Source organism: Spiroplasma endosymbiont of Sarcophaga carnaria, from assembly GCF_964019595.1.
GTDB lineage: Bacteria > Bacillota_I > Bacilli_A > Mycoplasmatales > Mycoplasmataceae > Spiroplasma > Spiroplasma poulsonii.
This window is the reverse complement of record NZ_OZ026456.1, coordinates 1499461-1557131: the sequence shown is the minus strand read 5'-3', so window position 1 is coordinate 1557131 and position 57671 is coordinate 1499461. Positions and strand designations below refer to the sequence as shown.

Here is a 57671-nt window from a genome sequence, read left to right as displayed (position 1 = left end):
CATTTTTACCAATATAACGTTCTGAATTTTTCGCTGCGATAATTTCAACCTCAGTTGCCGTCTTTTGAATTTCAAAATGACGCGGTGTAAAATAAAAGGTTGGATTTAAAACCGCAAAATATTCCATCATTTCACTAACTGGTAACGTTGCTAAAACCTTTGTTTCATAATTAAACTTAATTGTTGCTAAATCAGCTGGTTGTGTTCGGTACAATGCGATTGCGATAATTTCTGTTGTATCAGCAAAATGAACACTCGTCGCATTTGCCTTAATTTTTACATTAATCAAAGTTGTCTTTTCGCCCCCACCAGGGATTTGCTGTCAAGTTAAATCAGTTCAACTAGTTGGAGTTGTTCCTTGCTGATAATATGTGAACTCCAGTTCATTACTAGCAACTTCACCGCGATATTGATTGGTTTCTAGTGCCTCATAAATTGCATTTTGAAAAATTGGTTCCGTTACAGTGGCAATTGTGTTTTGGTGATCAAAAACAGGAACTAATGCTAATTGGGTTTTAAATAACGCTAAGGAAATTTTACTACGATCACGTGTTGCAAAATTATTACAACTAACAGCTGTTACGGGAGCACTAAATACGGTCAAAGCACTAAACATTGTCAATAGTCTTTTCATTTTAATAATCCTCCCCAAAAGCCGCATAATCAGTTTGAATAATTCCTAATTGTTTTTGATAACGAGCCTCAATAATTTGACGTTCACTAGCAGTTAATAAGTACGGATTTAATTCCATTCCTCAGTGTTTATATTTTGAACTTCCATAACCAACGGTAATTTGTGTTCGAGGGGTAACATATGAAATTCGAATTTGATATGAACCATTGGGAACATAAATTGGAATAAAAATAAAATCAGTATAAATTGAATTAAATTCTGCTTTAGCAAAACCTTTATAACGATTAGTTAATAATTTTGGATCAGTAATATGATCAGCATCATTAACTTGATTAGTATAATTTTTAAAAACATTATAGAAATTTTCAATTGCCGAAGTTTCTTTTAACCGATTTCAATATGGATTATTCAATTTATTTTCAATATCAGCAAAATCAGGAGCACGATTATTTACTAATTTTAAATCACTAAAAATGCGTGATGTTCCTGAATAATATTGTAAATCACCACCAAGGGAAAAGGTATGTAAATAAGTATATGGGTCAGCATAATCTGGTGATCATCCACCAACCAACAGATCTCAATCAGCTTTTTTCGTACGACTAGTATATTCTGTTGCATCAACAGTAATGTCTGGAATAATTTTAATAACATTATTTTCCGCATTAAACGAATCAATCATATTTAATAAGAAGCGATTACTTGTTAATGTTGATGCCCCATTCATTAAAAAGATAATTTCAACATTTGATGAACCTGTGTTTTGTTGTAACCAAGTTCGAATATCATTCAAAATATCTTTATCGTTTTTTAATAAATCTTCATTCAGATACAAGGCATCACTACCATCTTTTAATAACTGACTGCTTGCTTGCACATCATTGTTTCGAAATTTCGCCGCATATTCTACTTCAACATAGTACGGATAATCAACCCCCGCATTATTAATAAAATCACGAGCAGTATAAACATTTCGTAAAAATTTTGATGTTTGTGAATCATCTAATGTTTCTGAATAATATTTTACAAACTTACTACGATCTAAATGAGTTGCTAAGTATTTTCGAATTTTATCATATTGTAGTGCCTTGCTCGCATTTAAACTTTTTTGAGCCAAACTACTGTTACTACTTAAAATATTTGCATTAGCATAATTAAGCATTAGCGTATAAGTGGCTGGATCAGGATTAATAATACTTGAGGCCCCACTAAAAACGGGATTGGCAGGATTAGGCCCAACATATTTCCCCCAACCATTGGTATCAGTTGGTTGAACAACAAAGTCATTAACATCCCCTGATTCAAATAATACTCGTTCCCGCGAAACATCATTGTTTGCTAAATAGGTATAATTCAATTTATCAATATAAGTTAATTTAGAATGACGATAGGCAGCATTTTTTCGTAATAAAACTTGCGAGGTTGAACTATATTTTTCAACTAAATATGCCCCCGAATACCAAATATTTTTATAATTTGTCCCATAATTATAACCTTGTAATACTGCTTTTTCTGGCATTGGTGCAAACGCTAAATAAGTCATTAAGGTATCAAAATACTCTGCTGGCTTTGCTAATTTAATTGTAATTTCATCATCTGCCGCGTTAACACTCATTCCTAATTTTGTTCAAATTGGGTCATTATAATAATCCGGTTGATATTTACCAGCTTGAAAATACTCTCAAATTTCTTGTGCTCCAGCAATAAAAGTTCGTCAAATCCCAGCGGTTGCTGATAAGTTTTTTGGAAATAACACAAACTTAGCTGTGTTAATCATATTACTTGCTTTAATTTGTCGTTGAAAGGTACCTTGATAATTAAATCATTTTGCTGCTGAAGAAATTTTATATTTTCATTCACTTGCATTAGCATTTGGTTGCCCAACATATTTTGATGTTTTATCGGCTTGCACCGCAAGATCACCAAAACTACGATTATATTTATCGGTTGCCACTAATGTTCCAACTAAGTCCGCTAAAATCTTATTATCCTCTCCTTGCATTGTTGTTCCGCTTGATCATGATGTTAACGGATATTTAAACATTGAACGAAAAACATTATCATAATTTAAACGGTTAGCTAATCGCTCTAAACTAATTCCGCACGATACTACCAAGGGCGTCACCGTTGTAATGGTCGTTAAACTTGCAAAAAGCGCTAATTTCTTCTTTAACATCGTTATGCCTCCTTACCTTTTGGACCAGCAATTTTAGTTTGTGCTGCCACAATTTCGCGGGAATTACCAAATAAATAATGTCCCGTTTTAATTTCAGTAAACTCTGGTAAATCAAATAAATAATCTCAATGTTCTTTCTCTGGTTCATAAATAAAATGAACTTTTTCCTTTTCATAATTTGGGTTCGGTAATGGAATTGCTGATAATAATGCCCGCGTATACGGATGCAACGGATTTGCAAATAATTCTTCGGCAGGTGCTAATTCAACAACCTGACCATGATAAATTACAGCAATTCGATCCGCAATGAAGCGCACAACCGACAAATCATGGGCAACAAAAATATAAGTTAAATTATATTTTTGTTGAAATTTTTTTAATAAATTTAAAACTTGCGCACGAATTGAAACATCTAACGCTGAAATTGGTTCATCGGCAATAATAAATTGTGGTTTCATAATTAAAGCGCGGGCAATCCCAATTCGTTGGCGTTGACCACCTGAAAACTCATGTGAATAACGTGATAAATGTTCTGGTAGTAAACCAACTTCTTTTAAAATATTTAGAATTAAAAAATTCTTCACATTATTGTCATTAACAGCCTCCAATGTTAGTTGTTTTTCATTTGTACCTAAATTATTATTATAATAATCTAAATATAATTTTCGGGCTTCATCATTTTTATATAACTCGGGAAAATTATTTAACCCTTCGCCAACAATTTCTGCAACAGAAATACGGTCATTTAGTGACGAAGATGGATCTTGAAAAATCATTTGAATCTTTTTCTTTTGGGCACGATTTTCCCGATGCGTTGGTAATTTAAAAAGCGCCGATTCCTTTACAATTTCATCAATTAATGGTAAATCTAATAAATCTAACAACCGATTTGAATCGTTAATTTCAGCTCTTGAATACTTGTATTCCTTGTGAATTCATAAATAATATAATTTAATTGTTTCTTGGTCGCGAAAAACCCCATGTCTTGCTAAGTAAGATAAGTCTCTTAATATTACTTGTAACTGGTCCTTATCTTTTATCGCCGCTAAAATATCTTTTAATGAATTACTACACTCATCAGCAGATAACGCCGATAATGTTGCTGTAAAATCAGTTGCTGTTAATAAATTACCACTAGCAGTTGGTGAAATTGATGTTTTTAGCAAAGAATTAGCATATTTTTCTTGTAAATTACTAATTGCTTGCGCATTTGCAACTGGCTCTAATTGTAACTTCTTTAACTGTTTAAAATATTCTTTTTCAAAATCTTTTTTAAAGACATTATAACGTTTGTTATAAGCAGAAATATATTTCATTCGTTTTGATATTGGTACAAAAAGAATAAAAGCTTTTCGTTGGTTTTTTGTAATATTTTTAACCTTATCTAATAACTCATTATGAACTGGTAATAATTTTTCTAATTCTGAAAAAGATTGATTATAATATTTTTTTGCTTGCATTAGAACAAAGTTATCTTTTAATTCATTGCGAATTTGTTCTAATTTTAACAAAGTCTTATAAATTCGATGACCCAATAAAATACATCCTTCAATAATGGCAATATTTTCTTGTACCCGCATTGTAATTTCTGCTTCTAACTCTAACGATAAAGTTGGAATTCATTCGTGTAAATTATGAGCAAAACGATAAATCCGTTGGTAATTTTTTAAAATTTCCTTTAATAAAATTAAATTATTTTCATACATTTCTTTTACTAACGCAAAATTATTTTTACTATGATTAAAGTTTAACAAATCAACTTTATTTAAAGCAACATCACTAGTAATTAAATAACGCTCTGTTCCATATGAAAGTAATTCCTTTGTACTAATCACATAGTTTTTATTTTCAAAATAACGATAATAACTAATTTTTAAATTATTAATATAATTACTTAAGTTTTTATTTAGTAACATATTATTATTTTTTAAAAGGCGAAATTGTTCATTAATATGTAAATTAATTTTATATAATTGTGGTGGTTTTCCACGTAGTACCCGACGGTCCATATAAACAGTTCCATCTTTAATTGCTTGCACTCCCGCAATGGCACGACCAATTGTTGTTTTACCACTACCAGATTCTCCCACGATACTAAAAATTTCTCCCCGATAAATATCAAAATTTGCTCTTTTAACCGCATTTACTTTTTTATTTTTTTTGGCGAAATTGAATTAACAAATCGCGAACCATAATAAATTGTTCTTGTTTGTTCTTGTTCATCTTATTCACCTACCTTTGCATCATTTTCAAGTTTTGCCAACTGTCGTAATTGTTTTGGTTTTTCCACTTTTGCTGCACGTGGATCTAATAATCATGTTTTCGCATAATGTGTTTCGGTTACTTTAAACATTGGTGGTTCTAACAAATAATCAATTTTCATTGCATATTTATTTCGAGGAGCAAACGGATCCCCATAAACTTTAGCATATAATGATGGTGGTGAACCAGGAATTGAATAAAGTTCTTCACCTTTTTCACCAAATTGTGGTAACGAAGATAATAATGCTCATGTATATGGATGTTTTGGGTTAAAAAAGATTTCATTAACTGTTCCATATTCAATAATTTGACCAGCATACATTACAGCTACTCGATTCGCAATATTTGCAACAACTCCTAAGTCGTGAGTAATAAAAATAATTGTAAATTTGTATTCTTTTTGCAATTCTTTAATTAAATCTAAAATTTGAGCTTGAATTGTTACATCCAAAGCGGTTGTTGGTTCATCACAAATTAATACTTTTGGTTGACAAGCTAACGCAATTGCAATAACCACCCGTTGGCGCATTCCGCCAGAATACATCCCAGGAATATCATGATAACGTTTTTTTGCCTTTGGAATTCCAACTTTTTCTAATAATTCAATTGCCATTTTTTTTGCTGCTGAACGAGAAAACTTACGATGTTTTCGTAATACTTCTGAAATTTGAAATCCAACGGATAATAATGGATTCAATGATGTCATGGGATCTTGAAAAATTGTTGCAATTGTTTGTCCACGTAGTTTACTAATTTGTTTTGCTGCTTTTAGTTTATTAATAAAACCAAAATTTTTAATTAAATTTCATTCTTCTCACAAATTATTAAAATCACGAACATTTAATGTCTCTTTTTTCAACATTAAAAGATTCATTTTATTAATCCGATAACGAACTCCATCAGTAAAAGTTTTTTTATTAAAATAAGTTGTAATCTTTTTAAATTCTTCAACGGTTGGAACGATTTGTTCATCAAAATATTTTTTTAAAAACAACATATTTTTATTTAATAAATGCTTTTCTGGTCATGTTAAATTTTTTATCTTACTAATTTCATTAGTATAATCAATAATTCGGCTTTGTAATAATTCAATGTTTTTTGCTTTAAGATTATCATCTAATAACATTGCTTCGTTTTTTTCCATTTTTTTAATTAAGGTACTAACTTTTACTAACTTATTATTTAGGCGATTTGAATGCGTAAAACTAATTTGTTTTTTTAATTCTTGTTCTTTTGCCTTTAATTGGGTAATTTCTGCTTTAACTGGTTCTAATTGTAAACTATTAATTATCTTAATTTTTTGTTCTGTTTTTGTAATTAATTTTTTATTATATTTCTTTAATTTTGTCGAAAACTCTTGATGAAATAAAAAAAATCATCAATATGACAATTTGAAAACTAATTTTGTGTAAGATTATGATTTTGCTTTAAATTTTTTAAACGTTAAAATATAATACCGTTGATTGTTGGTTTGGTGTTAAACCTTTGTGTTGGTATTTTCATTTTCAGAGCTTTAAATAATTTTGAATATTAGTGAAACCCAAACCATGATAATGAATTAAGGCTTCTTTAAGACTGGATTGTAATTTACTAATCTTATTTAACTTTTGATAACTAGTATCAGGGTTTGTACTAGTTTTGGTGGAATATAGAGTAGAATTTGTTTGTTTTGCTACTAATAAATATAGTGGTTGCATATCAGAAATAATTATTGATTTTTCTTTAATTAGTTGCTTATTCATATTTTCAATAATCCATTGTTTTTGTAATCTTTTGGTATTGGTGGATTGAACAAAAATATTATTATTGCTATCAACTGCCATTTGAATACAGCATTTGGTATCAGTTGAAAATGGATCGAGATGAGTTTTTCGTTTATCAAATTTATCTTTAAAATTGCCTTTATGAATTTCTTTAATAAATGTTTCATCCATTTGGATTTGACCATTTAATTTTTTAAATTTTAACTGTGTATTTTCTAATTGTTTTGATTGCATTAATTTTTGTCGATTATATCAAGCGGTTTTTGGGGTTGTTTTAATAAAACGAGAAATTATTTTACTAGATTGTCCTAACAATGAAATTTGAATTAATAAATTTCACTGTTCATAATTTAAATGACTTCAATAAGTAAAATGATGACGAAATGCATCAAAACTAGCACGACATTTTTTACATAAATATTTTTGTTTTCCTTCGGAATTATGACCATTTTTAACACAATGAAAAGATTTGCAATTAGGACATATAATGCCTTTATCTCTAAATTTTTGATCAATTTCATTTAAACGTTTTTGTTTTTTAATTAAGTCTGCTTGTTGTTTTATTTTTTCATAAAATTCTAAAAATTGATCATCTGTTAAGCTATTTATTAATTCTGTAATTATTTTTTTCATCATTTATTTACCTCCATATATTAAAAATATACCTAATTTTAGGTATATTTTATAAATATCAAGAGTTTTCGACAAAATTAAAGTTATATTTCATAATACTTTTTCGTAAACTACTATCTAATAAAATTTTATGGAAATCAACTAAGTGCACTGGTTTTTTAAAGTACGCTAGCTCATCCGCTAAAATATTAGTTGATGGTGAATAAACAATTGAGCCATTACTAATTCACCCATTATTTTCTAACATATTTGTAAAAGTTTTTGTCATTATTGACTTTCCGCTCCCTGATTCACCAACAATTGCTAATGTTTCACCATCATAAATATCAAATGAAATATTCCGAATTGCTGTTAAAACATTCGACCTCGTTTTAAACTTTATAACTAATTTTTTAATTGAAATTACAATTTCTTTCCTCATAACACGATATCTCCTTTAATACTTTTTTATTTATAATGGTTTTTTGGATCTAGGGAATCAGCAAATACTTTCCCAAATAGGAAAAATAAAACAGATGTTCCGGCAATGAAACAAACGGGAATAATTAATAAATGTGGAAAATCTTGTCATTTACTTGACGCTAACACTTCATTTAAAATAAATCCTAATGTTGTATTTTCTCGTCCTTGAATAAAGCCAAAATTAAAGTAATTTAAAGTTAAATCAATTGCAATCGCCATTGGCACGGCAAATGATGCAGTTTGAATAATTAATGGCAAAATACGAGGCATAATATTTTTTGTAACAATTTTTGGTCCTGATGTTCCTAACATTTTTGACGCAAGATTGTATTCTGTATTACGAACTAGAATAATTTGAACACGAATAACTTCCGCTAAAGTAATCCAACTCGTCAAGGATACAACAAAGATAATTACAATCATCGATTTCCCTAAAGCAAAGATAATAATTAATCATAAAATTAAAGTTGGTACCAAATTTAAAAATCTAGTAATTTCAATAAATAAAATATCAAATTTTTTATAAAATCCTCAAATTGAACCAATAATAACTCCTAATAAAATTTGAATTACGGCAATAATTAAAGTAAATAATAATGTAGTCCGCATTCCAATCCAAATTTTATCTCAATAATTTTCCCCATTCATTCCTAATCCAAATAAATAAGTTGCATTTGGTGCTAACGGTTGTTGATAATTCGGAATTGGTAAATTAGCTGTTAATGGATTAGCAACTTTTCCAATTGGAACAATTGCGGTTAATAACACAATCGCAACTAATAATAGTAAACAAATAATAAATGTTTTTTTAGCAATTAAAATTCTCCCGACAACTTTTCAATAACTATATGATTTTGTTGAAATTCGTTCATTTTCTTCGATTTGAGGACCAACAATTTCAAATAAACTTAGATCTAAATTATCAACATCATAGTTTTGAAAATCAAATAACTCTTCATCTGTAATTCTTTTCATCATCTTGTTCCTCCTTTATTTTGTTAATTTAACACGGGGGTCTAAGACCGCCATAATAATATCTGCTAATAAACTAGTAATAATTCCAGAAGTTGCTGTTAAGAGAATATATCCCATTATAACAAAAGAGTCTTTATTTCCAACTCCAGAAACAATAAATTTACTCATCCCCGGAATTGATCAGTTTTGTTCGGCAAAAATACTGGCCCCAAAAATAGTTGTGACAAAAGCAGTTGGCAATAATCGAAAAATTCGAATTCCGGCATTACGGAAAATATGAATATAAAAAATGTAACGATTAGTCATCCCTTTTGATAAGGCAAAATTAGTATAGTCAGCGGTCATTTCATCAATAACATACCGTCTTGTGTTAATCACAATTGGCGGGGTAATCATTAGAAAAATCGCAAAAACTGGCCAAAACTTAGTATCAAAGGTTCCAGAACTAAATAACCCATGAGCATAAAAAGCATTAATTGAAATCAAATAAACGCCCACCACTAAAACAACGGGAGGAATTGCTAAAAAGATAATTGAAGCGGCATTAATCGTATTATCAACACTACGTTCTTTATTTTTAGCAGAAATAATTCCTGGGGGAACACCAATTAAATAAGCTAATAACACAGCAACTGAACCAAAAGCAAATGAATACGGAATTGCTCTGGCAAAAATTTCTGATACTAATTCCCCCGGTTGGGCAACAGCTGTTGAAAAAACAACCCCTAAATAAAAGAATGTTGTAATTTTATCTCCAACCAATTGTCCCGTTACGGGATCAAAAGCACTGTTAACAATAATTGTCTTTTTAAAAAACGGTATAATATTATATAAATATGTCCCTAATTGGGTTCAAATTGAACCATATACACCAAAGATTTTCATTCTTTGTTCTAATAAATTATTATATTCTGGTGTTCCAGGAAGAATATTTAATTTATTAATATCAATATCAGAAATATAAATATCATCTGGTGTTACTAATCGTAATAAAATAAAAATAACACAAATTGCTAATAATAATGTAATTATGGCAAAAAAGATTCGTTTTAACGAATAACCTAATAATGGAAAACGATTAAAAAATTCACGACGATGATGATTAAAGATACTAGTTCGATATTTCATCTCCACCAGTCATGATGTTCGTTTATCTGCCCCTTGATAATCTAACTCAACATTATTAAACTTTTGGTCATACTCTTTTGCAACTAAAATATTGTTTTCGGAAATATTTTTCCTCTTGTTAATCCCTTTCATATATTTTTTTCCCTCCTTATATTAAGGAAAAATAAAATGTCCCTTTTTTAAATTTTTAATAAAATAATGTACTTAAAATAATTCGTTCAAATAATGTGCTCGATACAAAATATAATTTTATATTATATTATTATATTTTACTTTTGTAAAAAATACAATATAATTTAATAATAAATTTAAAAAATATTAATAAGGGGGATCCAATGGCAAAAAAGAAGAATGTTTTTAAACAATTACATAAATTAAAACAAGAGCAAAAAAAAAACCACCAAAAAGAGGTGGCAGAAATTGTTGATGAGACATATCAAAATCACACTTTAAAATTAGAAACTTATCAAAAACTAAAAAAAATTACTTGATTTCATTGTTTGATTGCGGTGTTAATTAGTGCAATTATTATTGGTTTTAGTTTTTTGCTCGGTATTTTTGCATTTAAAGACATTAAAAAAACCGAATGAATTGTTGTTAGTTTTTTAGTTGTTATTCTATTAATTTGATTTATCTTGGGATGATATAAAAATAAAACGGCTGCTGCTTATTTTAATGATCACCGTCGCCGTTATCAACCAACGTTAACTGATGAAGAAGCAAACATTAAAAAAATTCGTAATATTTTACTAATTATTGGCGCCATCTTATTAATTTCTTCCCTAATTATTTTCTTTACTGTCTAATTCTTTTTTAAAAAGAAAAAGCCTTGCTTGTAATAGCAAGGCTTTTAAAACTAAATTTATAATTAAAAAGCTAATCCATAATTCTTAAAAGTTGGTTTTTAAGTTCATACTAATGATTTAACATTACATATCTTCATTTTTGACTGTTCTTTTAAGATATCATCAGTATGCATTCAACTAATACTGACCATTTTTTCGAGAAGCATTTCATTAAATTGCTCTTTATATTTCTGATAATAATTTTCGGTTTGTGCCTTACTTACGTTAACATTTTCTTTCCGTAAAGCTAAGTATTTCTTAAATAACATAAATGCCGCATAGTACATTACCCCAACGGCAAATCATTTTAAGTAATGGGTAAAATCATTCATTTTAACCCCTAAATTCCAACAAAAACAACAAAGAAAGCAGTAACAGTTCCCACAACACCACCGATTAAAAGACCATAGGCCACTTTGGGACTATAATTATTATCACAATGAAATGTTCATGCGGTTGTTGGCAAGGCAAAACCAGCAGCACACGTCATAATTGGAAAAGCAATAATTGTTTCCATTCCTAATAATGACACGATCGCTAAAGCTGGCGCATACAATCCAACGCCAAAACTTTGTAATCCTCCAATGATAAAGAACGCAATAATCCCAACAGCTAATTTTCAACCACTAAGTCCTTTTGTTCCAACAGTATTAAATAGTCCAACTTGGCCTAAAATCATTAAAATTCCAGCCGCCGCTAAGGACACTGCCACGAATAAAGCGACAAATTTTTTATTAACTTTATTAACAATCTTTGCGGAACAAAAAGCCCCAATCATAGCGGCAATCACTAAAGTTACTAAGGTTACTAGTTCAACTTGAATTGCACTAACAAACAAGGTTCCAGCTAATAAATTTGGAATTGTTAAACCAACATTTAATGTTCCTGGTAACTTTTTAACATCTGGAACACTATTTGTTGCATTCAAAGCAGCAACCGTTACCACAAAGCTACCAACCCCAATCGTATCAGTAAAACTACCAAGAAAACAAATTGTTGAAATTTTGAAAAGGTTTTCTTGTTTATCTAAAAAAATTCGTTTTGTTGTATTATAAATAATAAAAACTAAAAATCCTAAAATTAAAATAATACCAACACACATAAAAATAAAGGCTGTTAAATGGTTTTTATTAGTAAAAGTGAAGTTTTGGCCATCATTAACAATTTTAAAATAAAATAAGTAATTTACTAATAAACTAGCTAATAATAACAATAATGTTAAGGTCACGGCAATTATAGCAATTGTGCGCCCACTTAAACTTCGTTTCATCATATTATGTTCTGTTTTAATATTTTTTAATTGTTGTTTTTTAACTTGACTTGTTTCAGTTTCATCGTGCAAAACACTAGCAATTTTTGTTTTAAATTCTTAGTGTAATGATTGATGGTCTAAATCACTTTTTAATTTATTTGTTTCTTGATATTCTCACATTGCCAATGAATAATTTAAATTTAAATATTCTCTTTAATTTTGTCGAAAACTCTTGATATTTATAAAATATACCTAAAATTAGGTATATTTTTAATATATAGAGGTAAATAAATGATGAAAAAAATAATTACAGAATTAATAAATAGCTTAACAGATGATCAATTTTTAGAATTTTATGAAAAAATAAAACAACAAGCAGACTTAATTAAAAAACAAAAACGTTTAAATGAAATTGATCAAAAATTTAGAGATAAAGGCATTATATGTCCTAATTGCAAATCTTTTCATTGTGTTAAAAATGGTCATAATTCCGAAGGAAAACAAAAATATTTATGTAAAAAATGTCGTGCTAGTTTTGATGCATTTCGTCATCATTTTACTTATTGAAGTCATTTAAATTATGAACAGTGAAATTTATTAATTCAAATTTCATTGTTAGGACAATCTAGTAAAATAATTTCTCGTTTTATTAAAACAACCCCAAAAACCGCTTGATATAATCGACAAAAATTAATGCAATCAAAACAATTAGAAAATACACAGTTAAAATTTAAAAAATTAAATGGTCAAATCCAAATGGATGAAACATTTATTAAAGAAATTCATAAAGGCAATTTTAAAGATAAATTTGATAAACGAAAAACTCATCTAGATCCATTTTCAACTGATACCAAATGCTGTATTCAAATGGCAGTTGATAGCAATAATAATATTTTTGTTCAATCCACCAATACCAAAAGATTACAAAAACAATGGATTATTGAAAATATGAATAAGCAACTAATTAAAGAAAAATCAATAATTATTTCTGATATGCAACCACTATATTTATTAGTAGCAAAACAAACAAATTCTACTCTATATTCCACCAAAACTAGTACAAACCCTGATACTAGTTATCAAAAGTTAAATAAGATTAGTAAATTACAATCCAGTCTTAAAGAAGCCTTAATTCATTATCATGGTTTGGGTTTCACTAATATTCAAAATTATTTAAAGCTCTGAAAATGAAAATACCAACACAAAGGTTTAACACCAAACCAACAATCAACGGTATTATATTTTAACGTTTAAAAAATTTAAAGCAAAATCATAATCTTACACAAAATTAGTTTTCAAATTGTCATATTGATGATTTTTTTTATTTCATCAAGAGTTTTCGACAAAATTAAAGAATATTCTCTTTAATTTTGTCGAAAACTCTTGATATTTATAAAATATACCTAAAATTAGGTATATTTTTAATATATAGAGGTAAATAAATGATGAAAAAAATAATTACAGAATTAATAAATAGCTTAACAGATGATCAATTTTTAGAATTTTATGAAAAAATAAAACAACAAGCAGACTTAATTAAAAAACAAAAACGTTTAAATGAAATTGATCAAAAATTTAGAGATAAAGGCATTATATGTCCTAATTGCAAATCTTTTCATTGTGTTAAAAATGGTCATAATTCCGAAGGAAAACAAAAATATTTATGTAAAAAATGTCGTGCTAGTTTTGATGCATTTCGTCATCATTTTACTTATTGAAGTCATTTAAATTATGAACAGTGAAATTTATTAATTCAAATTTCATTGTTAGGACAATCTAGTAAAATAATTTCTCGTTTTATTAAAACAACCCCAAAAACCGCTTGATATAATCGACAAAAATTAATGCAATCAAAACAATTAGAAAATACACAGTTAAAATTTAAAAAATTAAATGGTCAAATCCAAATGGATGAAACATTTATTAAAGAAATTCATAAAGGCAATTTTAAAGATAAATTTGATAAACGAAAAACTCATCTCGATCCATTTTCAACTGATACCAAATGCTGTATTCAAATGGCAGTTGATAGCAATAATAATATTTTTGTTCAATCCACCAATACCAAAAGATTACAAAAACAATGGATTATTGAAAATATGAATAAGCAACTAATTAAAGAAAAATCAATAATTATTTCTGATATGCAACCACTATATTTATTAGTAGCAAAACAAACAAATTCTACTCTATATTCCACCAAAACTAGTACAAACCCTGATACTAGTTATCAAAAGTTAAATAAGATTAGTAAATTACAATCCAGTCTTAAAGAAGCCTTAATTCATTATCATGGTTTGGGTTTCACTAATATTCAAAATTATTTAAAGCTCTGAAAATGAAAATACCAACACAAAGGTTTAACACCAAACCAACAATCAACGGTATTATATTTTAACGTTTAAAAAATTTAAAGCAAAATCATAATCTTACACAAAATTAGTTTTCAAATTGTCATATTGATGATTTTTTTTATTTCATCAAGAGTTTTCGACAAAATTAAAGAATATTCTTGAATCTTTTGGCAATATTCATGATAAGATTCTTTAATATATTTTTCTTTTAATTCAAAATCAGCTTTGGTAAGATTATTTTTTTAAGTGCTTGTTTTAAAAACGAAATTTGTTGTTTATAAAACGCTTTTAATTCCCCTTGCCGATCAGTTCATTGATAAATTTTTTCTGTGTGATGAAGTAAATAATTCTCATTCTTAATAATTTTTTCTACTTGAGTTTGATTTTCCACATGTTATTTAAAGGCAATAACTTAAATTTCAACAAGGCCAGATTTTGGTAAGTCTTTCACCGCAAATGTACTTCTTGCCGGTTTATGTGAACCAAAGAATGCTTCATAAACTTCATTAACAACAGAAAAATCGTTAATATCTTTTAATAAAATTGTTGTTTTAACAACATTATTTTTGTGATAGTTTGCGGCGGTTAAAATCGCAGCAATATTTGTTAGAACTTGGCTAGCCTGACTTTGAATATCAGCGCCTAACACCATTGTTTTCGGATCAAATCCTAATTGTCCCGAAATATACAAAAAGCCATTTGAAAGTTTTACTGCTTGAGAATATGGACCCACTGCTTTGGGTGCTTGATCAGTATAGATTAATTCCATTATTTTATAATTGAATCAATAAATTCTTTTTCCATCACAGTATATCCCAACTTCTCTAAGTCAATAACAATGTCTCCTAATTCAGCTTTTGTATTAATATCAACTACTAATCGAATAATTTCTCGATTAATTTCTAAACTATTTTCTAATTGTGAATCAGAAATTTTATGAATTTGAACACCATAAGAATCAACAACATTCGTAATCTTTGTTAAATGTCCTTTCCCTAGTGGTGCATCAATTTTTAAAACAACCCTACGCCGCTGATTAATTAAAGCTCGGTTTGTAATATTTAAGAAAGTTGTCACATCAATATTTCACACTGATAAAACACAAACAATTTTTTTGTTTTTAACATTTAGTTTATTAAATAGCATTGCGGACGTGGTTACTGCCCCTGCGCCTTCTGCGACAATTTTACAATTTTCAAATAAAAATAAAATTGTTTCAGCAATTTCTGCTTCTGATACAAGGATAACATCATCAACATATTTATTTAAAATACTAAAGGTAATATCACCAGTTTGTTTAACCGCAATTCCATCGGCAATTGATAATTTACCGTGAACTGAAAACGATTTATTGCTTTTCCTTGCTTCATAATAACTTGGAACATTTTGACTTTGTACACCTATTAATTTACAATTGGGATTTACAGCTTTGACATAACTTGCAATTCCTGAAAGGACCCCCCCCCCCCCCCCACCAATTGGGACAAGAATGTAATCAACATCTTTCAATTCTTCTAATATTTCTATTGCAATTGTTCCCTGACCAATAATAACATCAGGATCATTAAAAGCATGAACAAATACTTTATCTTCTGCTTTTGCAACCTCTAATGCTCTTTGATTGGCATCGTCAAAAAAATCACCATGCAAAATCACTTCTACACCATAATTTTTAGTTGCATTAATTTTACTAATTGGAGCTGTTTTTGGCATCACAATTGTCTCTGGAACTTTTAATAAGTTAGCTGCAAAACTAACTCCTTGTGAATGATTCCCAGCGCTTGCCGCAATAACGCCCTTTTTAATTGTCGCTGGTTCAAGAGCCATCATTTTTGATAAAGCTCCTCGTAATTTAAACGAACCAGCACGTTGTAAGTTTTCTAATTTTAAATAGACTTCATTATCAGTAATATTGCTTAATTTTGTTGCATAAATTACTGGAGTTTTGATAATGTGGTTTTTAATTTTGTTATATGTATTTTCAATTCGTTCTCTTGAAATATCATATTCCATATATTGTTCCTTCTTTCTCCGAATTTGTTTGAGCCTAATTTAATTATACAAAAAAAATATTCTTAAATTTTTCAATTCTTATAAAAATATTTTCTTAATTTGGTTGTACTTTACCATAATTTACTGTAATTTATGACACTTTATCATTCCCTAACGACCGTATCCCCCCGGTCCAGGACCTACCCCAGTACCTGGTAAAAATTTTTGACTTTTTTAATTTGATTTTTTTCGTAATTTTCGATTTGTTGTCATATTAGGTGGTAAAGTAATATTTAATTTTTGTAGTAAGAAATCAAATGAAAATTCAACTTCACTAATTTTTACAATCTTAATCCGTTTCTTTAACGCATACTGAGTAACATAATATAAATGTAACGGCGAATTTAAAACAAAATTTAAATAATTATTGGTCTTATCATATCAATTTGGTACCCGATTAGAGTTAAAATAACGCATCATAGCCTGTGGATTATTAGTAACAAAATAATAACTGTTTTTAATATTAAAAGCCGCTAATTGACCACTATAAATTTGGGTTCCATTCATAACCATTGTAAATTCATCAATATATTCTTTAATTTCATCTAGTAAATGTGATGAAAAAAAGACTGTTTTTCCACGTAGGGTTAATTGTTTTAAATAAAAAATAATTTTTTTTCGATTATTAATATCTAATCCTGCTTCTGGTTCATCCAAAATTAAAATTTCTGGATCATGAATAATTCCTTGAATAATCATTACCCTTTTTTTCATCCCCGATGAAAAAGAATTAACATCTTTATCACGGTGTTCTCAAATTTCTAATGACTTCATTAAGTATTCAATTCGTTCCCGTAAATATCTTCCACGCAAACCATTTGTTTTTCCCATGTATTTTAAGAAGTTATAAGAACTAATGTTTTCTGGAAAAGTAATAAATTCTGGTACATAACCAATCATTTTTTTCATTCCAAGTTTGGTTGCTTTTTTACCAAAAATAGAGATATCACCTTTAAAACCTTTTAACCCACCAATTAAAGACTTAATGAAAACGGTTTTTCCACTACCAGAAGCTCCTAAAATTGCATGTAATTTTCCCCGTCCAACATTAAAGTTAAAAGGACCAACAACACTATTTTTAAATTTTTTAGTAAAATTTCGTGATGAGATTGCAACTTCACTGACTACTAATGCATTATTATTCATTTCTTAGCATCCCCTTTCAACTTTTAAGTAATATTTTTACGGCGTAAGATTAAATAAGCAAATATTAAGAAAAGACACGATAAACCGAGATAGATATATTGAATTAAACTAATGTTCAAAAATGGTGCTGGGTAAACATCAATTTTCTTATCAGCCCCTAAGGCTAGACGGAAATCTTGATAACTCATTAAATAGTTATTTTGAACCTCAAAGTCAATGTTACTCCGCTGTAATGGTTCAAATCAATATGGCGTGAAGTTTAACGAAGCGGTTCAAATTTGGTTTCAATGTTCAATAATATTAAACTTCGAAATTAAACCATAAGTATTCATTAGGTTATCATATTTAATTCACTCATTGTTAATTTTAATTGGTTGTTCTTCAAGTAATTTATAATCCATTATTTTCTTTAAAATATTAATTTCAATTTCACGAAGAACAAACAGGGTTGGTGAATCAAAATAATCTAAGACCCAATCTCTAAAATCACTACCATTATTATAATCGGACAATGTTCCTTTGTATTCATTATCTCATTCTTGACGAAAAACATCCGTTGGATTAAATGAATTTTCTTCCGATAATGTCCGATCAACTGTTACTAATTTGCTATCATTTGTCGTTGATAAACTATAATAGGAAGCAGTGGGATTAAAGTAAAATAACGATGTCCCACTAAAAAGATTCATTGTAATATAATTTGTTCATGAACCCGCTGCCTTTGAGACAACTGCCATGTAATCAGCAAGTTCTTTTTGAACGGGGTCATTTTGATCTAATTCTTGTTCTGATTTGAAAAAATAATCTGTTGCAAAATTAACTTTCATTGAAACATCATTTCCGCTCGCTGCTCCAACATTATTAATAATTGTTTTAAGATCTTCAAGCTTATTATCATAAAGATATCTTGTTGATGAATCTCATGCTTTAAGTTTTTTGATTTCAAATTCTTCTGTTTTAGGAACAGTTAATCCTAAATTTTTATAAAAATCTAAGCGACTAACACGTAATGCTGGGTCACTAGTAATATCTTTGTAGTCATCATTTTTAAAGACTAAATTTAAATCACTATAACTTCATTCATCATAAAAGTTTCAAATCGCATTAGTTAAATGAGGATATTTAATTAAATCTTTTTTAAGATTCTTTTTAAAATTAATTGTACTTTTAATAATTGGAACTGGATAGTTTTGAGTAATACTATCATTAGCAAATGTTAATTCAACGGTTTTTGCTAAACTCATAATTAATGAATATGGCATCCCACCAACTAGAAACAAACTACAGAAAATAACAACAATTAGTAAAACAACTTGTGAGTTTAAAAATGTTACCGCAAATAAAATCCCACTTGAAGCAAAAAATGATAATGCCATTGAATAAAGAAATAATTTTAATAATAAATTTTGATAAACTTGTAAATATTGGGGATCCTTATTAAAAATATTACCTAAATAACCAATCCCAAAAGCAAAAAGAATAATTGTTCCTAAAAAAAGAAGAATTAAAATTCAAAGGGCAATTATTTTTAATAAGAACAGGACAAATCGTGAATATGGCTTTGAAATTAATAACAAATATGTTCCATCTTCAAATTCACAACCAAAAATTTTAATAATTACTAATAAAATAAATAGCAATAACAAAATATTATTAAAGATAAAAACGCCATACTGAAAATTCTTAAAAAACTCATAAACATTTTTTGAAGAAGAAAATAAAGTAATAGCAACTGCCCCAAATAAGACAACTGATAAAATAAAAAGAACTCAAACCGCCATTGAACGGCGTATTTTAAAAATTGAAAAAGAAATCAACGACCATCATAAATTTGATTTGCCTGATCTTAATACTCTATTCGCCACCTACAACCCCTCAAATCTTTTAATAATTTGTTATACATATATATTATATAACATTTTCATGATTTTTGATACTGCTTTTTTACTGCAGCGAAAAATACCATAATGACCAAAAAATAAATAATATTGCCTTTTAGGCAATATTATTTGTATATTTAATTTTTAAACTATATTTAAAATCTAATTGAAAGTGCGATTGATCAAAGGGTTGTTCTCAAGCGTATGGGACAAGGTCAATAATTTTATCTTTCTTGTTCTCTTTACTAAAAATTCAATGAATACGTAAATTTTGAATATTTCCATTTTTACGAATTTGAACAATTTCACGCGTTGGTAAATATCTTTCGTTTAAAGCTGACATTAAAATATTTTTTTTGATTTTGGGAAAGAGCAATTGGTAATCCCAATGTTGGTAAATATCCTGTTCATGTGTCAACGCTAAATTTAACTGGTTTATCATATAGTTTTAATAATGGCTCAAAATGTTTTTTAAAAGTAGTTGTTTCATAAACATTATTGGCCCCCTTATTTAAATTAGCAACACCATTAATTTTAATAGCATCATCAAGCACTTCTTGTTTAATTTTAACAGCAAGACGAAGAATCGCTTGTCCAGTATAACCTTCTATTTCGGTCGCATCTAATTGTAAATTAACAATATTTGATGATTCTTGTTCTAAAACTATTTTAAGGTTATTATTTTTGAATAAGGTTTGTAATGAATCAGAAACATCTTTTAATTCTAATAATTTTGCAACACGTGATCGTAGTAAAATTTCCTTAGCGTTATTTAAAACCCAATTAGCATTAGTTCCTGTTGTTGAAACAATATTATCAATTAAACTATAATAATGTCACACAAAAACAAAGCATAAAATAATAAATACAATTGGAAAGGCAATATGTTCTCATAACCGCATTTTAATTTTACGTTGATACCCTAGTTTTAATGTAACGGCAATGACCATCGCATAAATAAAAATTGTAATTGCTGATGACGCTTCTGTTAAAGATGAAATATCAAACGGTTGTTGATATGTCATTGCTTGCGCTGGAGTTGCCATAAACCAAAATTCTTTTGTTAAACCAACTCCTTTAATAATATCGGGAATTGCTAATCAAATAAAAATAATTAAACTAGTAATTACCAAGTTTAAAATCGAAGCACGCGCTGGTAAACCATCTTTGTTTAGTTTTCGTAAACGATCAGGTAAATATACTTCAGTTGATAATGGTTGTAACGAAGTTCCACCATACAGCGCATTTTGCATTGCAACATTAACCTTTAAGGACAACGCACTAATAATCATAATAATCGGACCACCATATAAAATAAGTTTATTGTTAAACCCTAAACTCCATGTCCCTATGTTCATATTTTGAACAAAGTGATTAAAAGCTGCAAAGAAAATAATTGAAATAACAATATAGAAAATGGTACTAATTAACATAATTAAAATAATTCCACTGCCAATATTTTTTTCTGGATTACTAATATTTCTCCCCGCGGTTGAGAATACTTCAAAACCAGCAAAGAAGAAAAAGCAAGAGTTAAAAGCTTTAATAAATCCCGGTAATGAAAATTTAGTATTGTGCCCCCAATAACTTAAATTTTCCCCACCATGTTGAACCGCTAAAACTAAACCATAAATCCCCAAATGAGCCTCAATCAGCAGCATACCACGGAACGGTAATGCTTCCATCAGGATTAACTTGTGAGATTCAATCAGCTCCAAATGAACCACGAATTAACATCATTACTTGAATCGTAATTAAGAATGGTAATTAGACATATTGCATAAAAGCAACAAAAATTCCTCAAAACTTTCCGAAAGTTGTTCGCACATAAATATATGAAGCTCCATTATTGTTTGAATGGTGAACTCGTGCCATTTTAGCAAATGCTTATGCACATATTCCAGCAATTAGTCCTTCCACTGCAAATAACCACATAGTATGAATTCCAATTGAGTTAGGTTCTGAAATATTTGCTAAAATAGCAAAATTACCGATAAAACTAATTCCAACAATATAATTAAAGCCTAATCAAACAAAATCCGCCAAACTAAATTTTTTGTTCTGTTCTTTTTTAAGCATAAAATAGTTTTTTCCTTCCTAGTTAAAAAACAGTGTTAATATTTAATTGATGATATTTACATAAAAATTAAATTATAACATTCAAATTATTTAAATTTTTTCTAAATAATCTTTAATTTTGTCGAAAACTCTTGATGAAATAAAAAAAATCATCAATATGACAATTTGAAAACTAATTTTGTGTAAGATTATGATTTTGCTTTAAATTTTTTAAACGTTAAAATATAATACCGTTGATTGTTGGTTTGGTGTTAAACCTTTGTGTTGGTATTTTCATTTTCAGAGCTTTAAATAATTTTGAATATTAGTGAAACCCAAACCATGATAATGAATTAAGGCTTCTTTAAGACTGGATTGTAATTTACTAATCTTATTTAACTTTTGATAACTAGTATCAGGGTTTGTACTAGTTTTGGTGGAATATAGAGTAGAATTTGTTTGTTTTGCTACTAATAAATATAGTGGTTGCATATCAGAAATAATTATTGATTTTTCTTTAATTAGTTGCTTATTCATATTTTCAATAATCCATTGTTTTTGTAATCTTTTGGTATTGGTGGATTGAACAAAAATATTATTATTGCTATCAACCGCCATTTGAATACAGCATTTGGTATCAGTTGAAAATGGATCGAGATGAGTTTTTCGTTTATCAAATTTATCTTTAAAATTGCCTTTATGAATTTCTTTAATAAATGTTTCATCCATTTGGATTTGACCATTTAATTTTTTAAATTTTAACTGTGTATTTTCTAATTGTTTTGATTGCATTAATTTTTGTCGATTATATCAAGCGGTTTTTGGGGTTGTTTTAATAAAACGAGAAATTATTTTACTAGATTGTCCTAACAATGAAATTTGAATTAATAAATTTCACTGTTCATAATTTAAATGACTTCAATAAGTAAAATGATGACGAAATGCATCAAAACTAGCACGACATTTTTTACATAAATATTTTTGTTTTCCTTCGGAATTATGACCATTTTTAACACAATGAAAAGATTTGCAATTAGGACATATAATGCCTTTATCTCTAAATTTTTGATCAATTTCATTTAAACGTTTTTGTTTTTTAATTAAGTCTGCTTGTTGTTTTATTTTTTCATAAAATTCTAAAAATTGATCATCTGTTAAGCTATTTATTAATTCTGTAATTATTTTTTTCATCATTTATTTACCTCTATATATTAAAAATATACCTAATTTTAGGTATATTTTATAAATATCAAGAGTTTTCGACAAAATTAAAGTAAATAATTTATCTATAATTATAACAATCTGAGGTGAAAAAGCAAGCACGAAAAAGAAAAAAACTAGACCTTTTAGGTTCCTGTGAAAAGATTGTTTTACCAATAAAAAAGAAAATCCAAAGATTTTCATAAATAATGCTATTATTTTGTTAATTTGTTATTTTTTTTATTCAGCATTCCATCATTAATTACTTTAGGTTAATGACGATAAGCAATACTAATATTTTTTAGTTTAATTTGTAATGGGTAACTTAGTTCCTTCGTGATTGCTTCATTAATTTCTTCTGTTAACTCAGTTAATTCTTCTTCACGTAAGATCTTTCCACTAATATAAATATGTAAAATTGAATTATCAATCATACGGCATTCAATTTTATCAATAAAATATTGGTGAGTAATATCACGAATTGAATATAAAATAATTTTTTTAATTGTTAATAAACTCACAATAATACTACCACGGTGATTACTATCGATTGTTAACTCAGTAAAATTATTAGCCATTTTCGATCACCCCTTACATTTATTTTATTTTTTATGCACGGCTAGAATATTTACCATCACTTGTTGAGACCGTAATTAATTCCCCTTCTTTAATAAATAATGGTACTTGTACTTCTAACCCAGTTTCTAAAACTGCCTTTTTCATCGCGCCAGAACTAGTATCACCTTTAACAGCCGCTTCCGCTGTGGTAATTGTTAAATCAACTTTATCTGGTAAAATGATACCCAAAACTTCACCTTCATATTTTGTTACCGAAGCCATTACTCCTTCTTTAAAAAAGTTTTTTTCTCATGTTAATCTACTTGACGGAACTTCTAATTGTTCATAACTTTGGGTATCCATAAAAATAACATTCGCTCCATCATCATATAAATATTGCATTTCAACCTTATCAATCATTGCTTTTTCAACTTTATCACCGCCAGTAAAAGTAATTGATGTTGTCGCGTTGCTACGAAGATTTTTTACTTTTGCCTTAACGTGAGCTTGCCCCCGCCCCGACTTTGAGTGTTGTGCTTCAACTACAGCATAAATATTACCTTCATATTGAAATGTTAATCCCGGACGGAAATCATTTACACTAATCATTTTCTTCTTCCTTTTCTATCTTATCTTTTTTATGATTATAACCTAATTTTAATAATAAATAAAGACACAAAGAAAAATTGTTAAATTTTTTGCGCTTTTTTGCCTCTTAATGTTTTAAAAAAGAAAAAGGCGCTAATTCTTCTTTTGAACTACACCCCGGTTCTGTTAACTCCAAGTAATAACATTTTTACCAATATAACGTTCTGAATTTTTCGCTGCGATAATTTCAACCTCAGTTGCCGTCTTTTGAATTTCAAAATGACGCGGTGTAAAATAAAAGGTTGGATTTAAAACCGCAAAATATTCCATCATTTCACTAACTGGTAACGTTGCTAAAACCTTTGTTTCATAATTAAACTTAATTGTTGCTAAATCAGCTGGTTGTGTTCGGTACAATGCGATTGCGATAATTTCTGTTGTATCAGCAAAATGAACACTCGTCGCATTTGCCTTAATTTTTACATTAATCAAAGTTGTCTTTTCGCCCCCACCAGGGATTTGCTGTCAAGTTAAATCAGTTCAACTAGTTGGAGTTGTTCCTTGCTGATAATATGTGAACTCCAGTTCATTACTAGCAACTTCACCGCGATATTGATTGGTTTCTAGTGCCTCATAAATTGCATTTTGAAAAATTGGTTCCGTTACAGTGGCAATTGTGTTTTGGTGATCAAAAACAGGAACTAATGCTAATTGGGTTTTAAATAACGCTAAGGAAATTTTACTACGATCACGTGTTGCAAAATTATTACAACTAACAGCTGTTACGGGAGCACTAAATACGGTCAAAGCACTAAACATTGTCAATAGTCTTTTCATTTTAATAATCCTCCCCAAAAGCCGCATAATCAGTTTGAATAATTCCTAATTGTTTTTGATAACGAGCCTCAATAATTTGACGTTCACTAGCAGTTAATAAGTACGGATTTAATTCCATTCCTCAGTGTTTATATTTTGAACTTCCATAACCAACGGTAATTTGTGTTCGAGGGGTAACATATGAAATTCGAATTTGATATGAACCATTGGGAACATAAATTGGAATAAAAATAAAATCAGTATAAATTGAATTAAATTCTGCTTTAGCAAAACCTTTATAACGATTAGTTAATAATTTTGGATCAGTAATATGATCAGCATCATTAACTTGATTAGTATAATTTTTAAAAACATTATAGAAATTTTCAATTGCCGAAGTTTCTTTTAACCGATTTCAATATGGATTATTCAATTTATTTTCAATATCAGCAAAATCAGGAGCACGATTATTTACTAATTTTAAATCACTAAAAATGCGTGATGTTCCTGAATAATATTGTAAATCACCACCAAGGGAAAAGGTATGTAAATAAGTATATGGGTCAGCATAATCTGGTGATCATCCACAAACCAACAGATCTCAATCAGCTTTTTTCGTACGACTAGTATATTCTGTTGCATCAACAGTAATGTCTGGAATAATTTTAATAACATTATTTTCCGCATTAAACGAATCAATCATATTTAATAAGAAGCGATTACTTGTTAATGTTGATGCCCCATTCATTAAAAAGGTAATTTCAACATTTGATGAACCTGTGTTTTGTTGTAACCAAGTTCGAATATCATTCAAAATATCTTTATCGTTTTTTAATAAATCTTCATTCAGATACAAGGCATCACTACCATCTTTTAATAACTGACTGCTTGCTTGCACATCATTGTTTCGAAATTTCGCCGCATATTCTACTTCAACATAGTACGGATAATCAACCCCCGCATTATTAATAAAATCACGAGCAGTATAAACATTTCGTAAAAATTTTGATGTTTGTGAATCATCTAATGTTTCTGAATAATATTTTACAAACTTACTACGATCTAAATGAGTTGCTAAGTATTTTCGAATTTTATCATATTGTAGTGCCTTGCTCGCATTTAAACTTTTTTGAGCCAAACTACTGTTACTACTTAAAATATTTGCATTAGCATAATTAAGCATTAGCGTATAAGTGGCTGGATCAGGATTAATAATACTTGAGGCCCCACTAAAAACGGGATTGGCAGGATTAGGCCCAACATATTTCCCCCAACCATTGGTATCAGTTGGTTGAACAACAAAGTCATTAACATCCCCCGATTCAAATAATACTCGTTCCCGCGAAACATCATTGTTTGCTAAATAGGTATAATTCAATTTATCAATATAAGTTAATTTAGAATGACGATAGGCAGCATTTTTTCGTAATAAAACTTGCGAGGTTGAACTATATTTTTCAACTAAATATGCCCCCGAATACCAAATATTTTTATAATTTGTCCCATAATTATAACCTTGTAATACTGCTTTTTCTGGCATTGGTGCAAACGCTAAATAAGTCATTAAGGTATCAAAATACTCTGCTGGCTTTGCTAATTTAATTGTAATTTCATCATCTGCCGCGTTAACACTCATTCCTAATTTTGTTCAAATTGGGTCATTATAATAATCCGGTTGATATTTACCAGCTTGAAAATACTCTCAAATTTCTTGTGCTCCAGCAATAAAAGTTCGTCAAATCCCAGCGGTTGCTGATAAGTTTTTTGGAAATAACACAAACTTAGCCGTGTTAATCATATTACTTGCTTTAATTTGTCGTTGAAAGGTACCTTGATAATTAAATCATTTTGCTGCTGAAGAAATTTTATATTTTCATTCACTTGCATTAGCATTTGGTTGCCCAACATATTTTGATGTTTTATCGGCTTGCACCGCAAGATCACCAAAACTACGATTATATTTATCGGTTGCCACTAATGTTCCAACTAAGTCCGCTAAAATCTTATTATCCTCTCCTTGCATTGTTGTTCCGCTTGATCATGATGTTAACGGATATTTAAACATTGAACGAAAAACATTATCATAATTTAAACGGTTAGCTAATCGCTCTAAACTAATTCCGCACGATACTACCAAGGGCGTCACCGTTGTAATGGTCGTTAAACTTGCAAAAAGCGCTAATTTCTTCTTTAACATCGTTATGCCTCCTTACCTTTTGGACCAGCAATTTTAGTTTGTGCTGCCACAATTTCGCGGGAATTACCAAATAAATAATGTCCCGTTTTAATTTCAGTAAACTCTGGTAAATCAAATAAATAATCTCAATGTTCTTTCTCTGGTTCATAAATAAAATGAACTTTTTCCTTTTCATAATTTGGGTTCGGTAATGGAATTGCTGATAATAATGCCCGCGTATACGGATGCAACGGATTTGCAAATAATTCTTCGGCAGGTGCTAATTCAACAACCTGACCATGATAAATTACAGCAATTCGATCCGCAATGAAGCGCACAACCGACAAATCATGGGCAACAAAAATATAAGTTAAATTATATTTTTGTTGAAATTTTTTTAATAAATTTAAAACTTGCGCACGAATTGAAACATCTAACGCTGAAATTGGTTCATCGGCAATAATAAATTGTGGTTTCATAATTAAAGCGCGGGCAATCCCAATTCGTTGGCGTTGACCACCTGAAAACTCATGTGAATAACGTGATAAATGTTCTGGTAGTAAACCAACTTCTTTTAAAATATTTAGAATTAAAAAATTCTTCACATTATTGTCATTAACAGCCTCCAATGTTAGTTGTTTTTCATTTGTACCTAAATTATTATTATAATAATCTAAATATAATTTTCGGGCTTCATCATTTTTATATAACTCGGGAAAATTATTTAACCCTTCGCCAACAATTTCTGCAACAGAAATACGGTCATTTAGTGACGAAGATGGATCTTGAAAAATCATTTGAATCTTTTTCTTTTGGGCACGATTTTCCCGATGCGTTGGTAATTTAAAAAGCGCCGATTCCTTTACAATTTCATCAATTAATGGTAAATCTAATAAATCTAACAACCGATTTGAATCGTTAATTTCAGCTCTTGAATACTTGTATTCCTTGTGAATTCATAAATAATATAATTTAATTGTTTCTTGGTCGCGAAAAACCCCATGTCTTGCTAAGTAAGATAAGTCTCTTAATATTACTTGTAACTGGTCCTTATCTTTTATCGCCGCTAAAATATCTTTTAATGAATTACTACACTCATCAGCAGATAACGCCGCTAATGTTGCTGTAAAATCAGTTGCTGTTAATAAATTACCACTAGCAGTTGGTGAAATTGATGTTTTTAGCAAAGAATTAGCATATTTTTCTTGTAAATTACTAATTGCTTGCGCATTTGCAACTGGCTCTAATTGTAACTTCTTTAACTGTTTAAAATATTCTTTTTCAAAATCTTTTTTAAAGACATTATAACGTTTGTTATAAGCAGAAATATATTTCATTCGTTTTGATATTGGTACAAAAAGAATAAAAGCTTTTCGTTGGTTTTTTGTAATATTTTTAACCTTATCTAATAACTCATTATGAACTGGTAATAATTTTTCTAATTCTGAAAAAGATTGATTATAATATTTTTTTGCTTGCATTAGAACAAAGTTATCTTTTAATTCATTGCGAATTTGTTCTAATTTTAACAAAGTCTTATAAATTCGATGACCCAATAAAATACATCCTTCAATAATGGCAATATTTTCTTGTACCCGCATTGTAATTTCTGCTTCTAACTCTAACGATAAAGTTGGAATTCATTCGTGTAAATTATGAGCAAAACGATAAATCCGTTGGTAATTTTTTAAAATTTCCTTTAATAAAATTAAATTATTTTCATACATTTCTTTTACTAACGCAAAATTATTTTTACTATGATTAAAGTTTAACAAATCAACTTTATTTAAAGCAACATCACTAGTAATTAAATAACGCTCTGTTCCATATGAAAGTAATTCCTTTGTACTAATCACATAGTTTTTATTTTCAAAATAACGATAATAACTAATTTTTAAATTATTAATATAATTACTTAAGTTTTTATTTAGTAACATATTATTATTTTTTAAAAGGCGAAATTGTTCATTAATATGTAAATTAATTTTATATAATTGTGGTGGTTTTCCACGTAGTACCCGACGGTCCATATAAACAGTTCCATCTTTAATTGCTTGCACTCCCGCAATGGCACGACCAATTGTTGTTTTACCACTACCAGATTCTCCCACGATACTAAAAATTTCTCCCCGATAAATATCAAAATTTGCTCTTTTAACCGCATTTACTTTTTTATTTTTTTGGCGAAATTGAATTAACAAATCGCGAACCATAATAAATTGTTCTTGTTTGTTCTTGTTCATCTTATTCACCTACCTTTGCATCATTTTCAAGTTTTGCCAACTGTCGTAATTGTTTTGGTTTTTCCACTTTTGCTGCACGTGGATCTAATAATCATGTTTTCGCATAATGTGTTTCGGTTACTTTAAACATTGGTGGTTCTAACAAATAATCAATTTTCATTGCATATTTATTTCGAGGAGCAAACGGATCCCCATAAACTTTAGCATATAATGATGGTGGTGAACCAGGAATTGAATAAAGTTCTTCACCTTTTTCACCAAATTGTGGTAACGAAGATAATAATGCTCATGTATATGGATGTTTTGGGTTAAAAAAGATTTCATTAACTGTTCCATATTCAATAATTTGACCAGCATACATTACAGCTACTCGATTCGCAATATTTGCAACAACTCCTAAGTCGTGAGTAATAAAAATAATTGTAAATTTGTATTCTTTTTGCAATTCTTTAATTAAATCTAAAATTTGAGCTTGAATTGTTACATCCAAAGCGGTTGTTGGTTCATCACAAATTAATACTTTTGGTTGACAAGCTAACGCAATTGCAATAACCACCCGTTGGCGCATTCCGCCAGAATACATCCCAGGAATATCATGATAACGTTTTTTTGCCTTTGGAATTCCAACTTTTTCTAATAATTCAATTGCCATTTTTTTTGCTGCTGAACGAGAAAACTTACGATGTTTTCGTAATACTTCTGAAATTTGAAATCCAACGGATAATAATGGATTCAATGATGTCATGGGATCTTGAAAAATTGTTGCAATTGTTTGTCCACGTAGTTTACTAATTTGTTTTTCTGCTTTTAGTTTATTAATAAAACCAAAATTTTTAATTAAATTTCATTCTTCTCACAAATTATTAAAATCACGAACATTTAATGTCTCTTTTTTCAACATTAAAAGATTCATTTTATTAATCCGATAACGAACTCCATCAGTAAAAGTTTTTTTATTAAAATAAGTTGTAATCTTTTTAAATTCTTCAACGGTTGGAACGATTTGTTCATCAAAATATTTTTTTAAAAACAACATATTTTTATTTAATAAATGCTTTTCTGGTCATGTTAAATTTTTTATCTTACTAATTTCATTAGTATAATCAATAATTCGGCTTTGTAATAATTCAATGTTTTTTGCTTTAAGATTATCATCTAATAACATTGCTTCGTTTTTTTCCATTTTTTTAATTAAGGTACTAACTTTTACTAACTTATTATTTAGGCGATTTGAATGCGTAAAACTAATTTGTTTTTTTAATTCTTGTTCTTTTGCCTTTAATTGGGTAATTTCTGCTTTAACTGGTTCTAATTGTAAACTATTAATTATCTTAATTTTTTGTTCTGTTTTTGTAATTAATTTTTTATTATATTTCATAATACTTTTTCGTAAACTACTATCTAATAAAATTTTATGGAAATCAACTAAGTGCACTGGTTTTTTAAAGTACGCTAGCTCATCCGCTAAAATATTAGTTGATGGTGAATAAACAATTGAGCCATTACTAATTCACCCATTATTTTCTAACATATTTGTAAAAGTTTTTGTCATTATTGACTTTCCGCTCCCTGATTCACCAACAATTGCTAATGTTTCACCATCATAAATATCAAATGAAATATTCCGAATTGCTGTTAAAACATTCGACCTCGTTTTAAACTTTATAACTAATTTTTTAATTGAAATTACAATTTCTTTCCTCATAACACGATATCTCCTTTAATACTTTTTTATTTATAATGGTTTTTTGGATCTAGGGAATCAGCAAATACTTTCCCAAATAGGAAAAATAAAACAGATGTTCCGGCAATGAAACAAACGGGAATAATTAATAAATGTGGAAAATCTTGTCATTTACTTGACGCTAACACTTCATTTAAAATAAATCCTAATGTTGTATTTTCTCGTCCTTGAATAAAGCCAAAATTAAAGTAATTTAAAGTTAAATCAATTGCAATCGCCATTGGCACGGCAAATGATGCAGTTTGAATAATTAATGGCAAAATACGAGGCATAATATTTTTTGTAACAATTTTTGGTCCTGATGTTCCTAACATTTTTGACGCAAGATTGTATTCTGTATTACGAACTAGAATAATTTGAACACGAATAACTTCCGCTAAAGTAATCCAACTCGTCAAGGATACAACAAAGATAATTACAATCATCGATTTCCCTAAAGCAAAGATAATAATTAATCATAAAATTAAAGTTGGTACCAAATTTAAAAATCTAGTAATTTCAATAAATAAAATATCAAATTTTTTATAAAATCCTCAAATTGAACCAATAATAACTCCTAATAAAATTTGAATTACGGCAATAATTAAAGTAAATAATAATGTAGTCCGCATTCCAATCCAAATTTTATCTCAATAATTTTCCCCATTCATTCCTAATCCAAATAAATAAGTTGCATTTGGTGCTAACGGTTGTTGATAATTCGGAATTGGTAAATTAGCTGTTAATGGATTAGCAACTTTTCCAATTGGAACAATTGCGGTTAATAACACAATCGCAACTAATAATAGTAAACAAATAATAAATGTTTTTTTAGCAATTAAAATTCTCCCGACAACTTTTCAATAACTATATGATTTTGTTGAAATTCGTTCATTTTCTTCGATTTGAGGACCAACAATTTCAAATAAACTTAGATCTAAATTATCAACATCATAGTTTTGAAAATCAAATAACTCTTCATCTGTAATTCTTTTCATCATCTTGTTCCTCCTTTATTTTGTTAATTTAACACGGGGGTCTAAGACCGCCATAATAATATCTGCTAATAAACTAGTAATAATTCCAGAAGTTGCTGTTAAGAGAATATATCCCATTATAACAAAAGAGTCTTTATTTCCAACTCCAGAAACAATAAATTTACTCATCCCCGGAATTGATCAGTTTTGTTCGGCAAAAATACTGGCCCCAAAAATAGTTGTGACAAAAGCAGTTGGCAATAATCGAAAAATTCGAATTCCGGCATTACGGAAAATATGAATATAAAAAATGTAACGATTAGTCATCCCTTTTGATAAGGCAAAATTAGTATAGTCAGCGGTCATTTCATCAATAACATACCGTCTTGTGTTAATCACAATTGGCGGGGTAATCATTAGAAAAATCGCAAAAACTGGCCAAAACTTAGTATCAAAGGTTCCAGAACTAAATAACCCATGAGCATAAAAAGCATTAATTGAAATCAAATAAACGCCCACCACTAAAACAACGGGAGGAATTGCTAAAAAGATAATTGAAGCGGCATTAATCGTATTATCAACACTACGTTCTTTATTTTTAGCAGAAATAATTCCTAGGGGAACACCAATTAAATAAGCTAATAACACAGCAACTGAACCAAAAGCAAATGAATACGGAATTGCTCTGGCAAAAATTTCTGATACTAATTCCCCCGGTTGGGCAACAGCTGTTGAAAAAACAACCCCTAAATAAAAGAATGTTGTAATTTTATCTCCAACCAATTGTCCCGTTACGGGATCAAAAGCACTGTTAACAATAATTGTCTTTTTAAAAAACGGTATAATATTATATAAATATGTCCCTAATTGGGTTCAAATTGAACCATATACACCAAAGATTTTCATTCTTTGTTCTAATAAATTATTATATTCTGGTGTTCCAGGAAGAATATTTAATTTATTAATATCAATATCAGAAATATAAATATCATCTGGTGTTACTAATCGTAATAAAATAAAAATAACACAAATTGCTAATAATAATGTAATTATGGCAAAAAAGATTCGTTTTAACGAATAACCTAATAATGGAAAACGATTAAAAAATTCACGACGATGATGATTAAAGATACTAGTTCGATATTTCATCTCCACCAGTCATGATGTTCGTTTATCTGCCCCTTGATAATCTAACTCAACATTATTAAACTTTTGGTCATACTCTTTTGCAACTAAAATATTGTTTTCGGAAATATTTTTCCTCTTGTTAATCCCTTTCATATATTTTTTCCCCTCCTTATATTAAGTAAAAATAAAATGTCCCTTTTTTAAATTTTTAATAAAATAATGTACTTAAAATAATTCGTTCAAATAATGTGCTCGATACAAAATATAATTTTATATTATATTATTATATTTTACTTTTGTAAAAAATACAATATAATTTAATAATAAATTTAAAAAATATTAATAAGGGGGATCCAATGGCAAAAAAGAAGAATGTTTTTAAACAATTACATAAATTAAAACAAGAGCAAAAAAAAAACCACCAAAAAGAGGTGGCAGAAATTGTTGATGAGACATATCAAAATCACACTTTAAAATTAGAAACTTATCAAAAACTAAAAAAAATTACTTGATTTCATTGTTTGATTGCGGTGTTAATTAGTGCAATTATTATTGGTTTTAGTTTTTTGCTCGGTATTTTTGCATTTAAAGACATTAAAAAAACCGAATGAATTGTTGTTAGTTTTTTAGTTGTTATTCTATTAATTTGATTTATCTTGGGATGATATAAAAATAAAACGGCTGCTGCTTATTTTAATGATCACCGTCGCCGTTATCAACCAACGTTAACTGATGAAGAAGCAAACATTAAAAAAATTCGTAATATTTTACTAATTATTGGCGCCATCTTATTAATTTCTTCCCTAATTATTTTCTTTACTGTCTAATTCTTTTTTAAAAAGAAAAAGCCTTGCTATTACAAGCAAGGCTTTTAAAACTAAATTTATAATTAAAAAGCTAATCCATAATTCTTAAAAGTTGGTTTTTAAGTTCATACTAATGATTTAACATTACATATCTTCATTTTTGACTGTTCTTTTAAGATATCATCAGTATGCATTCAACTAATACTGACCATTTTTTCGAGAAGCATTTCATTAAATTGCTCTTTATATTTCTGATAATAATTTTCGGTTTGTGCCTTACTTACGTTAACATTTTCTTTCCGTAAAGCTAAGTATTTCTTAAATAACATAAATGCCGCATAGTACATTACCCCAACGGCAAATCATTTTAAGTAATGGGAAAAATCATTCATTTTAACCCCTAAATTCCAACAAAAACAACAAAGAAAGCAGTAACAGTTCCCACAACACCACCGATTAAAAGACCATAGGCCACTTTGGGACTATAATTATTATCACAATGAAATGTTCATGCGGTTGTTGGCAAGGCAAAACCAGCAGCACACGTCATAATTGGAAAAGCAATAATTGTTTCCATTCCTAATAATGACACGATCGCTAAAGCTGGCGCATACAATCCAACGCCAAAACTTTGTAATCCTCCAATGATAAAGAACGCAATAATCCCAACAGCTAATTTTCAACCACTAAGTCCTTTTGTTCCAACAGTATTAAATAGTCCAACTTGGCCTAAAATCATTAAAATTCCAGCCGCCGCTAAGGACACTGCCACGAATAAAGCGACAAATTTTTTATTAACTTTATTAACAATCTTTGCGGAACAAAAAGCCCCAATCATAGCGGCAATCACTAAAGTTACTAAGGTTACTAGTTCAACTTTAATTGCACTAACAAACAAGGTTCCAGCTAATAAATTTGGAATTGTTAAACCAACATTTAATGTTCCTGGTAACTTTTTAACATCTGGAACACTATTTGTTGCATTCAAAGCAGCAACCGTTACCACAAAGCTACCAACCCCAATCGTATCAGTAAAACTACCAAGAAAACAAATTGTTGAAATTTTGAAAAGGTTTTCTTGTTTATCTAAAAAAATTCGTTTTGTTGTATTATAAATAATAAAAACTAAAAATCCTAAAATTAAAATAATACCAACACACATAAAAATAAAGGCTGTTAAATGGTTTTTATTAGTAAAAGTGAAGTTTTGGCCATCATTAACAATTTTAAAATAAAATAAGTAATTTACTAATAAACTAGCTAATAATAACAATAATGTTAAGGTCACGGCAATTATAGCAATTGTGCGCCCACTTAAACTTCGTTTCATCATATTATGTTCTGTTTTAATATTTTTTAATTGTTTTTTTTTAACTTGACTTGTTTCAGTTTCATCGTGCAAAACACTAGCAATTTTTGTTTTAAATTCTTGGTGTAATGATTGATGGTCTAAATCACTTTTTAATTTATTTGTTTCTTGATATTCTCACATTGCCAATGAATAATTTAAATTTAAATATTCTCTTTAATTTTGTCGAAAACTCTTGATATTTATAAAATATACCTAAAATTAGGTATATTTTTAATATATAGAGGTAAATAAATGATGAAAAAAATAATTACAGAATTAATAAATAGCTTAACAGATGATCAATTTTTAGAATTTTATGAAAAAATAAAACAACAAGCAGACTTAATTAAAAAACAAAAACGTTTAAATGAAATTGATCAAAAATTTAGAGATAAAGGCATTATATGTCCTAATTGCAAATCTTTTCATTGTGTTAAAAATGGTCATAATTCCGAAGGAAAACAAAAATATTTATGTAAAAAATGTCGTGCTAGTTTTGATGCATTTCGTCATCATTTTACTTATTGAAGTCATTTAAATTATGAACAGTGAAATTTATTAATTCAAATTTCATTGTTAGGACAATCTAGTAAAATAATTTCTCGTTTTATTAAAACAACCCCAAAAACCGCTTGATATAATCGACAAAAATTAATGCAATCAAAACAATTAGAAAATACACAGTTAAAATTTAAAAAATTAAATGGTCAAATCCAAATGGATGAAACATTTATTAAAGAAATTCATAAAGGCAATTTTAAAGATAAATTTAATAAACGAAAAACTCATCTCGATCCATTTTCAACTGATACCAAATGCTGTATTCAAATGGCGGTTGATAGCAATAATAATATTTTTGTTCAATCCACCAATACCAAAAGATTACAAAAACAATGGATTATTGAAAATATGAATAAGCAACTAATTAAAGAAAAATCAATAATTATTTCTGATATGCAACCACTATATTTATTAGTAGCAAAACAAACAAATTCTACTCTATATTCCACCAAAACTAGTACAAACCCTGATACTAGTTATCAAAAGTTAAATAAGATTAGTAAATTACAATCCAGTCTTAAAGAAGCCTTAATTCATTATCATGGTTTGGGTTTCACTAATATTCAAAATTATTTAAAGCTCTGAAAATGAAAATACCAACACAAAGGTTTAACACCAAACCAACAATCAACGGTATTATATTTTAACGTTTAAAAAATTTAAAGCAAAATCATAATCTTACACAAAATTAGTTTTCAAATTGTCATATTGATGATTTTTTTTATTTCATCAAGAGTTTTCGACAAAATTAAAGAATATTCCTTTAATTTTGTCGAAAACTCTTGATATTTATAAAATATACCTAAAATTAGGTATATTTTTAATATATAGAGGTAAATAAATGATGAAAAAAATAATTACAGAATTAATAAATAGCTTAACAGATGATCAATTTTTAGAATTTTATGAAAAAATAAAACAACAAGCAGACTTAATTAAAAAACAAAAACGTTTAAATGAAATTGATCAAAAATTTAGAGATAAAGGCATTATATGTCCTAATTGCAAATCTTTTCATTGTGTTAAAAATGGTCATAATTCCGAAGGAAAACAAAAATATTTATGTAAAAAATGTCGTGCTAGTTTTGATGCATTTCGTCATCATTTTACTTATTGAAGTCATTTAAATTATGAACAGTGAAATTTATTAATTCAAATTTCATTGTTAGGACAATCTAGTAAAATAATTTCTCGTTTTATTAAAACAACCCCAAAAACCGCTTGATATAATCGACAAAAATTAATGCAATCAAAACAATTAGAAAATACACAGTTAAAATTTAAAAAATTAAATGGTCAAATCCAAATGGATGAAACATTTATTAAAGAAATTCATAAAGGCAATTTTAAAGATAAATTTGATAAACGAAAAACTCATCTCGATCCATTTTCAACTGATACCAAATGCTGTATTCAAATGGCAGTTGATAGCAATAATAATATTTTTGTTCAATCCACCAATACCAAAAGATTACAAAAACAATGGATTATTGAAAATATGAATAAGCAACTAATTAAAGAAAAATCAATAATTATTTCTGATATGCAACCACTATATTTATTAGTAGCAAAACAAACAAATTCTACTCTATATTCCACCAAAACTAGTACAAACCCTGATACTAGTTATCAAAAGTTAAATAAGATTAGTAAATTACAATCCAGTCTTAAAGAAGCCTTAATTCATTATCATGGTTTGGGTTTCACTAATATTCAAAATTATTTAAAGCTCTGAAAATGAAAATACCAACACAAAGGTTTAACACCAAACCAACAATCAACGGTATTATATTTTAACGTTTAAAAAATTTAAAGCAAAATCATAATCTTACACAAAATTAGTTTTCAAATTGTCATATTGATGATTTTTTTTATTTCATCAAGAGTTTTCGACAAAATTAAAGGAATATTCTTGAATCTTTTGGCAATATTAATGATAAGCTTCTTTAATATATTTTTCTTTTAATTCAAAATCAGCTTTGGTAAGATTATTTTTTTAAGTGCTTGTTTTAAAAACGAAATTTGTTGTTTATAAAACGCTTTTAATTCCCCTTGCCGATCAGTTCATTGATAAATTTTTTCTGTGTGATGAAGTAAATCATTCTCATTCTTAATAATTTTTTCTACTTGAGTTTGATTTTCCATATGTTATTTAAAGGCAATAACTTCAATTTCAACAAGGCCAGATTTTGGTAAGTCTTTCACCGCAAATGTACTTCTTGCCGGTTTATGTGAACCAAAGAATGCTTCATAAACTTCATTAACAACAAAAAAATCGTTAATATCTTTTAATAAAATTGTTGTTTTAACAACATTATTTTTGTGATAGTTTGCGGCTGTTAAAATCGCAGCAATATTTGTTAGAACTTGGCTAGCCTGACTTTGAATATCAGCGCCTAACACCATTGTTTTCGGATCAAATCCTAATTGTCCCGAAATATACAAAAAGCCATTTGAAAGTTTTACTGCTTGAGAATATGGACCCACTGCTTTGGGTGCTTGATCAGTATAGATTAATTCCATTATTTTATAATTGAATCAATAAATTCTTTTTCCATCACAGTATATCCCAACTTCTCTAAGTCAATAACAATGTCTCCTAATTAAGCTTTTGTATTAATATCAACTACTAATCGAATAATTTCTCGATTAATTTCTAAACTATTTTCTAATTGTGAATCAGAAATTTTATGAATTTGAACACCATGAGAATCAACAACATTCGTAATCTTTGTTAAATGTCCTTTCCCTAGTGGTGCATCAATTTTTAAAACAACCCTACGCCGCTGATTAATTAAAGCTCGGTTTGTAATATTTAAGAAAGTTGTCACATCAATATTTCCCACTGATAAAACACAAACAATTTTTTTGTTTTTAACATTTAGTTTATTAAATAGCATTGCGGCCGTGGTTACTGCCCCTGCGCCTTCTGCGACAATTTTACAATTTTCAAATAAAAATAAAATTGTTTCAGCAATTTCTGCTTCTGATACAAGGATAACATCATCAACATATTTATTTAAAATACTAAAGGTAATATCACCAGTTTGTTTAACCGCAATTCCATCGGCAATTGATAATTTACCGTGAACTGAAAACGATTTATTGCTTTTCCTTGCTTCATAATAACTTGGAACATTTTGACTTTGTACACCTATTAATTTACAATTGGGATTTACAGCTTTGACATAACTTGCAATTCCTGAAAGGATCCCCCCCACCAATTGGGACAAGAATGTAATCAACATCTTTCAATTCTTCTAATATTTCTATTGCAATTGTTCCCTGACCAATAATAACATCAGGATCATTAAAAGCATGAACAAATACTTTATCTTCTGCTTTTGCAATCTCTAATGCTCTTTGATTGGCATCGTCAAAAAAATCACCATGCAAAATCACTTCTACACCATAATTTTTAGTTGCATTAATTTTACTAATTGGAGCTGTTTTTGGCATCACAATTGTCGCTGGAACTTTTAATAAGTTAGCTGCAAAACTAACTCCTTGTGAATGATTCCCAGCGCTTGCCGCAATAACGCCCTTTTTAATTGTCGCTGGTTCAAGAGCCATCATTTTTGATAACGCTCCTCGTAATTTAAACGAACCAGCACGTTGTAAGTTTTCTAATTTTAAATAGACTTCATTATCAGTAATATTGCTTAATTTTGTTTCATAAATTACTGGAGTTTTGATAATGTGGTTTTTAATTTTGTTATATGTATTTTCAATTCGTTCTCTTGAAATATCATATTACATATATTGTTCCTTCTTTCTCCGAATTTGTTTGAGCCTAATTTAATTATACAAAAAAAAATATTCTTAAATTTTTCAATTCTTATAAAAATATTTTCTTAATTTGGTTGTACTTTACCATAATTTACTGTAATTTATGACACTTTATCATTCCCTAACGACCGTATCCCCCCGGTCCAGGACCTACCCCAGGACCTGGTAAAAATTTTTGACTTTTTTGATTTGATTTTTTTCGTAATTTTCGATTTGTTGTCATATTAGGTGGTAAAGTAATATTTAATTTTTGTAGTAAGAAATCAAATGAAAATTCAACTTCACTAATTTTTACAATCTTAATCCGTTTCTTTAACGCATACTGAGTAACATAATATAAATGTAACGGCGAATTTAAAACAAAATTTAAATAATTATTGGTCTTATCATATCAATTTGGTACCCGATTAGAGTTAAAATAACGCATCATAGCCTGTGTGATTATTAGTAACAAAATAATAACTGTTTTTAATATTAAAAGCCGCTAATTGACCACTATAAATTTGGGTTCCATTCATAACCATTGTAAATTCATCAATATATTCTTTAATTTCATCTAGTAAATGTGATGAAAAAAATACTGTTTTTCCACGTAGGGTTAATTGTTTTAAATAAAAAATAATTTTTTTTCGATTATTAATATCTAATCCTGCTTCTGGTTCATCCAAAATTAAAATTTCTGGATCATGAATAATTCCTTGAATAATCATTACCCTTTTTTTCATCCCCGATGAAAAAGAATTAACATCTTTATCACGGTGTTCTCAAATTTCTAATGACTTCATTAAGTATTCAATTCGTTCCCGTAAATATCTTCCACGCAAACCATTTGTTTTTCCCATGTATTTTAAGAAGTTATAAGAACTAATGTTTTCTGGAAAAGTAATAAATTCTGGTACATAACCAATCATTTTTTTCATTCCAACTTTGGTTGCTTTTTTACCAAAAATAGAGATATCACCTTTAAAACATTTTAACCCACCAATTAAAGACTTAATGAAAACGGTTTTTCCACTACCAGAAGCTCCTAAAATTGCATGTAATTTTCCCCGTCCAACATTAAAGTTAAAAGGACCAACAACACTATTTTTAAATTTTTTAGTAAAAATTCGTGATGAGATTGCAACTTCACTGACTACTAATGCATTATTATTCATTTCTTAGCATCCCCTTTCAACTTTTAAGTAATATTTTTACGGCGTAAGATTAAATAAGCAAATATTAAGAAAAGACACGATAAACCGAGATAGATATATTGAATTAAACTAATGTTCAAAAATGGTGCTGGGTAAACATCAATTTTCTTATCAGCCCCTAAGGCTAGACGGAAATCTTGATAACTCATTAAATAGTTATTTTGAACCTCAAAGTCAATGTTACTCCGCTGTAATGGTTCAAATCAATATTGCGCGAAGTTTAACGAAGCGGTTCAAATTTGGTTTCAATGTTCAATAATATTAAACTTCGAAATTAAACCATAAGTATTCATTAGGTTATCATATTTAATTCACTCATTGTTAATTTTAATTGGTTGTTCTTCAAGTAATTTATAATCCATTATTTTCTTTAAAATATTAATTTCAATTTCACGAAGAACAAACAGGGTTGGTGAATCAAAATAATCTAAGACCCAATCTCTAAAATCACTACCATTATTATAATCGGACAATGTTCCTTTGTATTCATTATCTCATTCTTGACGAAAAACATCCGTTGGATTAAATGAATTTTCTTCCGATAATGTCCGATCAACTGTTACTAATTTGCTATCATTTGTCGTTGATAAACTATAATAGGAAGCAGTGGGATTAAAGTAAAATAACGATGTCCCACTAAAAAGATTCATTGTAATATAATTTGTTCATGAACCCGCTGCCTTTGAGACAACTGCCATGTAATCAGCAAGTTCTTTTTGAACGGGGTCATTTTGATCTAATTCTTGTTCTGATTTGAAAAAATAATCTGTTGCAAAATTAACTTTCATTGAAACATCATTTCCGCTCGCTGCTCCAACATTATTAATAATTGTTTTAAGATCTTCAAGCTTATTATCATAAAGATATCTTGTTGATGAATCTCATGTTTTAAGTTTTTTGATTTCAAATTCTTCTGTTTTAGGAACAGTTAATCCTAAATTTTTATAAAAATCTAAGCGACGAACACGTAATGCTGGGTCACTAGTAATATCTTTGTAGTCATCATTTTTAAAGACTAAATTTAAATCACTATAACTTCATTCATCATAAAAGTTTCAAATCGCATTAGTTAAATGAGGATATTTAATTAAATCTTTTTTAAGATTCTTTTTAAAATTAATTGTACTTTTAATAATTGGAACTGGATAGTTTTGAGTAATACTATCATTAGCAAATGTTAATTCAACGGTTTTTGCTAAACTCATAATTAATGAATATGGCATCCCACCAACTAGAAACAAACTACAGAAAATAACAACAATTAGTAAAACAACTTGTGAGTTTAAAAATGTTACCGCAAATAAAATCCCACTTGAAGCAAAAAATGATAATGCCATTGAATAAAGAAATAATTTTAATAATAAATTTTGATAAACTTGTAAATATTGGGGATCCTTATTAAAAATATTACCTAAATAACCAATCCCAAAAGCAAAAAGAATAATTGTTCCTAAAAAAAGAAGAATTAAAATTCAAAGGGCAATTATTTTTAATAAGAACAGGACAAATCGTGAATATGGCTTTGAAATTAATAACAAATATGTTCCATCTTCAAATTCACGACCAAAAATTTTAATAATTACTAATAAAATAAATAGCAATAACAAAATATTATTAAAGATAAAAACGCCATACTGAAAATTCTTAAAAAACTCATAAACATTTTTTGAAGAAGAAAATAAAGTAATAGCAACTGCCCCAAATAAGACAACTGATAAAATAAAAAGAACTCAAACCGCCATTGAACGGCGTATTTTAAAAATTGAAAAAGAAATCAACGACCATCATAAATTTGATTTGCCTGATCTTAATACTCTATTCGCCACCTACAACCCCTCAAATCTTTTAATAATTTGTTATACATATATATTATATAACATTTTCATGATTTTTGATACTGCTTTTTTACTGCAGCGAAAAATACCATAATGACCAAAAAATAAATAATATTGCCTAAAAGGCAATATTATTTGTATATTTAATTTTTAAACTATATTTAAAATCTAATTGAAAGTGCGATTGATCAAAGGGTTGTTCTCAAGAGTATGGGACAAGGTCAATAATTTTATCTTTCTTGTTCTCTTTACTAAAAATTCAATGAATACGTAAATTTTGAATATTTCCATTTTTACGAATTTGAACAATTTCACGCGTTGGTAAATATCTTTCGTTTAAAGCTGACATTAAAATATTTTTTTTTGATTTTTGGAAAGAGCAATTGGTAATCCCAATGTTGGTAAATATCCTGTTCATGTGTCAACGCTAAATTTAACTGGTTTATCATATAGTTTTAATAATGGCTCAAAATGTTTTTTAAAAGTAGTTGTTTCATAAACATTATTGGCCCCCTTATTTAAATTAGCAACACCATTAATTTTAATAGCATCATCAAGCACTTCTTGTTTAATTTTAACAGCAAGACGAAGAATCGCTTGTCCAGTATAACCTTCTATTTCGGTCGCATCTAATTGTAAATTAACAATATTTGATGATTCTTGTTCTAAAACTATTTTAAGGTTATTATTTTTGAATAAGGTTTGTAATGAATCAGAAACATCTTTTAATTCTAATAATTTTGCTTTAATTAAATTAACGTCCATTTTATCTACTTCAATCAAATTATTGTTATTTTGGGTAAAATCAAAACTATACTTTGAAATATCAATATCTTGAATTTGTTTTTGAAATTCCTTTTCGTCCTGATTATCTTGGTTTTGTTCATCTTTACTGTCTTTGCTATCTTGGTCATCCTTAATATCTTTTGATATCTTGGTCTTGACCCTCTTTAGTATCTTTATTATCTTCAATCTGATCATCATTGTTATCTTTAATATTTTGTTCTTCATCATCAACACCAATGCTAATATCATCATCTCCAATAATGTTCGAGTTAATGATACTACTACGTGTTGATATACGATAAAATTCATATCCAATTGCACCACCACCAGCTAATAATATTAATAATAAAATAACAAGAACGATTCATACCCAATACCGGATCTTTCTTTTTGAATTCTTAATTTGTACTAATTGTTGGTTTGAGTTTGCAATTGGATACGACAATGATTCTTTATTTTTTATCGCAAGTTCTTGATTAGTTGCAGAAAAGCCCATTAAGATGTCATTATTAAAATGAGATAAATTATTATCTTGTTTAACAGTCATCATATCTCTTGCTAACTTTTCATTAAAAGCTAAAACCTCAGCAACATGTTCTGGCATAATATCATTTTCCTCAAAATAGTCATCCTTAGATTTTAATAAATCTTGGTTTCAAAACAAGGCATAAAACTTATTACGACATTTAATCGCAAGAATTGCCTTTGACGTAATTGCTTTAATTTCATTTTCACTATGATACTGGCAAACCATTAAATCATTAATATTATCCATATCATTATTTTTAATGGTTGTTATTGTTTGCATTAATTGTGTTCAACATTTATTACACATTTCTTTCGCAATATAAAAAATATTTTTTGGCAATATAAAAACCTCCTTAAATAATTAATTTAAATAATATTTTAATAAAAGAGCCTGATATTTTTCTATCACAGTGTTTTCTTATACAACAGTTTTTTCTATATACATTATACCATAATTTTTGAAAATATATTATATCATATTTCTTTAATTTTGTCGAAAACTCTTGATATTTATAAAATATACCTAAAATTAGGTATATTTTTAATATATGGAGGTAAATAAATGATGAAAAAAATAATTACAGAATTAATAAATAGCTTAACAGATGATCAATTTTTAGAATTTTATGAAAAAATAAAACAACAAGCAGACTTAATTAAAAAACAAAAACGTTTAAATGAAATTGATCAAAAATTTAGAGATAAGGGCATTATATGTCCTAATTGCAAATCTTTTCATTGTGTTAAAAATGGTCATAATTCCGAAGGAAAACAAAAATATTTATGTAAAAAATGTCGTGCTAGTTTTGATGCATTTCGTCATCATTTTACTTATTGAAGTCATTTAAATTATGAACAGTGAAATTTATTAATTCAAATTTCATTGTTAGGACAATCTAGTAAAATAATTTCTCGTTTTATTAAAACAACCCCAAAAACCGCTTGATATAATCGACAAAAATTAATGCAATCAAAACAATTAGAAAATACACAGTTAAAATTTAAAAAATTAAATGGTCAAATCCAAATGGATGAAACATTTATTAAAGAAATTCATAAAGGCAATTTTAAAGATAAATTTGATAAACGAAAAACTCATCTCGATCCATTTTCAACTGATACCAAATGCTGTATTCAAATGGCAGTTGATAGCAATAATAATATTTTTGTTCAATCCACCAATACCAAAAGATTACAAAAACAATGGATTATTGAAAATATGAATAAGCAACTAATTAAAGAAAAATCAATAATTATTTCTGATATGCAACCACTATATTTATTAGTAGCAAAACAAACAAATTCTACTCTATATTCCACCAAAACTAGTACAAACCCTGATACTAGTTATCAAAAGTTAAATAAGATTAGTAAATTACAATCCAGTCTTAAAGAAGCCTTAATTCATTATCATGGTTTGGGTTTCACTAATATTCAAAATTATTTAAAGCTCTGAAAATGAAAATACCAACACAAAGGTTTAACACCAAACCAACAATCAACGGTATTATATTTTAACGTTTAAAAAATTTAAAGCAAAATCATAATCTTACACAAAATTAGTTTTCAAATTGTCATATTGATGATTTTTTTTATTTCATCAAGAGTTTTCGACAAAATTAAAGTCATATTTTTAAAATAAAAAAACCTTAATTAAGGTTTTTTTTAAAATATTTTTGGTAATTAATTAAAAGTTAATTCAACTTCACCAGTATAATATTTAGAGTGATCATAAGCAACAATTGTTCCACCCTTTTGATCATCATTAATCGTTAAATATAAATCATTTAATAAAGCACTTAATCGTTTTAACTGACTAACAAAGTTAGCACTAATAAACATCATCATTGTTTGCAAAATTGTAACTTTTGGTAATTTTCCTAAATTTGTCGTTAATTTCATTGCTCCTAAATCTTCTTGTTTCGCTGGACGTTCTGGTGTCTTAACTGAAAAGTGAATAGTAATTGAACCATAGTAATCTTTCGTTGGATCATCATGTTCACTTCAATGGTCTTTTCCTGTTTTTAAAATAGATTCAGTTTGGTCTTTATTAACTACAATGTTTGGTACCTGACTAATTTGTTGATTTCAAATTTTGGGTGTTTGTTCACCAATAAAAAATTCACCAAATTTATCTAATTCTGAAATAAGTTGCATATTGTTAAAAACAATTGCAATTAAAATTGTTTTTGGCCGAGCATCATCAATAACACCTAAATCAATACTTTTTATCTTATCAGCAAGATGATTTGAAGTTATTACTGTCTTATTAATCTTTATCGTATTAACTGTTGTACCATCATTAAAATTTAATTCATAATTACCATTTCGATATAAATCAATTTCACTTGGTGCTTTTGATTGATTATTAAATTTATAATTTTTAACTAATTGATTAAAATTTCATTTTGATCCTTGAAACAATTGGGCTAATTGTTCTAATAATTTGGGAATTGTTTGTTTAGAATCTTGCGGATTAATTGTTTTAAAATTAATCCCCTCAAACCCAGTTACTTCTAATGGTAACACTGGTGGATCAACTGGAATATTATTTCAGTCATCACTTTTATTACAACTAATAATTGTCGTCACTGGTGTTATTGTTAAAACACTAGTTGTCAAAATCGCTAACAGTTTTTTCATCCTAATCCCCTCCTTAATCCGCATTCATAATCGCAATTAATGGATTAATGCGATTCATATTAAATCAACTAATTAAATACGCAATAAAGTATAATAATAAGCCACTGCCAATTGCAACAATTGGAATCATTATATTGATAAATAATGGCAATACTAACCCAATTCTAATTAAAATCATATTAGAAATCGTTAAGAAGAGCCAACCAAAACCAAATCCGGCAATTGTCATAATGACAATAATCGGAATATACATTCCAATAACTAATTTTGTAATATACCGGTTACGATATCCCAGAACTTTCATTGTTGCAATAATTGTTTGATTTTCAGCAATTACAATATTACTTGTTAAAATAATAATCATAAAACTTAACACAAAGGAAATTCCAATGATGAAGAAGACAACGCCATTAACAGCTTTCGCAATGTTTCCTAAAATTGTTTTAGCTTGTTCAATTGGCATTAAAGTACCAAAAGTACTATTTGAATATGCTGGATAAGAAATTCCTGTTACGGGTTTAATACCACCATTTAATCCATAAAAACTATAATCACCAAATAATTGACTTGTTCCTAATCCTGCTTCAATATCATCAACTTTACTACTATTTGAAATTTTATAGTTAAAAATAGGATATTCATTTTGAAACACAGCAATTCAATCAACACTACTTTGTCCTGTTCTTCAGTACTTAACAAATTCATCTCATAAATGCTTATTCCCTGCTGTGGCAGGATGCTGTTGAATAAACGCTTCTAACATATTTAAACTAGTTTTATTTGCTGCTGATAACGTGTTATTATTTTTAATAAAAGAATTACTTCATTCATTTAAGAATAAGCGTAATAAATAATCTCGTGTTTTATCATATCATAACAACTGTTGTGCACGTTCCTCATTAATTCAAGCCCGAGCAGCACCAAATTGGTTTGTAATCCCGACAACTTTAAATTGTGAAGAATTAGTTTGATTAGTAATTGTATAACTTCCATTAACAATTTTATCGTTTAAAATTGTTGATCTTGTAAAAGTGAGGTCAGTAATATCAATCCCACTTTTTAAAACATATTCATTAGTGTTTTCTTTTAAAACACTATTTTTATAGTTATTATCACCATTAAACATTAGTTTTCCAACATTGCCAACAGCACCACTAGCACCCGTTACCTCACTTGCATCTCACCCTTGTAAAATACTATCCGCCGTAACACTAGAATCACTTGCTAGTAATGCTTTTTGAATAATGCGCGGATCAATAGTATCACCAACTGCAATTACTAATCGTTTGGCCAATGTTTCATTTAGAACAATGTTATTATTTGATGTAAATAATTTTTGTTTTAAATCTTCTTTATTTTTATTAGTTAATACTTGATTTTTAAAGGTTTGATTAATTCCATACATTTTAAAATCAATACTATTAACTTCAGCATTAACCATTGTTCCACGATCATCAGTTAACGGATTAAAAGGAATTACCCCAAATGTTAAATTAAAATTATTATTTGGTGTTTTAAAGGCTTCTTGCATTTTAACACGAACTGTTTGTGGTGAACGTGAATAAGCTCCTTGAATAAAACATTGATTAACATTATCAACAAAATAAGCATAAATTCAATTATATAAATCATACATTGGTTTTTTTAAACGAGTATTAAAGTCGCTTCCTGTTCCTGAATCTAGGACATCATAAAACGATGTTGTCAATGGTTGTTCCAATGCTGGACGAAAATGATTATTGTCTAGCACAATAACAGCATTTCCTTGTCAAAAATCTCTTTGATAATCACTCTGCGTGAACATTTCTTGCTCTAAATTATCATTTAAACTAATATTCCCGGTTTTATCAAAATACTTGTCACTTTTAATATTTAAAGCAAGTGTGTCACGATATTTTCAATAAAATAAGCGGTAATTTTCTAAAGCACTGATATTTTCGCGTGCTGTTTCTGTTGTTCGTAAATATTGTTCAATTGTTGTTTTTGTTAAACTACTTAAACCAAAATCCTTGTAATCACCTCATGATGTTGTACAAATTGCTTTTGATGAAACAGCATCCTTTGATTGCAGTTTTTTACTTTCTGAAAATTCTTTTGAAATATTAGAATATGGTAATGAGCGCATATCTTCAGCATTATATGTTGGTGTATAATTCTCGGGATTAATTTGCCCTGTTACAAAATCGCGTAGATATTGGTTTGAATAACTTGTCATATTAGTATTTGGTAAAAAACTATTCTTACTATCTCACGGTTTTTGCGTTGGATCATAAGTTTTTAAAAAGGTCATTGGTAAATTATAAATCGGACTATTATATTCAACTAATGTTTTATAATTATCTCCTTCATATGAATAACGAATATTGTTTTGTAAAATAATTGGAATTGTTGTCGACATTGTAATCATAATCGTACTAATAATCATTGTTAAGGAAACTCCAACCATTTTTCCTAATGAATTTGATAATTGCACCGCTTGAAAACGAGCATCAAATGTTTTCCGAATTGCAAACATTTTATAAACCGCTTTTTTTAAACGTCCATTTGAAAACGTTTTTTCTTTCCGAATTAATTGCAGTGGTGTTCGTGATACCATCATGATTGTTCCACTAATCATTGTGACACAAGTTAATAAAACAAAAATAAACAAAACACAAGTTAATAATGCTAGTAGTGCAAAGACAAAATTACCATATGGTAAATTAAAATATGTCCCAAATAAGTATTTAATCGTAAATTGGCCACTAATTCCACTAGCGTAACCAATAACACCCCCAATTAATGCAATCATTAAGGGATAAGAAATATAACTAAGTGTTAATACACGACGACGATATCCTAATGCTCGTAATAATCCGTTTTGTGGTCCGGTTGCATCAATTTGGCGACAAACCACTAAGATTAGGACAAAAAAGGAAATAATTAATAAAACAGTAATTAAAATATATGACCCCCCAATAAAGGAATTTAACGTTGTTGTAAAATAAGTAATCCGCTTAGCAAATTCATAACGATGATCGGTTAGAAAAGTAGCAACTGGTAAACCAGTCGATAATGTTTTAACATAATATGAATGTAACCCAATATGTTGGCCTTGTTCACTATTAATATAATTATTAATCGTTTGACTATAAACACTACGAATATTATCCTTGTTCGTTTGACTAAATTTTCCAACATAATAAATTTCACGATCTAACTGACTTTCTGGAATTAGCACTTGTCTTGTTGAATCTAAGGCTGTTACTTGATAATGTTGTCCTTTTGTATCAGCAACTTCTGTTTCAACTAATCCAAATAAACGTGGATCTAAATACGCAATTCCTTCGTTATTCATATTTGGAAATGGATGTGATGCATCAATAATTGGTGTAATATAATCAGCAGATTGACCAAACCCAACTACACGAAATCAATTTTCATTACTATATGGTGATGTTGGTAACCATTTATTGATATCTTGATGTTCATATGGCGCTAAATTAACTTTTTGTAATTCACTATCAGCAACTTTAATTGTTGTTCCATAACGGTCTGTTTGTAATCGAATAACATCATTAATTTTAATATGATTTTTTTGCGCAAATTGCGGCGTTAAATAAATTCAGTGCATTGTTTCACGATTAATTGATTCTCAATATTGTTCATAAAAAGCAATTGGCATTCCAACCGAAACAATAAACCGATCAATTGCTTGTTTTGGATTTAATGTTACTGCTTTAATAACTTTATTATTTCCCAAACTAAATGTTCGTGCTTCAACACGATCATAAGAAAAACTTTCATCATTATTATTAACTTGTTGTTTAATAAACTCTAAAATAGCATTTTGTCGTAAATTACCATCAGTAATATTTTCAAACTGATCAATCCCCCCATTTGGGTTTTTAACATAATTAGTTTGAGCAAAATTAATAACAAAATCATGTTGATTACTTACTTGTTCTGAAATAAAATTATTATAATTATTTTCAACACGCTGTTTTGAAACTTCAATAATTGTAAAAATAAAACTAGTTAAAAACACTAAAATAACTAATCCAACAAATTGAATTTTATTTTTAACTGTGTTTTTAAAATTGTTTTTAAATAATAACTTAAAACCAGGCATTTTTTCACACTCTTTCTCTTATTTTTTAATGTTTGAATTTAATTAAAAATAAAACGAGGTGGTGTTGATTGTTTTTTAAATTGTGTTAATAGTTCGGTTTTACGTAAATTATCAATAAGACAAGTACATTTAAGAAATCAGCGATCTCTAGCAAAACCTAATAATAACATTAATAAAAGGGAAAATGATAATTTTTGTTGTTGACAAAAAACATCATTTGTTAGTGTTACTGCTCAAAATGTTTGATAACTAGAAAAAATAACATCATTAATATTTTTTAAATACCCAATATATAAACGAAATAGTAATAACATTGCAATAAAACTAAGCGTAAAAATTGCATAAAAAACATAACAAAAAATAACTAGAAAAGAATATATTGCTTTATAACTAATTATTATTTTTAATTGCATCATTAATGAAGTTTCACCAAAAAATAAAACACTTGAAATTATGAAAATATTACCTAATCATAAGATAATAATTTGCCAATTTGAATATAAAATTACTTTTCAAGTTGAAAGCGTTTCTTTTTTAATTTGCTGAAAATTAACTAAGATTTGCGCGAGAATTCCCGTGAAAAAAAGAAAAATAATACTTGATAAAAACAAATACAATAAATTTAATGCAATATTTAAGAAACTATAATTATCTTCAAGATTAATAATTGAAAAAGATGATGAGAAAAAAATATATCCTAAAAAAATAACAAAGAAAGCATTAATAAATCTTTGATATTTCGTAATAAAATTTGTTTTCATTTTCATCACCATAACTTTCATCATATTTTGCTGATTTTATTATAACATTAATATTAAAATAATGTATGGCATAAAATAAGCCTTATTACCTTAAAATAACAATAAAAAACTATTATTTTACAATGATAGTTTCCTTAATAACATTAATCTTGTTGTTGTTGATTAATGATAATTGGTCGTGATTTATTGATTTCATATTTACCCACTAAAATTAAAATTCCACCGATTAAAAATGAAAATAATAACGAAACAATTCCAGCAGCAATGTGTGATTCTGCTTTACCCTTTAAAACACTGGTGCACAATATTATTGGGGCAATTTGAACTGACCCAATTATTAAGTACATAATTCCAGCCATTGCCCCAAAACCAGCAAAGTAACCAGTTGTCATAACAAAAGCTAATAATGCACAAAGAACAAAAAACCCTAATAAAATTGATGATATAACAATCGATAAAATACAACCAGCACGACATAGATTATCTGTTTTTTTTCCTTCAAAAGAACCTTCTGAATTTCAATAGATATAATTTTGATCCATTTATATTTAATATTCTCCTTTCAATATTTTCTAATTTATAAATTAAAAGTTTAACTTATTGTTACTCTATTTTTTTACTTATTATTTTTCAATATTAGTTAAAGAACGGGGTCAGAACAATTTAAACAATTGATGTAAATTAGTTTTCCATAATTAATTTGTAATCAAATGTTTGACACAATTAAGTCATAACATTTTAACACTAAAAAAGCAATATTTTATTCCTTTAATTCTTTAATTTTGTCGAAAACTCTTGATGAAATAAAAAAAATCATCAATATGACAATTTGAAAACTAATTTTGTGTAAGATTATGATTTTGCTTTAAATTTTTTAAACGTTAAAATATAATACCGTTGATTGTTGGTTTGGTGTTAAACCTTTGTGTTGGTATTTTCATTTTCAGAGCTTTAAATAATTTTGAATATTAGTGAAACCCAAACCATGATAATGAATTAAGGCTTCTTTAAGACTGGATTGTAATTTACTAATCTTATTTAACTTTTGATAACTAGTATCAGGGTTTGTACTAGTTTTGGTGGAATATAGAGTAGAATTTGTTTGTTTTGCTACTAATAAATATAGTGGTTGCATATCAGAAATAATTATTGATTTTTCTTTAATTAGTTGCTTATTCATATTTTCAATAATCCATTGTTTTTGTAATCTTTTGGTATTGGTGGATTGAACAAAAATATTATTATTGCTATCAACTGCCATTTGAATACAGCATTTGGTATCAGTTGAAAATGGATCGAGATGAGTTTTTCGTTTATCAAATTTATCTTTAAAATTGCCTTTATGAATTTCTTTAATAAATGTTTCATCCATTTGGATTTGACCATTTAATTTTTTAAATTTTAACTGTGTATTTTCTAATTGTTTTGATTGCATTAATTTTTGTCGATTATATCAAGCGGTTTTTGGGGTTGTTTTAATAAAACGAGAAATTATTTTACTAGATTGTCCTAACAATGAAATTTGAATTAATAAATTTCACTGTTCATAATTTAAATGACTTCAATAAGTAAAATGATGACGAAATGCATCAAAACTAGCACGACATTTTTTACATAAATATTTTTGTTTTCCTTCGGAATTATGACCATTTTTAACACAATGAAAAGATTTGCAATTAGGACATATAATGCCTTTATCTCTAAATTTTTGATCAATTTCATTTAAACGTTTTTGTTTTTTAATTAAGTCTGCTTGTTGTTTTATTTTTTCATAAAATTCTAAAAATTGATCATCTGTTAAGCTATTTATTAATTCTGTAATTATTTTTTTCATCATTTATTTACCTCTATATATTAAAAATATACCTAATTTTAGGTATATTTTATAAATATCAAGAGTTTTCGACAAAATTAAAGCTTTAATCTTTAATTTTGTCGAAAACTCTTGATGAAATAAAAAAAATCATCAATATGACAATTTGAAAACTAATTTTGTGTAAGATTATGATTTTGCTTTAAATTTTTTAAACGTTAAAATATAATACCGTTGATTGTTGGTTTGGTGTTAAACCTTTGTGTTGGTATTTTCATTTTCAGAGCTTTAAATAATTTTGAATATTAGTGAAACCCAAACCATGATAATGAATTAAGGCTTCTTTAAGACTGGATTGTAATTTACTAATCTTATTTAACTTTTGATAACTAGTATCAGGGTTTGTACTAGTTTTGGTGGAATATAGAGTAGAATTTGTTTGTTTTGCTACTAATAAATATAGTGGTTGCATATCAGAAATAATTATTGATTTTTCTTTAATTAGTTGCTTATTCATATTTTCAATAATCCATTGTTTTTGTAATCTTTTGGTATTGGTGGATTGAACAAAAATATTATTATTGCTATCAACTGCCATTTGAATACAGCATTTGGTATCAGTTGAAAATGGATCGAGATGAGTTTTTCGTTTATCAAATTTATCTTTAAAATTGCCTTTATGAATTTCTTTAATAAATGTTTCATCCATTTGGATTTGACCATTTAATTTTTTAAATTTTAACTGTGTATTTTCTAATTGTTTTGATTGCATTAATTTTTGTCGATTATATCAAGCGGTTTTTGGGGTTGTTTTAATAAAACGAGAAATTATTTTACTAGATTGTCCTAACAATGAAATTTGAATTAATAAATTTCACTGTTCATAATTTAAATGACTTCAATAAGTAAAATGATGACGAAATGCATCAAAACTAGCACGACATTTTTTACATAAATATTTTTGTTTTCCTTCGGAATTATGACCATTTTTAACACAATGAAAAGATTTGCAATTAGGACATATAATGCCTTTATCTCTAAATTTTTGATCAATTTCATTTAAACGTTTTTGTTTTTTAATTAAGTCTGCTTGTTGTTTTATTTTTTCATAAAATTCTAAAAATTGATCATCTGTTAAGCTATTTATTAATTCTGTAATTATTTTTTTCATCATTTATTTACCTCTATATATTAAAAATATACCTAATTTTAGGTATATTTTATAAATATCAAGAGTTTTCGACAAAATTAAAGCTTTAATTTATAAAATATTGCTTTTTATTTAAATAATATTTTTTTGAAACAACGGGATTAAATATGACAATCAAAGCCATGATATAATTTATCTTCTTTAAAGATTTCTTTTATATCATATTTTTGGCGATAATCTTTTACATCCCCAGTTTCAATCGCTTTAATTGCTGCACACGCCATTGCATGTGAACTACATAAAGTAATTTGAGGAACATTACCACTATTTAACGGTTCATGATACAATGCCCCTGTTAACATTTCATTTAGGCCAAAACCAGGACATTCTCCTTTTAAAATTCCCTGTTGTACTCGAAAATCAGAAATAATTGGGAAGAGATATTTTTTCTTATTATGAATTGCTTGTTCGACCATTAATCCAAATTCCATATGAGTCCCAGAATCTCATCCATCTAACTCAAAAATGACATAATCAGCGGTGGTTAAACCAGCATAATCTAAGTCAAAAATTGCTTTATTAGTTGGACGGACGGTTTGATTTGTTTCAAAATCAACTGGATTTCCAATAATAAAATCAGGAAACATTGCTCGTAACCGATCCCCTTCTACTTTTCGGGTATTTCATTGTGCTTCAGTAAACATGCTTCCAGCATTATAAATTACTTTTTTATTATCTTGCATTATTATCCTCCTTCTTGGTTAATTGTGCTAATTATTGTTTTTATTTTTTCTTGTTCAAAAATTTTATTATTAATATCACCCGTTACAAAAGCCCCAACCGCTACTAAGTCATACCCTAGCGTTTTTGCTTCTTTTAAATTTGTTAAATTAATTCCCCCTGAAGCCATATATGTTTTTGTTGGAAAAAAGGTTTTTAAAGTTTGAATAAAATTTAATTTAAAAGAAGTCGCTGGAAAAATCTTAATAATTTCTCAATCAGCATTAACAATATTCGTCACTTCCTGTAAGGTCATTGCTCCTGGAATATACAATAATCCTTTGCGATGACAAAATTCACTAACTGTCGGGTTAAAAACAGGGCCAACTAAAAATTGTGCTCCTGCTTCAGCTGCTAAGATTGCTTCTGCTAATGTTAAAACGGTTCCAGCGCCAACTAAAATTGTTGGATGTTTTTTTCGTAATGCTTTAATTAATAATTCAACCTTTGGAATTGTAAAAGTTAATTCTAAACATGTCACTTGCAAATTGATTAACATTTCACAAATTTGCTGGGCAACATTATAATCTTGATTACGAATAACATAAAAAACTTTCTGTTCTAAAATTTTGGGTAAATCATTCATTACTTAACCTAAATATTTTTCAATTCTTTGAATAATCGTGTCTTGATCTAAGCATTTGTACTTAATAACAGCATCAGCACTTCCTGATAAACCATAATCATCAACACCAATTACTAAACCAGTTTTACCAACAAATTTGTATCAAACATAGTCATTAGAAAACTCAATCGCAATTACTTTTAGAAAGTCTTTTGGAATTATGCTTTCTTGATAAGCAATTGGTTGCTGGTCAAATAATTCAACCGATGGCATTGAAACCACCCGAATATTTGCTTTCATTGTCTTAGCCGCATTAATTGCAATTGGAACTTCGGTTCCTGTTGCAATAATAATTGCCGTTAATGGTTTTGTCTTGTCTTCTTCAACAACAATATATCCTCCCTGCAATGTTTTTTTATAACAAGTTGTAGCTAACTGATAAGGGGTATCTTGGCGCGATAAAATTAATGCTGAAGGCGTTTTTTTTGTTTCAACAACAAGTTTTAAACAACCAATTGCTTCATTAATATCAGCAGGACGTAAAACGTTTAAATTCGGACAATTTCGTAACATTGCTAATTGTTCAACTGGCTGGTGCGACTTACCATCAAAACCAACCCCAATTGAGTCATGTGAAAAAGCAAAAATAACCGGTAAATTTTGAATACATGCCATTCTAATGCACGGTTTCATATAATCAGAAAAAATTAAAAACGTTGAATTAAATCCTTTTAATCCTTGATGTAATTCAATTCCAATGCTAATTGTCCCGGCGGCAAATTCCCGAACCCCAAAATGAATATTATTATTTTGGGGTGTCTTAATTGTTCATGAACCATTATAACCAATAATCTTTGTCGCTGTTCCCAAATCAGCACTACCACCAAACATATTATTAGGACATTTTTGTTGATAATATTTAAAAACATCCCCCATAATAATTCTTGTTCCTGCTTTTTTATTTTGATCAGTTGTTAATAAGGATTTAAAAGCATCAAATTCAACAGTCGGGGCAGCAAATAATTGCTTGAATTCCTCGGGAAAAGCAGTTTGATAAGCTTTTAATTTTGTTGCTCATGTTTGGTATGTTTCTTGACCGCGTTTAATAAAAGTATCCTTTCAATAAGTTTTAACATCTGGGTCAACATAAAATTGCGGATGTTCAAAATCATAAAAGGTTTGCACTTGTTGCATTTCTTCTGCTGTAAACGGTGATGAATGCATTGGTGAGCCTTGTTTTGGATGCCCATAACCAATAATTGTTTTACACTCAATTAAAGTTGGCTTATCACTTTTTTGCGCTGCTGTGATTGCCTTTTTAATTGCTGTTAAATCTTCATCAGCATTATCAACGCGAATATAATTTCAATTTTGTGCTTCAAAAAATTTTTGATAATTTACTTTTAAAACTTCATCACACTTGGTATCTAATTGACAATCATTTGAATCATACAACATAATTAATTTATTTAACTTTCATACTCCAGCTAACTGGATTGCCTCAAGAGCACCCCCCTCTTGTAAATCACCATCACTACACAAAACATAAGTATAATGATCAATAATGTCGTGTCCTGGTTTATTAAACTTAGCGGCTAAATGTTGTTCTGCTAATGCCATTCCAACGCCATAACCAACACCTTGGCCTAATGGTCCCGATGAATTATCAACCCCTGGGGTTACACCATATTCAGGGTGCGCTGGGGTTTTTGAATTAATATGGCGATAATTTTTTAAATCATCAATTGATAAATCATAACCTGCAAAATGTAAAATTGCATATTGAAGCGTTGACGCATGTCCTGGCGATAGCACAAAACGGTCACGATTAATTCAATCGGGGACAGCTGGATTAGCAATTAAATTGTTTAAATAAATTGCTTGCATCATTGGCGCTGCACTTAAAACAATCCCTGGATGGCCAGTTTTATTATAGATAATTGGATCTAAGCCTAAAATTCGTAAAT

The 57671-nt window shown here is 28.2% G+C and carries 53 protein-coding genes and 1 pseudogene (2 of these 54 only partly in view); 7 read left to right on the top strand and 47 right to left on the bottom strand.

What is annotated here, in order from left to right; genetic code table 4:
* The 8 genes from AACK91_RS08940 to oppB (AACK91_RS08905) form a co-directional block, all read right to left on the bottom strand.
* Positions 1–634: the 5' portion of a hypothetical protein gene (locus AACK91_RS08940; RefSeq protein WP_338965959.1), read on the bottom strand. Its footprint begins 17 nt before the window's first position; 634 of the gene's 651 nt are visible here — the first part of the coding sequence; its start codon is at positions 632–634; its stop codon lies off the left edge, out of view.
* Position 635: 1 nt separating this feature from the next.
* Complete coding sequence (locus AACK91_RS08935) at positions 636–2810, bottom strand: ABC transporter substrate-binding protein (protein ID WP_338965993.1); 2175 nt, start codon at positions 2808–2810, stop codon at positions 636–638.
* Positions 2811–2812: 2 nt separating this feature from the next.
* The gene (gene oppF, locus AACK91_RS08930) at positions 2813–4927 is read right to left on the bottom strand and encodes an oligopeptide ABC transporter ATP-binding protein OppF (RefSeq protein WP_338966598.1); all 2115 of its coding nucleotides are present in this window, start codon (positions 4925–4927) and stop codon (positions 2813–2815) included.
* A 107-nt stretch (positions 4928–5034) separates the two neighbouring features.
* Complete coding sequence (locus AACK91_RS08925) at positions 5035–6462, bottom strand: ABC transporter ATP-binding protein (RefSeq protein ID WP_338965992.1); 1428 nt, start codon at positions 6460–6462, stop codon at positions 5035–5037.
* A gap of 46 nt (positions 6463–6508) precedes the next feature.
* Complete coding sequence (locus AACK91_RS08920; protein WP_338963247.1) at positions 6509–7471, bottom strand: IS1/IS1595 family N-terminal zinc-binding domain-containing protein; 963 nt, start codon at positions 7469–7471, stop codon at positions 6509–6511.
* A gap of 46 nt (positions 7472–7517) precedes the next feature.
* On the bottom strand, positions 7518–7889 hold the full coding sequence (locus AACK91_RS08915) for an ATP-binding cassette domain-containing protein (protein ID WP_338965988.1): 372 nt from the start codon (positions 7887–7889) through the stop codon (positions 7518–7520).
* 26 nt (positions 7890–7915) lie between these two features.
* Positions 7916–8908 (bottom strand): oligopeptide ABC transporter permease OppC, encoded by a 993-nt coding sequence (gene oppC, locus AACK91_RS08910; RefSeq protein WP_338965952.1) that lies wholly within the window; start codon positions 8906–8908, stop codon positions 7916–7918.
* A gap of 12 nt (positions 8909–8920) precedes the next feature.
* Positions 8921–10165 carry an oligopeptide ABC transporter permease OppB gene (oppB, locus tag AACK91_RS08905; protein ID WP_338965985.1) on the bottom strand — a complete coding sequence of 415 codons (1245 nt, stop codon included), beginning with the start codon at positions 10163–10165 and terminating at the stop codon, positions 8921–8923.
* A 203-nt stretch (positions 10166–10368) separates the two neighbouring features.
* Between oppB (AACK91_RS08905) and AACK91_RS08900 the strand changes: the two genes are divergently transcribed.
* Positions 10369–10839 (top strand): hypothetical protein, encoded by a 471-nt coding sequence (locus AACK91_RS08900; RefSeq protein WP_338965947.1) that lies wholly within the window; start codon positions 10369–10371, stop codon positions 10837–10839.
* Positions 10840–10937: 98 nt separating this feature from the next.
* Here AACK91_RS08900 and AACK91_RS08895 read toward each other — a convergent pair whose 3' ends face one another.
* A complete protein-coding gene (locus tag AACK91_RS08895; RefSeq protein ID WP_338965983.1) occupies positions 10938–11210 on the bottom strand; it encodes a hypothetical protein in 273 nt (90 codons plus the stop codon).
* 8 nt (positions 11211–11218) lie between these two features.
* Positions 11219–12220: a sulfite exporter TauE/SafE family protein gene (locus tag AACK91_RS08890; protein WP_338965980.1), complete on the bottom strand. Its 1002-nt coding sequence runs from the start codon at positions 12218–12220 to the stop codon at positions 11219–11221.
* A gap of 201 nt (positions 12221–12421) precedes the next feature.
* On the opposite strand from AACK91_RS08890, the gene AACK91_RS08885 reads away from it, so the two are divergent.
* Entirely contained in the window at positions 12422–13384 is a 963-nt protein-coding gene (locus tag AACK91_RS08885; protein ID WP_338963247.1) for an IS1/IS1595 family N-terminal zinc-binding domain-containing protein, read from the top strand.
* A gap of 188 nt (positions 13385–13572) precedes the next feature.
* On the top strand, positions 13573–14535 hold the full coding sequence (locus AACK91_RS08880; RefSeq protein ID WP_338963247.1) for an IS1/IS1595 family N-terminal zinc-binding domain-containing protein: 963 nt from the start codon (positions 13573–13575) through the stop codon (positions 14533–14535).
* A gap of 157 nt (positions 14536–14692) precedes the next feature.
* Here the strand turns inward: AACK91_RS08880 and AACK91_RS08875 are convergent, their stop codons facing one another.
* From AACK91_RS08875 to oppB (AACK91_RS08795), 17 genes are all read right to left on the bottom strand, one after another.
* A complete protein-coding gene (locus AACK91_RS08875; protein WP_338965978.1) occupies positions 14693–14875 on the bottom strand; it encodes a hypothetical protein in 183 nt (60 codons plus the stop codon).
* Positions 14876–14896: 21 nt separating this feature from the next.
* Positions 14897–15253 carry a Rid family detoxifying hydrolase gene (locus AACK91_RS08870; RefSeq protein ID WP_338965977.1) on the bottom strand — a complete coding sequence of 119 codons (357 nt, stop codon included), beginning with the start codon at positions 15251–15253 and terminating at the stop codon, positions 14897–14899.
* Complete coding sequence (gene ilvA, locus AACK91_RS08865; protein ID WP_338965976.1) at positions 15253–16497, bottom strand: threonine ammonia-lyase; 1245 nt, start codon at positions 16495–16497, stop codon at positions 15253–15255. The genes AACK91_RS08870 and ilvA (AACK91_RS08865) overlap by 1 nt, the downstream gene beginning before the upstream one ends.
* 213 nt (positions 16498–16710) lie before the next feature.
* The gene (locus tag AACK91_RS08860) at positions 16711–17682 is read right to left on the bottom strand and encodes an ABC transporter ATP-binding protein (protein WP_338965975.1); all 972 of its coding nucleotides are present in this window, start codon (positions 17680–17682) and stop codon (positions 16711–16713) included.
* 23 nt (positions 17683–17705) lie between these two features.
* The gene (locus AACK91_RS08855) at positions 17706–19463 is read right to left on the bottom strand and encodes an ABC transporter permease (protein ID WP_338965973.1); all 1758 of its coding nucleotides are present in this window, start codon (positions 19461–19463) and stop codon (positions 17706–17708) included.
* Positions 19464–19677: 214 nt separating this feature from the next.
* Positions 19678–19905, bottom strand: coding sequence for a hypothetical protein (locus AACK91_RS08850; RefSeq protein ID WP_338965971.1), 228 nt, complete (start codon positions 19903–19905; stop codon positions 19678–19680).
* Entirely contained in the window at positions 19850–21247 is a 1398-nt protein-coding gene (locus AACK91_RS08845; RefSeq protein WP_338965968.1) for an amino acid permease, read from the bottom strand. The genes AACK91_RS08850 and AACK91_RS08845 overlap by 56 nt, the downstream gene beginning before the upstream one ends.
* Before the next feature lie 202 nt (positions 21248–21449).
* Entirely contained in the window at positions 21450–21641 is a 192-nt protein-coding gene (locus AACK91_RS08840) for a hypothetical protein (protein ID WP_338965965.1), read from the bottom strand.
* Between the two features lie 210 nt (positions 21642–21851).
* Positions 21852–22814 (bottom strand): IS1/IS1595 family N-terminal zinc-binding domain-containing protein, encoded by a 963-nt coding sequence (locus tag AACK91_RS08835; protein ID WP_338963247.1) that lies wholly within the window; start codon positions 22812–22814, stop codon positions 21852–21854.
* A gap of 278 nt (positions 22815–23092) precedes the next feature.
* Entirely contained in the window at positions 23093–23398 is a 306-nt protein-coding gene (locus AACK91_RS08830; RefSeq protein ID WP_338965963.1) for an MMB_0454 family protein, read from the bottom strand.
* A 31-nt stretch (positions 23399–23429) separates the two neighbouring features.
* Positions 23430–23987: an elongation factor P gene (efp, locus tag AACK91_RS08825; protein WP_338965961.1), complete on the bottom strand. Its 558-nt coding sequence runs from the start codon at positions 23985–23987 to the stop codon at positions 23430–23432.
* A gap of 165 nt (positions 23988–24152) precedes the next feature.
* On the bottom strand, positions 24153–24803 hold the full coding sequence (locus tag AACK91_RS08820; protein ID WP_338965959.1) for a hypothetical protein: 651 nt from the start codon (positions 24801–24803) through the stop codon (positions 24153–24155).
* A 1-nt stretch (position 24804) separates the two neighbouring features.
* A complete protein-coding gene (locus AACK91_RS08815; protein ID WP_338965957.1) occupies positions 24805–26979 on the bottom strand; it encodes an ABC transporter substrate-binding protein in 2175 nt (724 codons plus the stop codon).
* A 2-nt stretch (positions 26980–26981) separates the two neighbouring features.
* Positions 26982–29201 carry an oligopeptide ABC transporter ATP-binding protein OppF gene (gene oppF, locus AACK91_RS08810; RefSeq protein WP_338965956.1) on the bottom strand — a complete coding sequence of 740 codons (2220 nt, stop codon included), beginning with the start codon at positions 29199–29201 and terminating at the stop codon, positions 26982–26984.
* A 1-nt stretch (position 29202) separates the two neighbouring features.
* Complete coding sequence (gene oppD, locus AACK91_RS08805; protein WP_338965954.1) at positions 29203–30906, bottom strand: oligopeptide ABC transporter ATP-binding protein OppD; 1704 nt, start codon at positions 30904–30906, stop codon at positions 29203–29205.
* 26 nt (positions 30907–30932) lie between these two features.
* Positions 30933–31925: an oligopeptide ABC transporter permease OppC gene (gene oppC / locus AACK91_RS08800; protein ID WP_338965952.1), complete on the bottom strand. Its 993-nt coding sequence runs from the start codon at positions 31923–31925 to the stop codon at positions 30933–30935.
* Positions 31926–31937: 12 nt separating this feature from the next.
* Positions 31938–33182, bottom strand: a complete 1245-nt coding sequence (gene oppB / locus AACK91_RS08795; RefSeq protein ID WP_338965949.1) for an oligopeptide ABC transporter permease OppB — start codon at positions 33180–33182, stop codon at positions 31938–31940.
* Between the two features lie 203 nt (positions 33183–33385).
* On the opposite strand from oppB (AACK91_RS08795), the gene AACK91_RS08790 reads away from it, so the two are divergent.
* Positions 33386–33856 carry a hypothetical protein gene (locus tag AACK91_RS08790; protein ID WP_338965947.1) on the top strand — a complete coding sequence of 157 codons (471 nt, stop codon included), beginning with the start codon at positions 33386–33388 and terminating at the stop codon, positions 33854–33856.
* Positions 33857–33954: 98 nt separating this feature from the next.
* Here AACK91_RS08790 and AACK91_RS08785 read toward each other — a convergent pair whose 3' ends face one another.
* Entirely contained in the window at positions 33955–34227 is a 273-nt protein-coding gene (locus tag AACK91_RS08785) for a hypothetical protein (RefSeq protein ID WP_338965944.1), read from the bottom strand.
* Between the two features lie 8 nt (positions 34228–34235).
* Positions 34236–35333 carry a sulfite exporter TauE/SafE family protein gene (locus tag AACK91_RS08780; RefSeq protein ID WP_338965941.1) on the bottom strand — a complete coding sequence of 366 codons (1098 nt, stop codon included), beginning with the start codon at positions 35331–35333 and terminating at the stop codon, positions 34236–34238.
* A 105-nt stretch (positions 35334–35438) separates the two neighbouring features.
* Between AACK91_RS08780 and AACK91_RS08775 the strand changes: the two genes are divergently transcribed.
* Together AACK91_RS08775 and AACK91_RS08770 are read left to right on the top strand one after the other, a co-directional pair.
* Positions 35439–36401, top strand: a complete 963-nt coding sequence (locus AACK91_RS08775; protein ID WP_338965939.1) for an IS1/IS1595 family N-terminal zinc-binding domain-containing protein — start codon at positions 35439–35441, stop codon at positions 36399–36401.
* Between the two features lie 187 nt (positions 36402–36588).
* The gene (locus AACK91_RS08770) at positions 36589–37551 is read left to right on the top strand and encodes an IS1/IS1595 family N-terminal zinc-binding domain-containing protein (protein ID WP_338963247.1); all 963 of its coding nucleotides are present in this window, start codon (positions 36589–36591) and stop codon (positions 37549–37551) included.
* A gap of 158 nt (positions 37552–37709) precedes the next feature.
* Here AACK91_RS08770 and AACK91_RS08765 read toward each other — a convergent pair whose 3' ends face one another.
* The 9 genes and pseudogenes from AACK91_RS08765 to AACK91_RS08720 form a co-directional block, all read right to left on the bottom strand.
* Positions 37710–37892: a hypothetical protein gene (locus AACK91_RS08765; RefSeq protein WP_338965937.1), complete on the bottom strand. Its 183-nt coding sequence runs from the start codon at positions 37890–37892 to the stop codon at positions 37710–37712.
* 3 nt (positions 37893–37895) lie between these two features.
* Entirely contained in the window at positions 37896–38270 is a 375-nt protein-coding gene (locus AACK91_RS08760; RefSeq protein WP_338965935.1) for a RidA family protein, read from the bottom strand.
* Positions 38271–38350: 80 nt separating this feature from the next.
* Positions 38351–39404, bottom strand: a pseudogene (ilvA, locus tag AACK91_RS11625) (threonine ammonia-lyase).
* Between the two features lie 253 nt (positions 39405–39657).
* Complete coding sequence (locus tag AACK91_RS08745) at positions 39658–39966, bottom strand: hypothetical protein (protein WP_338965928.1); 309 nt, start codon at positions 39964–39966, stop codon at positions 39658–39660.
* Positions 39950–40693, bottom strand: coding sequence for an ABC transporter ATP-binding protein (locus AACK91_RS08740; RefSeq protein WP_338965926.1), 744 nt, complete (start codon positions 40691–40693; stop codon positions 39950–39952). Before AACK91_RS08740 ends, AACK91_RS08745 begins: the two co-directional genes overlap by 17 nt.
* A 23-nt stretch (positions 40694–40716) precedes the next feature.
* Positions 40717–42474, bottom strand: coding sequence for an ABC transporter permease (locus AACK91_RS08735; protein ID WP_338965924.1), 1758 nt, complete (start codon positions 42472–42474; stop codon positions 40717–40719).
* A 211-nt stretch (positions 42475–42685) separates the two neighbouring features.
* Complete coding sequence (locus AACK91_RS08730; protein WP_338965923.1) at positions 42686–42916, bottom strand: hypothetical protein; 231 nt, start codon at positions 42914–42916, stop codon at positions 42686–42688.
* A complete protein-coding gene (locus AACK91_RS08725) occupies positions 42916–43332 on the bottom strand; it encodes a hypothetical protein (protein WP_338965921.1) in 417 nt (138 codons plus the stop codon). The genes AACK91_RS08730 and AACK91_RS08725 overlap by 1 nt, the downstream gene beginning before the upstream one ends.
* A 151-nt stretch (positions 43333–43483) precedes the next feature.
* Positions 43484–44221 (bottom strand): hypothetical protein, encoded by a 738-nt coding sequence (locus AACK91_RS08720; protein ID WP_338965919.1) that lies wholly within the window; start codon positions 44219–44221, stop codon positions 43484–43486.
* A gap of 222 nt (positions 44222–44443) precedes the next feature.
* Between AACK91_RS08720 and AACK91_RS08715 the strand changes: the two genes are divergently transcribed.
* Positions 44444–45406: an IS1/IS1595 family N-terminal zinc-binding domain-containing protein gene (locus AACK91_RS08715; protein ID WP_338963247.1), complete on the top strand. Its 963-nt coding sequence runs from the start codon at positions 44444–44446 to the stop codon at positions 45404–45406.
* Positions 45407–45564: 158 nt separating this feature from the next.
* Here AACK91_RS08715 and AACK91_RS08710 read toward each other — a convergent pair whose 3' ends face one another.
* The 9 genes from AACK91_RS08710 to tkt form a co-directional block, all read right to left on the bottom strand.
* Entirely contained in the window at positions 45565–46524 is a 960-nt protein-coding gene (locus tag AACK91_RS08710; protein WP_338965917.1) for a lipoprotein, read from the bottom strand.
* Between the two features lie 13 nt (positions 46525–46537).
* Positions 46538–50635 carry an ABC transporter permease gene (locus AACK91_RS08705; protein WP_338965916.1) on the bottom strand — a complete coding sequence of 1366 codons (4098 nt, stop codon included), beginning with the start codon at positions 50633–50635 and terminating at the stop codon, positions 46538–46540.
* Positions 50636–50673: 38 nt separating this feature from the next.
* The gene (locus tag AACK91_RS08700; RefSeq protein WP_338965915.1) at positions 50674–51420 is read right to left on the bottom strand and encodes a hypothetical protein; all 747 of its coding nucleotides are present in this window, start codon (positions 51418–51420) and stop codon (positions 50674–50676) included.
* A gap of 119 nt (positions 51421–51539) precedes the next feature.
* Positions 51540–51938, bottom strand: a complete 399-nt coding sequence (locus AACK91_RS08695; protein WP_338965912.1) for a hypothetical protein — start codon at positions 51936–51938, stop codon at positions 51540–51542.
* A 332-nt stretch (positions 51939–52270) separates the two neighbouring features.
* Positions 52271–53233: an IS1/IS1595 family N-terminal zinc-binding domain-containing protein gene (locus tag AACK91_RS08690; RefSeq protein ID WP_338963247.1), complete on the bottom strand. Its 963-nt coding sequence runs from the start codon at positions 53231–53233 to the stop codon at positions 52271–52273.
* 187 nt (positions 53234–53420) lie between these two features.
* Positions 53421–54383 carry an IS1/IS1595 family N-terminal zinc-binding domain-containing protein gene (locus tag AACK91_RS08685; RefSeq protein ID WP_338963247.1) on the bottom strand — a complete coding sequence of 321 codons (963 nt, stop codon included), beginning with the start codon at positions 54381–54383 and terminating at the stop codon, positions 53421–53423.
* A gap of 137 nt (positions 54384–54520) precedes the next feature.
* Positions 54521–55102, bottom strand: coding sequence for a hypothetical protein (locus tag AACK91_RS08680; protein WP_338965910.1), 582 nt, complete (start codon positions 55100–55102; stop codon positions 54521–54523).
* Between the two features lie 2 nt (positions 55103–55104).
* Positions 55105–55725 (bottom strand): bifunctional 4-hydroxy-2-oxoglutarate aldolase/2-dehydro-3-deoxy-phosphogluconate aldolase, encoded by a 621-nt coding sequence (locus AACK91_RS08675; protein ID WP_338965908.1) that lies wholly within the window; start codon positions 55723–55725, stop codon positions 55105–55107.
* Positions 55726–55728: 3 nt separating this feature from the next.
* Positions 55729–57671: the 3' portion of a transketolase gene (gene tkt / locus AACK91_RS08670; protein WP_338965907.1), read on the bottom strand. It continues 43 nt past the right edge of the window; only the last 1943 of its 1986 coding nucleotides appear in the window; its start codon lies off the right edge, out of view; its stop codon occupies positions 55729–55731.